Raw genomic sequence first — 56,731 nt, 5'->3', positions numbered from 1 at the left:
GGGCGATCATCCTGCCGCAGGTCATCCACCCGGCCATGGTGTTCGTGCTCAAGAAGTTCTTCGACCAGATCCCGCCTGAACTCGAGGAGGCCGCGGTGATGGACGGTGCCAGCCGGATGCGGATCTTCACCCAGATCATCCTGCCGCTCTCACGGCCCATCCTGGCCGCCGTCGCGATCTTCGTGTTCATCAGCGCCTGGAACAACTTCCTCTGGCCCTTCATCTCCACCAACGACGGCTCCATCCTGACCCTGCCGGTGGGGCTGCAGACCATCAAGAGCGCCTACGGCATCCAGTACGCGCAGAACATGGCGTCCGCGCTGCTCGCGGCGCTGCCGCTCATCCTCGTGTTCCTGTTCTTCCAGCGCCAAATCATCAAGGGCGTTGCGACGACGGGACTCGCCGGCACCTGAACCGGCACCTTCGCTTTTCACCCGATTTCTGTCGAACCAGAACCACAACCAAGGAGATACCCCACATGTCCCGCGCAAGGATCACCCTCGACCGCGACTTCACCATCGGGGAAGTACCCCGCCGCCTTTTCGGCTCCTTCGTTGAGCACATGGGCCGCTGCGTCTACACCGGCATCTACGAGCCCGGCCACCCGGAGGCCGATGAGAACGGCTTCCGCCAGGACGTGCTCAAGCTCGTCAAGGAGCTTGGCGCCACCGTCATCCGCTACCCCGGCGGCAATTTCGTGTCCGGCCACAACTGGGAGGACGGCATCGGCCCGCGGGAAAACCGCCCCCGCCGGCTCGACGGCGCCTGGCACACACTTGAGACCAACGCCTTCGGCCTGCACGAGTTCGTGGACTGGTCCCGGCAGGCCGGCACCGAAATCATGGAGGCCATCAACCTGGGCACCAGGGGAGTGGACGCGGCCCGCGAGATCGTGGAGTACGCCAACCACCCCGGCGGCACCTATCTTTCGGATCTGCGCGCCAAGAACGGGCACAAGGATCCGTTCAACATCAAGCTGTGGTGCCTCGGCAACGAGATGGACGGGCCCTGGCAGATCGGCCACAAGACCGCCGAGGAATACGGCCGGCTGGCCCAGGAGGCGGCCAAGGCGATGCGGTTCGTGGACCCGGACATCGAACTGGTGGCCTGCGGCAGCTCCAACTCCGGCATGCCCACCTTCGGGGCCTGGGAACAGACCGTACTGACCCACGCGTATGAGGAAGTGGACTACGTCTCGCTGCACGCCTACTACCAGGAGCACGACGGCGACGTCGGCAGCTTCCTCGCCAGCGCCGTCGACACCGACTACTTCATCGAGTCAGTGATCGCCACGGCCGACGCCGTCCGCGCCAAAGGCAAGCACAAGAAGCACATCAACCTGTCCTTCGACGAATGGAACGTCTGGTACCAGCGCGGCCTCGACACCGAGGACCAGCCGCACAACGTGACCAAGGCGGGCTGGCGCGAGCACCCGCGGGTCATCGAGGACAAGTACAACGTGACGGACGCGGTCGTGGTCGGCACCCTGCTCAACTCGCTGCTCCGCCACGGCGACCGCGTCAAGATCGCCAACCAGGCGCAGCTGGTCAACGTGATCGCGCCGATCTTCAGCGAGGAAAACGGCCCGGCCTGGCGCCAGACCATCTTCCACCCCTTCGCCCGGATGGCCGGACTGGCGAAGGGCCAGATCCTGCGCCTGTCCGTTGACTCGGACAAGTACGGCAACGCCCGGTTCGGCGACACCGACCTGGTGGATGTGAGCGCGACGTGGAACGAGGAAACGGGCCGGGTGGCACTGTTCTTCGCGAACCGCGGACTGGAGGAGGCGGCCGACGTCGAAGTGGCCCTGCGCGGGTTCGATGCCCGGCGGGTGCTCCGCGCTGAGGTCCTGGAGATCCCCGAGGGCGGGGACCGCTTCACCATCAACGCCCAGGGCAGCCCGGACCGCGTCGGCCTGAAGCCGCTCGAAGGGGCGAAGGCAAGCGGCTCCGAATTCCGGCTGAGCCTGCCCGCACTGTCCTGGGCCGTCGTCGAGCTGGACGTGGCCAAGAACTAATCCTTCTGCGCTCATCTCCGAACAGCCCCGGGGGGGCGTTATGTACATCCGTACACAAGCAGTGTACATTTGTACATAACGCCTTTCGGAGGGATTTGTTGTGGAGCAGTATTTTGCCGGCGACAGCAGGACGATGCAGGAACGGATGCTCGCCGGGGACCTGTACATCGCCGACGATCCGAACCTCGCCGCCGACAACGCGCGCGGCATGGAGCTGGCCGACCGCTACGGCAGGACGTGGGCCGGGGACCGGGGTGAGGCCAAGCGGATCCTGGCCGACCTCCTCGGTGCGGTCGGCGAGGACACGGACATCCGGCCGCCGTTGTTCGTTGACTACGGCAAGTACATCCGGATCGGTGCCCGTACCTTCATCAACTTCAACTTAACGGCGCTGGACGTTGCCCCTATCACCATCGGCGACGACGTGCAGATCGGCCCCAACGTCCAGCTGCTGACGCCCACGCATCCGGTGGAGCCTGGGCCGCGCCGGGACAAGCTTGAGGCGGCGCAGCCCATCACCATCGGTGACAACGTGTGGATCGGCGGAGGGGCGATCATCCTGCCCGGCGTGACAGTGGGGGAGAACTCGGTGATCGGCGCCGGGGCCGTGGTGACGAAGGACGTGCCGGCCAACGTCGTCGCCGTCGGCAATCCAGCACGCGTCATCCGCAGCATATGAGCGCTGGGCAGCCGCCCAGGGCCGGCAGCGTACGCCGCCATGACCCCAACCGTCGGCAGCGGCTGATAGAGGTGGCACTGGACGTCATCGCCGAACACGGCGTTGCCGCCACCACCCACCGGAAGGTCGCCCTGGCCGCGGACGTGCCCCTTGGCTCGCTGACCTACCATTTCAAGGGCCTCGACGATCTGTTCGCGGCGGCCTTCACGAAGCTCGCCGACGAAACCGCGGACGGATTCGAGGCGGCCCTGGCTAACGCCGACGGGCCGGAGGCTGCGCGGGAAGCCGTGGTAGGCCTCATCGGGGGGGAGCTGCTCGGGGAACGCCGGAACATCCTGCTCACCTACGAGCTCTACGCCCTGGCCGCGCGCCGCCCGGACCTGCGCCGGGTGACCGACACCTGGATGGCCAGGAGCCGCGCCGCCCTGGAGCGGCACTTCGATCCGGCCACAACGGTGATGCTCGACGCCCTGATTGAGGGCCTCTCCATCCACCGCGCGCTGGCCCTGGAGCCCATGTCCATTGAGACCGTTCGCGACGCCGTGAACAGAATAGTGACTCCGCAGTGACCAACTCTTCAACTACGGCGCCGTCTGCCGCCGTCGCCGCACCGGCCAGGCCCGGCAAGGCGCGTGCCGCCGTCGGCATCCTCTTCCTCACCAACGGCGCGCTCTTCGCCAACCTGCTGCCGCGGTACCCGGCGATCATGGACGACCTGAGCCTGAGCAATGCGGAGTTCGGCCTTGCCGTGGCGGCGTTCCCCCTCGGTGCACTGATTGCGGGACTCGCGTCGGGCGCCTTGATCCGCCGCTTCCGGTCCTCGCGGGTGGCGGTTGCGGGCACCATCCTGACCAGCGTGGGCATTCTTTTCGCGGGCATCGCGCCCTCGTGGGCGATGCTCGCGGCTGCGCTCTTCTTTGCAGGAGCCATGGACGCAGCCACCGACGTGGCGCAGAATGCCCACGGGCTGCGCGTGCAGCGGCTGTACCAGCGCTCCATCATCAACTCCCTGCACGCGGTGTGGAGCATCGGAGCGGTGCTGGGCGGCCTGATGGGTGCCGCGGCGGCGGGCCTTAATCTTGTGCCCGGAATCCACCTCAGCATCTCCGCCGCCCTGTTCGCGGCGCTGACGCTGTGCTGCTACCGCTTCCTCCTGCCGGGGCCGGAAACGGACGACGGCGATGCTGCCGCCGCTGAGGCGGCGGACGGAACTGCGGAACCGGACTTGGGACCGGCGTCGGCCGCCCGGGGAGCAGCGGCCAAGTACGGCGTCCTGGCCGCCCTGGTGCTCATCGCCACGGCCGCCGCACTCGTGGAGGACGCGGGCAGTTCGTGGTCCGCCATCTACCTCAGCGACAGCCTCGGGGCTGCCACGACTATCGCCGGCCTGGGTTTCGTGGCGCTGACCGGAGCGCAGTTCGTCGGCCGTCTGCTGGGCGACCGGCTCGTGGACCGCTTCGGCCAGCGGACCGTGGCGCGCGCCGGCGGCATCATCGCCGCCGTCGGCATGGGTACCGCCCTGGCCGTCCCCAGCGTCCCCGGTACCATCCTCGGCTTCGCGGCAGCAGGCCTCGGCGTCGCAACCCTCGTTCCCGCGGCCATGCACGCGGCGGACGAACTCCCCGGGCTGCGGCCCGGAACGGGACTCACGATGGTCAGCTGGCTGATGCGCGTGGGCTTCCTGGTGTCGCCGCCTGTCGTGGGCGCCATCGCGGATGTTGCCAGCCTGCGCGTCGGACTCTTCGTGGTGCCGCTGGCCGGACTACTGGTTCTGGTGCTGTCGGCGGTGCTGGCCAAACGAATGGCGGACTTACCCGTCGAACCGGCAGGTAATGACCCAGAATTGGATTTTGCGGGCATTAGCTGCCAGTCCGCGCTGGGGTCGGAGCACCCAAGGACCCCTACGCCGGGTAAACGGCGATGGCCGTGGCCTTGATGACAAAGTAGACGGTCATCCCCGGCGTGAGTCCCAGGTCTGCCGAGGCTGCCGGGGTGATGTCCGCTGACAGGCCGCCTGCGTGGACGCGGATCTGGTCGCCGTGGGGTTCAAGGTCCGTGATGGTGACGGCGAACGAGTTCCGCGGGCTGCCGTGCTCAGCGCCCAGGAAGACCGAAACCGCCGTCGGCGAAAAGACGGCGACGCCGTCCTGGCCGGGGACGGCACCGTCCTCGGGGTGGGCAGTGATGTCCAGCCCGCCGTCGGAAGTCAGTCCGCGGCCGGTGATGGTGCCGGTCACCAGGTTCATGCCCGCCAAGCCCGCGGCGAACTTGCTGCGCGGTTTTTCCAGGACCGCGCGCGTGGGCCCCTCCTCGGTGATGTGTCCACTTTCGACGACGATTGCCCGGTCGGCGAGCATCAGGGCGTCCAGGATATCGTGCGTGATGATGATGGCCCGGCGGTTGGCGAGGACCCGCTTGAGCAGCCTGCGGAGCATAGGGGCGGCATGGATGTCGAGGGCCGCCATGGGTTCGTCAAGGAGCAGCAGTTCGGGGTCTGTGGCCAGGGCGCGGGCGATGGCGACGCGCTGCGCCTGCCCGCCCGAGAGCTGGCCGGGCCGCCGGTCCGCGAACTCGGCGGCCTCCACCTCGGCCAGCCAGTGCCGCGCCGTCTCCAGCGCGCAGGCCCGGCTCTCGCCGGCCGCCCGTGGCCCGAAGGCGACATTCTCCAGCACGCTCATGTGCGGAAACAGCAGCGGTTCCTGTGCGAGCAGGGCTGTTCCCCGGGTGTGCGGCGGCAGGAAGTGGCTGGCTCCGCCGTCGAGGTTGAACAGCGTTTTCTCTCCGAGCACGGCGCGCCCGCTGTCCGGGCGGAGCAGCCCGGCGATAATCCCCAGCAGTGTCGATTTTCCGGCTCCGTTGGGGCCCAGCACGGCGACGGTTTCGGCGGGTCCGAGCGTGAGGGAGACGTCGAAGTTGCGCGCGTGCAGCGCGGCGTTGAGCGTGAAGGTCATTCTGTTCCTGCCTGTGACGGCAGCGCCCGGGGGCGGCGGTAGGAAAGCCCGACGACCGCGACGGCCACCGCGACCAGCACCAGGGAAAGGGCGACGGCGGCATCGGCGTCGGTTTCCCGCTGCAGGTAGATCTCCAGCGGCAGGGTTCGGGTAACGCCCTGCAGGCTGCCGGCGAAGGTCAGGGTCGCGCCGAATTCACCGAGGCAGCGCGCGAACGACAACACCGCACCGGAAGCCAGCCCGGGCAGCACCAGCGGGATGCTGACGCGTCGCAGCACTGTGGTGGGACGGGCGCCCAGGGTCGCCGCAACCGCCTCGTACTTGGTGCCCGCAGTGCGCAGGGCGCCCTCGAGGCTGACCACCAGGAACGGCAGCGCCACGAACGTCTGGGCAAGAACGACGGCGCTGGTGGAGAAGGCGATCTGGATCCCTGCCAGTTCGATGCTGCGCCCGAGCAGGCCCTGGCGGCCGAACGTGTACAGCAAGGCGATGCCACCGACGACCGGCGGCAACACGAGGGGGAGGAGCACGAAGGCGCGCAGCAGCCGCTGGCCCGGGAAACTGGCACGGGCCAGGACGAGGGCCAGCGGCACACCGAGCACGATGCACAGTACTGTGCTGGCGGCCGACGTCCGCAGGCTCAGACCCAGCGCGGTGAGGGAGGATTCCGAGGTGATGAGCGGGATGAACTCGCCCCAGTTGACCCTGACCACCATGGCGGCCAGCGGCAACAGGACAAACAGCGCTCCTGCTGCCGCGAGGGCGAATACCCACGGCGGGACACCGGTGTAGCGGGTGTCCCGCCGGTTAGTTCTGCTGCCTGTCCTGGCCTTGCTACGGGGTGCCGAAACCGGCGTCACTGAGGACCTTCCTGCCTTCGCTTCCGGTGACCATGGCGATGAAGGCCTTGGCCAGTTCCTTGCTCTTGCTGCTGCCCACGGTGGCGATCGGGTAGGTATTCACGGCCTGGTCCGACTCGCTGAACGGGATGCCCTTGACCTTGTCGCCAGCGGTCTTGACGTCGGTGACGTAGACCAGCCCGGCGTCGGCTTCACCGGAGCTGACCTTGCCGAGTACATCGGTCACGGAGGATTCCTCGCTCACGGGTTTCAGGGTGGTTCCGGCGGCCTGCTCCACCGTCTCGGTGGCGGAGCCGCAGGGCACCTGCGGTGCGCAGACAACCACCTTGACGCCCGGCTTCGCCAGGTCAGCGAAGGAGCTGATCGACGCCGGATTCCCCGGCGGGACGGCGATCTCCAAGGTGTTCGTGGCGAACTTGCTTGGCGTTCCGTCGATGAGCTTGGCGTCGGAGAGCTTGGCCATGTTCGTGGTGTCGGCGGAGGCGATCACGTCGGCCGGGGCTCCCTGGGTAACCTGCGTGACCAGGTCCGAGGACCCGGCAAAGTTCAGGGTGACCTTGGTGCCCGGGTTTGCGGCCTCGAACCCGGAGGCGATCTTGGTGAACGTCGACTTGAGGGACGCGGCGGCGAACACGGTGACGGTGCCGGTACCGGCCGCCGTCGAACTGCCGCTCCGGGTCGTGCCGGCCGCGGTACTGGAAGCGGCGCAGCCGGCCAGCCCGGCAGCAAGGACTCCGGCGGCCAGCAGGGCGCCGACGGGCACGCGGATGGTGCTCATATGATGCTCTTTCCTTGGGGCGTTTCGATGATGACCGTGGTGGCCTTGACGACCGCAGTGGCCACGGACCCGAGTTCAAGGCCGAGGTCACGGACGGCTTCGCTGCTCATCAGGGAAACGACGCGGAACGGGCCGCACTGCAGCTCCACCTGGGCCATGACCTTGTCCGCGGTGATGCCGGTGACCAGGCCAACGAACCGGTTGCGCGCCGAGCTGCCGACGCGGGTGGGGTCCTCGGGCAGCTGCGCCTGGTCCCTGGCGAGGTGGGCGAGTTCGAGCCCCTCGACGGCCAGCCGGCCGGAGGAGTCCTTGACGGGGGTGAGCGTCCCGTTCTCGGTCCAGCGGCGGACGGTGTCGTCACTGACGCCCAGGAAGCGCGCGGCTTCGGAGATGCGGATTTTCGGCACGACACCATGATTCCCTATTTGCGGACTTTGAGCGATGGTATTTCCGCAAATTCGGAATTATTCCCGGGTGTGATGGCGGGATTCGAACGCGTCAACGGTTTTGCAGACCGTTCCTGTCCACCCGGGCACAGGAAGTTGGCCGGTTTTGTTACGCCTCGCTTCGGCCGGTGAAGCTGCGTTTCAGTGCGCGTCAGTTCGTTGCAGCCGGGGTTGGGAAGCGCGCAGCAAGGTGCTTGATTGGGTCTACACGCTTCGAAAGGACTCGCCATGACGGAACTCTCAGACCTCAGCCCGCGCCGGATCCGCAACGTGCTGGGCCACTTCGCAACGGGCCTGACCGTGATCACCGCGGCCACCGAGAACGGCCCTGCCGGGTTCACCTGCCAGTCCTTTGCGTCGCTCTCGCTGGAGCCGGCGCTGGTGACTTTCAGCCCGGCACGGACCTCCAGCACCTGGCCGCTGCTGCGTGCTGCGGGCCGCTTCACCGTCAACGTCCTTCCGGCCGGCCACCAGCACCTCGCGGCCCAGTTCGCGCGGCCCGGTGCGGACAAGTTCGCCGGTGTTGACCACTCGCCATCGCCCCTCGGCAGCCCTGTCCTCGACGGCGCCCTGGCCTGGGTGGACTGCGAGCTGCACCAGGAGTACGACGGCGGCGACCACACCATCGTGGTGGCCGCCGTCCACGCCCTGGGCGCCCGTTCCGACGTCGATCCCCTCCTTTTCTTCAAGGGGGAGTACGTCTCCGTGCAGCCACGGGTCAAGATCCTTGAGGGCGCCGCATGACGGAGCGGGCGTCGTCCGCGAGCTGGAACTCTCCTAGCCCTACCTCTGGGGCACGATCCCGGAAGCTGTGCCCTTGGCGAGTTTCACCTCGGTGTTGATGACCTCTACGGAGCACTGGAACTGCGCGTTGCAGCTTTGCAGAACGATGGTGGCCGCGGCCGTGCCTTCGTTGAACGCCATCATGTTTGGAACTACACGAATGGTGACGGTCTGGGCCTGCCTGGTGCAGCTGAGCTGTTCGTTTCCGAAGCCGCCGGCTATCCGTCCGTCGCTGACTCTTTGAGTGAGCTGGATGACGGGTACCGCGATGAGCAGGGTGGGATCGGTGTCGCAGACAAAGGTCACCGGAATATCGACGGCGGCGCCGTCTGCGACGAGGATTCCGGCCCCCGCGCTAACGAGTGTCGCGGGGGCCGCGTGGGCGGGGGCGGCGATGCCCATGAGACCGGCGGCGAGAGCGACGGCGGCGAGGCGGCTTGTGGTGCCTAACATCTGGTTCTCCCTTGGATAAAGGGTGGAGTGAGCGGAAGCGTGGCGTCCTGCGTCGCCCGTGGCCGTGCCGGCGCGGTGAGCGGGCGCCTGGATTTACGGGGCCAGGATTGCGCGCGTCATGGCCCCTGACGGCGGCGCCGTTTGGGGCGCCGCGCTGTAATGCCAAACTGCCGGCACTGCCTAAGACCCGGCGTGGCCGAAAGTCCGGCTGGCCGCACCATACTCATGTAGCGGTTGCGCTGACAAGAGGCAAAAACAAAGGAAGCGGACGACGGCGGGAGGGCCTGCCGTCGTCCGCTTCCTTTTGTGCGTTAGGGCGTTAGTGCCACAGGCCGAGGGCGAACTCCGCGATGACGGTGGACAGCAGGAACGATGCGGTGACGGCCACCAGGCCCACCGGGATGATCTTCCAGCCGATGTTTTTCAGCAGCGGAATGTCCTTGCCCAGGGACAGGCCGGCGAGGGTCAGCATGACCGTGGCGATGGACAGAAAGTCGACCGACTTGATGGGCCCGGCGAGTGCTGCGGCACCGAAGAACCACGGGCTGGAGATGTAGGCGCCGATGGTGGTGATGTAGACGATCGCCGAGATCTTCTTGGTGAGCCTGGCCAGGGCAATGCTGACCAGAACGAGGGCTAGCATGATTGCGTACCCGGCGACGATGGTCAGGCTGAATCCCTTGGCCGCCACCGAAGCGGTGCCGATGCCGAGGACGGTGAGGACCAAGAGGGAGAGCCACAGCGGCAGGTGCATGGCCGCCGACGATTCGGCCACACGCTCGCGGAACCGCCGGTTTTCCTCGGCCTGGGCTGCATCCCGTGCGGTGTCGGCGCCGCCGAGCTCCGTATCAGGAGCGCGGTGGGTGGCGGCAGCGCTGCGCTGGGTGTCCGCACGCTGCGGCGCGGCGCCGGCCGTGACCGCAGCCTCTTCCCGGGTCTGCCCGCGGGTGAGCACCCTGTAGAAACGATCCGCCAGCGGAAGGGCGAGGTAGATGCCGACGTAGACGCCGAGGATGGTGGTGATCAGGTTGGAGATGGCCGCCATGCCAAGGATGGCCTCCTGGTCGCCGGGGTAGGCGGCGATGATGCTTGCTGAGGACGCGGCCATCATGGACCCGGACCCCACGCCTGCACCCATGGCCAGGGCCAGGGGGTCGAAGATCTTCCAGTTGGATACGAGGGATGTCAGCAGCGTGATGTACACGGCGCCGAACAGGGTTCCGAAAACGTACATGGCCAGGACGCCGCGGTACTGGTCGGAGTCGGGGCCGTACTTTTCGGAGACCATGGCAAAGGACGGTTCCCGGTCAAGGGAGAACGTGGCACCGACCGTCGCCTTGCCCATCCGGAGCAGCACGGCCAGCGGGAGGGCGAGTGCAATGGTGCCCAGCAGGTGCCCCACCTCCTGCAGCAGCAGCGCCGGCCCGGCCTTGAGCAGGGTGGGAAGGCTGGGCCCGATGTTGAACGCGAGCCTGGCCACCAGGAGCAGCACGGCAACGCCCACCAGCGCGGCGGCGACCCGCTGCAGGTCCAGGCCCAGCGGCTTGAACTTCTGGACCGAGACGAGCAGCCCGAGGATGAGCCCCCAGACCATGGGGAAGATGACTATGGCGCCGATGCCGACGTCGATCTTGGCCTGTCCGATCAGCTGGACCGCCAGGGCAATGACAAAGGCCAGGGCGGCGATGGGAAGCGTCAGCCGGGTACCAGCCCTGTCTGTCCGCACGGGTGTTCTGCTGGTGCTCATGATGTGCCTTCCTGTGTGACCGTCTGGCGGCGGTAAGCCGCTTTGATCAGGCGTGCCCTTTCGGCGGGGGTAGTGGCCGCGGCGGCGACCGTCCAGGCCAGCGCGGTGGCGGCCTCGTGCATCACGGCGTAGGCCGCGGGGGAGTCTGCAAGTGCTGCAAAGCTGTGCGAGTGGATGGGCACGTCCGCACCGGGAATGCTCAGCCAGGGATGCAGGCTGGGGATGACCTGGGAAATGTTGCCCATGTCCGTGGAGCCGCCGCTGATGCCGGCCGAGGGGGAGGTGTCCTTGCCAAACACCACCATGGCCTCGGTCCAGTGGGCCGCCAGGGCGTCGTCCTGGATCAGCGGTTCGTAGAGGGGTTCCGTGTCCGCGATGGCCAGCGTGGTGCCGGTGGCCAGGGCGGCCCCTTCGAAGCAGCGGCGGACCCGCTCCAGCAGTGCCTCGTATTCCCTCAGGGTGAAGGCCCGGCATTCGAACTCCACCACCGCCCGTTCCGGAATGATGTTGGTGACGTGACCGGCCTCTGCGACATACATTGCGATGCGGTGGTCGCCGGGGATCTGCTGGCGCAGCAGCCCGACGGCCACCTGGCTCAGCACGGCGGCGTCCGCGGCGTTCACGCCCTGGTGCGGGGCTGCCGCCGCGTGGGCTGCCTGTCCGGTGAACGTCGCCCGGTACCGGCCGACGGCCTGGGCGCTGGTGCCCGCGGGGTTGTAGGTCACCCCGTCCTGGACCGGATGGACCATGAGGGCGAGGCTGACGCCGTCGAACGCGCCGCGCTCCAGCAGCAGCGCCTTGCCGCCGCCGTGTTCCTCCGCCGGCGTCCCGATGGCCTTCAGGGTGATTCCTAATTCATCCACGAAGGGCTGCAGAGCCAGGGCGGCACCCACGGAGGTGCCGGCGATCAGGTTGTGCCCGCACGCGTGTCCGATGTCCGGGAGTGCGTCGTATTCCACGCACAGCGCGACCGTCAGGTCGCCGCTTCCGGCGGTGGCGGTGAAGGCCGTGGGAAGGCCGCCCGTGCCGCGTTCCACCTCGAAGCCGCCCTCGGCCAGCAGGTCTGCTATCGCTTCGGCCGAGCGGACCTCCTCGAAGGACACCTCCTTGAATGCGTGGATCTGGTGCGCCAACTCCTGCACCCGTGGTTTCCACCTGCTGACTCCCTCGGCAAGTGTCGTGCGGAGGGTCTCCATATCCGTGACTTCCATGAACATGCCTTCCCTAGTAGGAGAGGGACGGGAAGGGGGCGCCCGCTGCACGGGTCGGCACCCAGATGGCCTTGGTCTGCGTATACTCGTCCAGGACGCCCGGGCCGGAGGAGCGGCCGTGGCCGGAGTCCCCGAAACCGCCGAACGGAACCGCGACGTGAATGGTCTTGTAGGAGTTGATCCAGAACGTGCCGGCCTTCACCTCGCGTGCCACGTGGTGCGCGCGGGAAACATCCGAGGTCCACACCGCACCGGCCAGGCCGAAGTTCGTGTTGTTGGCCCGGGCAATCGCCTCCGCCTCCGTGTCGAAGGCATCGGCCCCGACGACGGGCCCGAATACCTCCGTGGTTTCCAGCGTGTTCTGCAGCGTCACGCCGTCGAGCAGGGTGGGCATGACCCAGTGGCCTCCGGCCAGCGGCGACCCGGCCAGAGCGTCGGGAAGCGTTCCACCGGTGACCCGGCGTCCGCCGTCGTTCATTCCGGCCTCGATGAGCGAGGTGACGGTGGCGAACTGCTGGGCCGTGATGATGGGTCCCACCTCGGTGTCCGCGCTCAGCGGGTCGCCGACGCGCAGCCTCGCCGCGCGGGCGGCGACCAGCTCCACGAACTGGGCGTGAACGCTGCGCTCCACCAGAAGCCGCGACCCGGCCACGCATGACTGCCCGGCGCCGGAGAAGATCGCCGCGATGGCGCCGTCGGCGGCCCGTTCCAGGTCCGCGTCCGCGAAAACGATGTTGGCGCTCTTGCCGCCAAGTTCCAGCAGCGCGGGAATGCCGGCCTCCGCGGCGGCCACGGCCACCCGGCGGCCGGTGGGGACGGAGCCGATGAAGCTGACCTTGCCGACCCGCCGGTCGCTGGTGAGCGCCGCGCCCACGGTCTGGCCAAGCCCCGCCGCCACGTTGAACACACCCGCCGGCAGGCCCGCCTCGTGCGCCAGCTGGGCGAGGCGGATGGTGGAGGCCGGCGTGAATTCGCTGGGCTTGATGATCACGGCGTTGCCCGCGGCCAGCGGCGCGGCGGAGTTCCAGCCGGCGGTGAACAGCGGCGCGTTCCACGGTGTGATGGCGACGACGACGCCCCAGGGGACGCGTTCGGTGTAGGTGTGCCACGGGCCGGGAACGGGGATGGTCTGGCCGGTCAGTTTGTCCGCCCAGCCGGCGTAGTAGCCGAACATCTCGGCGACCTTGGCGGCTTCAACCCGGGCATCACGGATGGGCTTTCCGGTGGTGGCCGATTCGAGGATGGCCAGTTCCTCCGCGTGCGCTCCAACGGCGCGGCTGACGTTGCGGAGGATGGCTGCCCGTTCGAACCCGTTCATTTCGCCCCAGGTTTTCGCCCCGGCGACTGAGCTTTCCAGGATGGCGTTGGCGCCCTCGGCGCCGGGGTCGGCGTAGGTGGCGAACGGTTCCCCGGTGGCGGCTGCGGTGAGGGTGATGTTCTCCCCGCTGCCGGTGACTGTCCTGCCGTCAAGGAATACTCCGACGCCGGCGGGGAATGCTGCGTCCAGGACGGCCCGGGCGGTGGCCGCCGAGGAGGAGGTGGGTGCTGTGGTGGTGCTCAATGTGGTGGTCCTCTGTGTTGGGGGTCGTTGTGCTGAAGGAGCCGTCAGGCGACGGCGGTGGTGCCGTTTGCGGTGCCGTTTGTGGTGCCGGGCGCGCCGGCACGGGTGATGGCAGGGGCAACGGTCCGCGCGATCTCGGTGAAGTCCGCGCGCGGCCCGAGGGCCGCCAGGGCTTCCTGCCATTGGCCGGCGACGGCGGCCAGCAGCGCCGGCTTTTCGCCGATCTGGGCGGCGACGTCGACGGCGAGCGCGGCGTCGCGTGCCATGAGCCCCAGCGAAAAACCGGAGTCGTGGGTTCCGGAGAGCACCCAGTTGGGGTACATGTTCGCGGAGACCTTGCTGCCGCCGGAGGCTTCGCTGATGCTTGCTGCCGCCTTGGCCGGGTCGATGCCGTAGGCCTTGGCGACTCCCAGGGCCTCGCCCACCGAGACCAGGTTGGCAGCGGCCAGGACGTTGTTGAGGAGCTTGACGACGTTGCCGCTGCCGGGTCCGCCGATGTGGTTGTACTTGCCACCGGTGAGTGCCAGCAGAACGGGTTCGGCGGCGCCAAGGGCCGCATCCGTTGCCCCGACGAAGGCGCTCAGCGTTCCGGTTGATGCGCCGTCGCGGCCGCCGGAGACCGGGGCATCGACGAACGCTGCGCCCTGCGCCTCGGCGAGTTCGGCCATCTGCTTGCTGGTTGCCGGCTCGGAGGTGGTGGTGTCGATGATGGCGACGGTTCCCGGTGATGCCAGAAGCTGGGGAACGGTGGACTCCACGACGCTGGCCGCGGGCAGTGAGAGTACCGCGTAGGGGGTACCGGCGAGATCTTCCACGCGGGCGGTGGCGGCGATGCCGGCGTCGGACGCGGCGGTCCGTGCTGCCTCGGAGGGGTCGAAGCCGGTGACCTCCCAGCCCGCCTTGTGGAGCGTGGCGGCCATCGCCCCGCCCATGGCTCCGAGGCCGATGACGGCGATGCGGCGTTCGGTGCTGGTGTTCATGAAGTGTCTCCTGGAAAAAGGTATGCGGGGTCCAGTTGGGGCGTGGGTGGTCAGTCGAGGTAGATGTCGAGGTCTTTCCACAGCTGCTGCGTGCGGCGGATGGCTGCACGGCTGCGCTCGGGGTGCGCGGCCTCCATGCCTGCCAGCAGGCCGTAGACCAGTGAGTTTGCGGCGGTGACGGACTGGAAGAAGGAGATCCCCTCAGAGGCCACCACCAGGAGGTGGTCCGCGACGGCTGCCAGGCGGCCGCGGCGCATGTCGCTGATGGCGATGACCTTGGCGCCGGCTTGTTTCGCGGCTTCGGCGGTGATGATGATCTGCCGCATGGACCGCCACATGTTGATGACCACCAGGACGTCGCCCGGTCCAAGGGCGTTGGCGCTGGAGGCGAGGTGGACCGCGCCGCGGTTCTCAAGGGTGATGGGGTACCCCATGGTCGAGCCCAAGTGCGCCATCACGCTGGCGGGGCCGGCGAACGAACCCAGTCCCAGGACGATGATGGACTTCGCCGCTGCCATGGTGGCGATAGCTGCCTCGGCCTCGTCGGCCGTGTTGGAGTCCAGGGTCAGGCGCAGGTTCTCGATGTCGTGGGTGAGCGCGTCATGCAGGGGACTGCGGTGTTCCCCGTGCTCGGTCAGGGTGTCCTCGGTGGAGATCATCACCAGGTAGCGGGACCGCAGTTCCCGCTGGAGGTCCGGCCAGCCCCGGTAGCCCAGGTGCTGGGCCGCGCGGACCACCGTCGAATTGTTGACGTCGGCCCGCTGGGCGATCTCCGCGATGTCCGCATACGAGGAAAGCTGCGGGTTGCGCGCAATCACATCGACCACCCGGCTCTGTGCCTTAGACAGCGGTACGTCCGGAAGCGCGTCACCCAGCCAGGTGTGGGAATCGGGGACGGCACCGGTTCCTGCGCTGGCTTCCAGCCGGGCGGTATCGGGGCTCAAGTCGGACCTCATTCCTGAACGGGACCGGTGGCGCGCAGATGATCTGTAACGCAGATCACTTTGCAAGGCAGATTGCAACTAATCTACTCTGCAATTTCCTTTGCGAAAAGTGGTTTCGGGTTCCGGCCTTAAAATCCGCGGTCCCGACCGTCCATTGCAGCGATGGCGTGGGCCGCGCCACCATGAAGGTATGACCACCGAAAATCCGGGCGCCGGGGAGCTGAACCTTCCGCAGGCGTTCCTTCTTCTGGCGACAAATGACAAGGACGGAGAGCCGGAGGTGCCGCAGAGCGAGCTCAAAGCAGGCCTGGCCGGCGCAATCCTGGCCGAGCTGGATCTGCTGGGCGCAATCCAGCTGCAGGGAAAGCACGTAAGGGCCACCGGCGCCCCGCCGCAATCTGACTTCCAGCACCAGTGGGAGCTGATCCACGAGAAGTCACGGCCGCACAGTCCGCGGCGGTGGGTCGCCATGCTGGAAAGCCGCGCCGAACTGCACCGTGTCTATGAGGGGATGGCGGCTCTCGGCGTCGTGAGCCATGTAGGCGAAAAGCATCTTGGCGTCTTCAGGACCACCCGCTATCCGGAGAAGGACCATGCTCCGGAGGCGGCACTTCTGGCGAGGATCGAAAGCGTACTGAACGGATCGGCGTCGGACGCCAGAACTGTTGCGCTGATTGGACTGCTGCACGCGGCAGGGCTGATGGACAAGCTTTTCCCGGGCGCCGGTCCTGCTCGGCTCATGGAATTGACCGGTGCCCACTGGCCTTCCAGTGCGGTGCGGGATGAGCTGCGCATGATCCGGCTTGCGGAGGCGGAGGCCGCCACGTAGCCGATGCCCTTGCGGGAAACACAGCCTACTGATTTACTTCCAGCACGGTTCCTAAGCAAACGGTCCGAGTGCCTTAGCGCGCTGCCATTGGGGGAGCACCTGTCGGAGGGGTTTATGGCTGGGGAACATCGCGACGACCTAGTGATGCAATCGCTGCTGCTGGACGAGATCGGCCAGTCGGTGATCGGGATGGACGGCGACTGGCGCATAACGTACTGGAACCGCGCGTCGGAGCGGTTGTACGGTTTGGCCCCGGACAAAGCGCTGGGACTGAAGATCACGGACCTGGGCATCGTGGACGGTGCCAAGGAGCGGGGCCAAACTGCCACGGACTTGGAAATCGCGCACCGGGTGGCCCGCGGCGGGGACTGGGCCGGCGAACTGTGGGTCCGCCACAGCACGGGCCGGGAGTTTCCGGTCCATGCGACAGTCAGCCGAATCAGAGGCAGGCATACCGTACCCGTTGCGGTCGTGGCGATTTCAAAGGACATCACGGACCGCAAGCACACCGAGGCCATCCTGCGCAGGCTCTCGGCCATGGTCGAATCCTCCGGCGATGCCATCATCGGCGCCGACCTTACCGGCAAGATCACCAGCTGGAATGCGGGGGCGGCGAGGATGCTCGGCTGGAGCTCCTGGGAGGCCGTGGGGCAAACTCATGGGCTGGTGACCGCCGACGACGGCGCCTACTTCGGCACGGAAGTCACCTCCCGTTCGGGGAACGGGGCGTTTGTTACCGGTGTGGAGGCCCGCTGGCGCTGCAAGGACGGGTCGGTGATCGACGTCGAACTGACAGTGTCCCCCGTCTACGATCAGGACGGCATCCGGGTGGGGGCGTCCGCCATTGCCAGGGACATCACGGAGATCCAGCGACTGAAAGCCGCGGCCGAAGCCGAACGCGAGCGGCTGCTGGCTGCCCAGGAGATGGCCCACGTTGGAAGCGTCGAGCACACGGTGGCCACCGGCGAGACGTGGCACTCGGAGGAATTCGACCGGATCCTGGGAATGCCCGCAGACGGCCCGAAGGACAGGGAAACCATCCTGGCCCGGACGCACCCCGATGACCGCGACCGCGTCCGCGAAGTGTGGGCACGCCTGGACCACGGACTTGGCTTCGCCGACTTCGAGTACCGGATCATCCGGCCCACCGGCGAACAGCGGTGGCTTCACTCACGCATCAGGAGCATGAAGAGCGCCGACGGCAAGCCGATCCGGTTCCTCGACACCGTCCTGGACATCACAGACCGGAAGAACGCGGAACAGATCCTGGAGTGGCAGGCGCGCCATGACGCCCTGACCGGCCTGCCGAACAGGTACATGGTCACCGAGGTCCTGCAGGGGTTCCTCGACCGAACCGCCCGCCCGGTGGTGATGTTCGTCGACGTCGACAGGTTCAAGCTGATCAATGACGGCATCGGCCACGGCGCCGGCGACACGATATTGGTGCAGCTGGGGCAGAGGTTGAAGACCGCCGTCCGGAGTAGCGATACGGTGGGCCGGTTTGGCGGCGACGAATTCGTGGTGATCTGCGAGAATCTGCAGATGAGCGGGGCCCAGGCCGTGGCCGAAAGGATCCGGGATGCAACCCGGCAGCCGTTCGATGTGGATGGCCGGCAGATTTACCTCAACGTCAGCGTGGGCATCGCGTTGGCGGACGTGGAGGACACCGCAGAATCGATGCTGCAGGGAGCCGATGCCGCCATGTACCGGGCCAAGTCGGCGGGCGGTGATTCGTCGGCGATTTACGATGTGCGCATGACCGGACGCGCCACCGGGCGCCTGGACCTCGAATCCGACCTGCGGCTGGCGCTGGAACGCAATGAGCTTTCACTGAACTACCAGCCGATCATCGGCGTTTCCACCGAGGAGGCTGTTGGGTTTGAGGCGTTGCTGCGCTGGCACCACCACGAGCACGGCCCGATCATGCCGGATGCCTTCATCCCCATTGCCGAGGAGACGGGCCTGATCCTGCCAATCGGTGCCTGGGTGCTCCGCGAGGCGCTGCGCCAGGTGCAGCAGTGGCGCAGGCAGGTCCCGGGGGCGGAGAACTTCACGGCGGCAGTGAATATCTCCGGCCGCCAGCTCGTGGCCTGCGACTTTCCCGACATCGTGGAGGCGGCCATCCGCGACACCGGCATCGACCCCGCCGCTGTCCACCTGGAAATCACCGAAACCGTCCTCATGGACCAGCCGGATCTGCCCAAGGAAACCCTGCAGCGGCTGGCACGCCTTGGAGTGGGCCTGTCCATTGATGACTTCGGCACGGGCTACTCGTCGCTGAGCTACCTTAAGTGGCTCTCGGCCCGCACCCTTAAGATCGACCGTACCTTCGTCGAGGAGCTGGGCACCGACCCGCACGGGGCCACGATCATCGAACTGGTGCTCGGCATGGCGGAGAGCCTGCGGCTTGATGTGGTGGCGGAAGGCGTGGAGACCGCCGTCCAGCTGGCCGAACTCCGCCGGCTGGGTGTGCGCCTCGCGCAGGGCTACCTGTGGAGCAAGCCGCTGCCGGCAGAGCGGATCCCGGCCTGGCTGCAGTCCCATCCGGCAAAGCGTCCCGCCGCGATTTCCGCCCCGATCTCGGCGGGGCAGCCGATGCCCCGGGTCGGCTAACCCCCCTTTCGGTTCCGGGTTCTTGTCCAGCCTCTGAACGCCCTTTAATTCGCGACAAGTCACAAAAATTCGTCTCGACGGCGGGTGTAGATTTGCAGCATGGAGGCCCGCACCCGCAAGCGCCGTTGGTTAATTGCCGCCGCTGTGGGTGCCGTGGTGCTGGCATTGGGACTGGCTTTGTTCAAGCCGTGGCTTCTGTTTGTCGACGTGCGGGTGGATGAGCAGCTGCCCACAGTTGCAGCGTCGCCGGCTGTCTCTTCCGCCACCGCGAAGCCGTCCTCCGGAACTGCAACCACGGTGCCTGGGGGTCGGGTTCAACTGGCCGTAGGCTCGCTCATCAGCCACGAACACGCCACCACAGGAACAGTCCGAATAATTCAGCAGCCCGGCGGGAAGCGCGTGTTGACGCTGGAGAATCTCGACACGTCCAACGGTCCTGATGTTCACGTCTGGCTCAGCGCCGCGGACGCAGTGGAGGGAACGGCGGGCTGGTTCACGGCCGGCTCCGCCGAATACTACGACTTAGGCGTGATCAAGGGAAACCAGGGCAACCAAGTCTACGCGCTCCCCGACGAGCTTGACCTGGCCAGGTTCAAGTCGGTGGATCTGTGGTGCGTCCAGTTCAGTGTTTCCTTCGGAGCGGCCCAGCTCGCCAAATGACGGTCTGCGCGCGTTCGGAGTTTTTGTCCAGGTAATGGCCGCTGAACGCCCCGGAAGTCGCGATAAATGGACAAAACTCCGTGCTAGTGGGCGCGGTTAGAGGGTGCCGGCGAGGTGCTCTCCTACTGCGAACGCACGGGTGATGGCCGAGCCCAATGTAGCTCCGCCGCCGGGGTAGTTGTTGCGGAAGACGCCCGCGGAGACGTTGCCCGCCGCATAGAGTCCGGGGATCGGCTGCCGGTGCCGGTCGAGGACGCGGCCGTAGAAGTCGGTGTCCAGGCCGCCGGAGGTTCCTAGCACGCCGGCGGAAATCCCGACGGCGTAAAACGGCGCCGTCGTCAAAGGTGCCAGGCACGGGTTGGGCGTGATGGCGGCGTCGCCCAGGAAGCGGTCCTGCGGCGTGGCACCGCGGTGGAATTCCGTGTCTACTCCTTTCGACGCATCCAAGTTGAACCTGGCCACCGTGGCAGCCAGCCCTGCAATGTCGACGCCGACCTTGCCGGCCAACTCCTCCAGCGAATCTGCGGCCGTCATCCAGTCAGCCGGAGAGCCCGCGGCCGAGCCCGCCACCGGGTATTTCGCCAGGTACGCCGCATCGAACACGAGCCATGCAGGGTTGTTCTGCTGGCGACCTGTGTGTGGATCAACGGAGGCGAACACGCGGCTGGCATCGTGGTAGTTCAGCGCCTCATTCACGAACCGCTTCCCAGCCGCGTTCACGGTGATGGAGCCCGGGAGGGTCATTTCCACGTTCCCCATCCGGCCGGAACGCACGCCGTCGTACTCGTGCGCCACCTCGGAAATCACCGGCACTCCCCAGACGGCGGTCATGTCCGCCACGGCGGCGCCCGCCTTCAGCCCCAGCTCCAGGCCGTCGCCCTCGTTGGACGGCGCGCTGATGGGCGTCACGGGAAACGGCAGGAACGCCCGGCGGAGCCGCGGGTTCCATTCGAAGCCGCCGGAGGCGAGAACGACGGCGGCCGCGGACAGGGTCTTGCCGGCTCCGGCACCGCCGATGGTCACGTTCCATTTGTCCCCATCGCGGGCCAGGTCCTCAACGGGGGCGGAAACCGCAATCTCCACGCCGCGGTCCAGCGCGCTCGCCAGCAGCGACCCCACCAGGGCCCCGCCCATGGTCCGCACACCCGTGGCGGCGCGACGGGCCAGCAACTCCGGATCTGCCGCCCGTCCGTTCAGTTGGTCCCGTTCGGTCATGGTCAGCAGCGGAAAATACGACGACGGACGGATCGCCTCCGCGAGGCCCGGGTACCCTGACGGGTCGAAGGTGCCGTTGTCCAGGCCGCGTCCGCCGTCGGCCGCACCGCGCCATTCCATGTGGTAATCCGGGCGGGTGATCGGTGTCAGGGAAAGCCGGGTTTCGCCGTCGAGATACGCGACGGCGCGCGGTGCCGTCCGGACGTACCACTCCACTTCCGCTGGAGTCAGCACGTGCCCGGCGGCCTCGGTGAGGTAGGCGACCCCGTCCTCATGGCTGTCCCGGTATCCGGCCTGGCGGGCGAGGTGGTTGTTCGGTGCCCACATCACGCCGCCCCCCGCTGCCGTGGTGCCGCCGAGCAGGGGTGCCTTCTCGGCCACCAGCACCCTCAGCCCGGCGTCGGCTGCCCGGACCGCGGCGACCAGGCCGGCCGCGCCGCTGCCCGCGACCACCACGTCATAGGACGCTGCGAGACGGGGGACGGGGGTGAGCAAAGGGGCCGCCGCGCCACCCACGCTCACGCCTGGGCCTCCGTGAGCGCGTCAGTTTCCGTCGAGCGGTCGGACTGCGCGGCTGGCATGTCCACCACGATCTTGCCTACCGGCTCGGTCCGGCTCCGCGTGAGTTCGAAGGCCTGTTGCAGGTCCTCGAAACGGAAACGGTGCGTCATCAGCGCACGGGCCTGGTCCCGGTGCCGGGCAAGCAGTTCCAGTCCCGCCGGGATAAGGTTCAGGCTGTTCCGGCTGCCCAGCAGATCGATCTCCTTGAAGGGAATGGTGTTCATCGGAACGGACGCGGTCCGCGCCGAAATCCCCACCTGCACGATCCGTCCGGCGCTCGCAACCAGGCGGATGGCATTCTCCAGCGAGGACGGAACACCTGTGGCCTCGATGACCAGCTCCGGTCCTGACGAATCCGTCAGCGCATCCAGCCGGATTTTCTGGTCCGCGGCGGGGAAATCGGCACTGGGATTCACCGGCAGTGTGTCCACCGCGCCAAACGCGGTGGCCAGCTCCAGCCGGTCCGGCTCCGTGTCGGCACAGACGACCCGCACGCCGAGGTCCGTCAGGTACAGCGTGGCGAGCAGCCCGATCGGACCGCTGCCCAGCACCAGGGCGGTCTCGCCGGGCGACGGCCGGCCCCGGTTCACCGCCTGCATGGCGATGGACGCCGGCTCGGCCATGGCGGCCAGATCCAGTTCCAGGCCGCCCGGCACGGGGCATAGTTTCTCCACCGGCACGCTGATCAGCTCCACGAGCGCGCCGTCCGAATAGCAGCCGATGCAGCCGATGTTCTCGCAGACGTTGAAGCGGCCCAGGCGGCACGTCCGGCACTCTCCGCAGTACACCATCGGGCTGACGGCAACGCGGTCACCGGCGCGGATTCCGGCGTCGTTCTGGCCGATTGCCTCGACGACGCCCGCGAATTCGTGGCCTTGGATGACGGGCAGCCCGGCCGGATAGTCGTCCTCCCAGATGTGCAGGTCTGTGCCGCACAGGGTGACGTTATGGACGCGGACCAGGGCATGGCCGGGCTCGAGGGCCGGCTCCGGAATGTCCTCGTACCGGATGGTCTCCCTGGCGACTGTGCGCGCGATCAGCATCAGGAGCCCCTAGTTCCGCGCCGTGCCGGCGCCGGCGTTGGTATCAAAGACCACATTCCACTGCCGGATGCTGCGCTGCTCCACCAAGCCGTTGCGGTAGAACGGGTCCTGGTCCATCAGTGCTTCGACGTCGGCCTTCGAGGCCGCCTCGATGATCAGCAGCGCGCCGGGATCCTCGTCTGGCCCGAACGGGCCGCTCTTCACCAGCCGGCCGTCGTCGAACTGCTCCTGCAGGAATTCGACGTGGCGGGGGCGGTGTTCGTCGCGTCCCGCGGAGGAGGCGGCGGAGTAGGCGTAGGTGACAGCGAATGTTCCCATGGGGTGTGTCCTCATCGTTGAGCTGGCGGATGTTCCCCTCCATCGTCGCCACCGGGATTGTGCGGCGTCCAACACTTATTTGGTCAATGAGTATGTACAGAAAACACATAAAGAACGACGGCGGGAGGCCGGGTTGGTACCTCCGCCTGCCGGGCGCCTCAGCCGGTCGGCGTGGGGAGGACTTCCTCGGCGACGGCCAGGGCAAGTGCCAGGGCGGGGGAGATGCCGGCCGGGTTCCAGGCGACGCCCGACTCCAGCAGCGGCGCGGTGCCGGTCAGCGGGATGAACACGGTCCCGCCGGGCATGATGCTGGCGACGGAGGCGGGCATCAGGCTCACCCCGACGCCGCCGGCCACCAGCGACAGCGCGGTGTACGGGTCGGTGACCTCCTGCGCCACCCTGGGCCGGAACCCTGCGGCCGCGCAGGCCGCAAAGATGCCCTCGCGGAGGGTGGATCCCTGCGCCGCGCGCATCGTGACAAAACCGTCGTCGGACAGTTCGGCGAGCCCGATGGCCGGCCGCTCGGCCAGCGGATGGTCCACCGGCACGGCGGCGCCCAGCTGTTCGAGGGCGATAGGGCGGGTGGCCAGGGCGCCGGCATCCAGCGGCAGTCCGACGAACGCCAGGTCCAGCGACCCGTTCCGGAGCTGCTGCACGGCATCCTGGGTCAGCAGGCCGCCGGTGAGGGTGAGGTCCAGGGAAGGGTAGCGGTTGCGGAGGGCCCGGGTCAGCGGGGGTAGGGTCCGGTGGTTCAGCGCCCCCGAAAAGCCGATGCTGAGCCGGCCGTAGAACGTGCCGGGTTCGGTGACGGCGGAACGGCGGGCCAGATCAAGTTCGTCGATGATCCGGCGGGCATGGGGAAGAAAGGCGACTCCCGCCGTCGTCAGGGCCACCGAGCGGGTGTTGCGCTCGAACAGATCTGAGCCGAGCTCGTTCTCAAGCTTCCGGATGGTCTGGCTCAGCGGCGACTGGGCCATGCGGAGGCGGTGCGCTGCCCGGCCGAAGTGCAGTTCCTCGGCCACGGCAAGGAAAGCCTCGATCTGCCGTAGCTCCATGCAGTTCCTCCTGTGCCCCGAAATGGCGGATGCCGAACTCGCAGACAGTGCCCTCAAATTAGCAATCTGAGGGCACTATCTGCTCGTTCGCGGTTATCGGACCGGGTTGCCCAGTTCCCGCAGCGGGGTCTTGTGGGTTTCGCGGGCCCAGTACGCGCCGGCCACAGCCAGCAGGGACGACGCCGCGACGATCCAGGCGGCGGGGCCCCAGTTGGCCTTGTCGGCGCCGACCAGCGCGGTGCCCAGCAGTGGGGTGAAGCCGGCGCAGAGGATGCCGACCTGCAGTCCGATGGCCATGCCCGAGTAGCGGACCTTGACGTTGAACAGCTCGGAGAACCAGGCCGGGTAGATCGCGTTGGACATGGAGTACGTCCCGGCGGTGATGACCGTGCTGGCGAGGAAGATCATGGGGATGTTTCCGGTGGAGATGACGGAGAAGTAAACGAAGATCATCAGTCCGGACCCCAGCACGCCGGCGATGAACACCGGACGCCGGCCGAAGCGGTCTGAGAGCCGGGCCAGCAGTGGCTGGCTGAACATGGCGATGACGTTGCCCAGGATGCTCACCCACAGCATGGTCGACGTCGGGACGCCGACGGACACGGCATATGCGAGGCCGAAGGACTGCATGAACGTGTTGGTGACGGTTTCGAAGGACATCAGCGCCACCTGGAAGAACTGCGCCGGGTGGGTCTTGAACATCTTGGCGAACGGCAGCTTCACCAGTTCGCCGTGATCATGCTTTTCCTCGAAGACCTCGGGCTCCTCGAGGGAGCGCCGTACCAGGTAGGCGACCACCAGCACCACGAGGGAGAGCCAGAACGGGATGCGCCAGCCCCAGGCGAGGCGGTCGGCTTCGCTCATGGCCGCCACGGGAAGGAAGGCGAGCGAGGCCAGGACGATGCCGGCAGAGATGCCGCTCATGGCGAAGCTGGCGAAGAAGCCGCGGCGTCCTTCAGGTGCTTCCTCGGTGGACAGGGCAGAAGCGCCAGCCGTTTCCGCGCCGGCGGACAGTCCCTGCATGAGGCGCAGGACCACCAGCAGGGCGGGCGCCCAGTAGCCGGCCGAGTTGAAGTCCGGCAGTGCGCCGATCAGGAAGGTGGCCGATCCCATCAGCACGAGGGTCAGCACGAGCGTGTTCTTGCGGCCGATCTTGTCCCCCAGGTGGCCGAAGACGACGGCGCCGAAGGGCCGTGCCACGTAGGCCACACCAAAGGTGGCAAAGGAAGCGATGAGGGCGACGGTGGGGTCGCCGGACGGGAAGAAGATCTTGGAGAAGACCAGTGACGCCGCTGTGGCGTAGATGAAGAAGTCGTAGTACTCCAGCGCGCCGCCCAGGAAGGCGGCTAGGGCGGCCTTCTTGGCGCGCTTGAGCTGGTACTGCTTCGCCGCAGCGGTGGCAGTGGGGGCGAGATCGGTCATTGCAGGGGGTCCTTCCGCACTGAAAGACGGGGTCCGAATTTTTGGATTTGTGCGTATCGCGAACAAGCGTACGATATGCGACTAGAAAAAGGATAGCGCAGAGTGAACTGACTCACAATCCGTTGTTTGTCCCCTGCGCCCTGCCGGATACCGGCCCGTATTCTTGGTAGGTCAGGAACAGCGCGCAGCTTGAGGTGCAGGGAGCTCATGGACGAACAGCCGGCCTACTTCGTGAAATCGGTCGAGAAGGCGTTCGACGTGCTGCGGGCCTTCACCCCGAACAAGCCCCGGCTGACCGTGTCCCAGGTGGCCGCGGCCGCCGACACCACCAGGGCTTCCGCCCGCCGGTTCCTCCTGACCCTGGCAGACCTCGGCTACCTGCGGGCGGACGGGGCGCATTTCGAACTGACGGCCCGTTCGCTGGAGATCGGCCGGTCCTTCCTGGCCAACCTCGAGCTGCCCGCCATCGCGGACCGGCACCTGAAATCCCTCGCTGCGGAGCTGAACGAAACCACGTCCCTCTGCATTCTCGACGGCGCCGACGTCGTGTATGTCGCCTGCGTGCCCTCGCCCCGGCTCCTCAGCGTGACCATCACCGTGGGAACCAGGTTCCCGGCGTGGGCGACCTCCATGGGGCGTGTGCTGCTCGGGGCGCTGGCTGAGACGGAGCTCCAGTCCTTCTTCGACACCGTAAGGCTGCAAAAACTGACCGAGCACTCCGTTGGCAGCCCCGAGCAGCTGCGGGCGGAGATTGACCGCGCCAGGTCCAGGGGGTGGGCCATGGTGTCGCAGGAACTGGAGGAGGGGCTGCGCGGGGTGGCGGTGCCGGTGTGCCGCGGCCATGACGTGGTGGCGGCCGTCAACGTTTCCCTGCAGACGCACCGGTCGTCTGCCGAGGACATCGAAAAGTCCGTGGTGCCGCGCCTGCAGGAGGCTGCCCGGCAGATCGGCCTGGACTATGGCGGGGACGCGTCCGGGCTGCGGCGGGCCTGATGGCCAACTCGCCCTCCGGCGAATCCGTCATCCAGCGCGTGGTGAAAATCCTCGACGCCTTTTCGAAGGGCCGGCCGCGGATGTCGTTGAGCGAACTGGTCCGGGCCACGGGCATGTCCAGCAGCACCGCGCACCGGCTGGCCAATGACCTTGTGGACAGCGGGCTGCTGAACCGCAGCGAGGCCGGTGACTACGGCGTTGGCATGAAGATGTGGGAGCTGGCGTCCCGCAGCAACCCGCTGGAGGAATTCCGACGCCGGGGCCTTCCGTTCCTCGAAGGAGTCCACGCCGCCGTCCGGGAACAGGTCTCACTCTCCATTCCCGACGTCGGTTCCGGCACCGTGCTGTATCTGGAGCAGCTGGACCGGCATGGCACCGCCACCAATCTTGCCGCCGTGGCCGGCCGGCTCCTGATCCACAACACCTCGTCCGGGATGGCCATGATGGCGCACATGCCGCGCGACGTGCAGGAGCGGTTCCTGGCCGGGCCGCTGGAGAAGACCACAGCCACCACGGAGACCGACGCGGCGCGGCTGCGCGCCCAGCTCGCCCTGGCCCGGGAACGCGGCTACGTCCGCATGGCCGGCGTCCTGGTGCAGGAAAACACCGCCTATGCCGTCCCCGTCTTTGGTGAGGGCAACAGCGTGATCGGCGCGATCGCCGTCGTGATTCCGACGGCGGACGAGGACCCCAAGGTGGTTCTTCCCGTCCTGGTGGCCGCAGGGCGCGGCCTGTCCCGGACCATGGGCGCAGAGCGCCGCCCCTACGGCACGAGGCCCTGGCTCCAAGGGTCCTGAGCCGGGGCTTTGTTCCCCAGTCGGCTTCCCGTTGAACGGGAAGTTTCCCCGTGCCGCCTCTCCCTGCTCCTAGTGTTTTTCCCCAGAGCGACAGCCACCCGGACAGGGTGCACGCCCAACTCTTCGGCCCCGCCAGCAGGTGGCGGCCGCCCTGGAAACTCAACGAGGAGAACCTATGGGACACGTCCAGCCCCCCACCCCCGTCGCGGAGGCCGCCGTCCTCGAACGCGCGGAAAGCCTTCCGGCGAAGACCCCAAAGAAGGCCGCACTGGCTTCCTTCCTTGGCTCCACGCTGGAGTACTACGACTTCTTCATCTACGGCACCGCAGCAGCGCTGGTGTTCCCCAAGATCTTCTTCCCCGGCGGAGACCCGGTGGTTGCCCTGCTCGGTGCGATGGCCACGTTCGGCGTCGGCTATCTGGCGCGGCCGCTGGGCGGCGTCATCATGAGCCACTTCGGGGACAAGATCGGCCGCAAGCAGGCGCTGATGATCACGCTGGTGATCATGGGGGTTGCCTCCATCGGCATCGGCTTCCTGCCCACCTATGACCAGATCGGCTACTGGGCCACGGCGCTGCTGCTGGCAGGCCGGCTGGCGCAGGGATTCTCCGCCGGCGCCGAGGCCGCGGGCGCGTCCACACTGACCATGGAACACTCCCCGGAGGGACGCCGCGGCTTCTTCACCAGCTTCGTGATGACCGGCTACGCGTCCGGCATGGTGCTCTCCACGGTGGTGTTCATCCCGCTCGCCGCCCTCCCCGAGGAACAGCTGCTGGGCTGGGGCTGGCGCATCCCGTTCTGGCTGTCCGCCGTGGTGCTGCTGGTCGCCTACTGGATCCGCACCCGGCTGGACGAGCCACCCGTCTTCGAAGAGACCGTGGAAACGAAGAAGCCCAAGGGCATTCCGGCGGCCGAGGTGCTGAAAACGCAGTGGCGCGACGTCCTGCGCGTGGCCCTCGTGATGCTGTTCTCCGTCATGCAGACCACCTTCACCGTCTATGCCCTGGCCTACGCCACCGGCAAGGGCATCGGCCTGGACCGGACCCTCATGCTTACGGTCAACGCGCTCACCATCGGCCTGTCCATGTTCACCATCCCGCTGGCCGGAATCATCTCCGACCGGTTCGGCCGCAAGAAGGTGCTCCTGGTGGGCTCCCTCGGCTGCGCCGTCACCTCGTTCGGCTACTTCTGGGCCATCAGCGAGCACAACATCGCCATGATCTTCGTCTTCGGGTTCCTGAACATGTCCGTCTTCTACTCCTGCTGGAACGGTGTCTGGACGGTCTTCTTCCCCGAGATGTTCCCGGCGCCGGTCCGCTACTCCGGAATGGCCATCGGCAGCCAGGTGGGCCTGATCCTCACCGGCTTCGCACCGGCCATCGCCACCGTCCTGGCCCAGCCGGGACCCGGCGGCTGGATCCCGGTGGCAGTCTTCACGGTGGCCTGCCTGGCGGTCTCCGCGATCGCCATCGCCACGGCCCGCGAAACCCACAAAACCCCGCTCGAGGAGCTTGGCCTGCCTCGGGAACACCGAACGTCCGCCTGAGACCCGTCCGTCTGAGACCCTGCTGCCTGCCACCCGTCCCCGCCACTCACCCGCCCGCCACTCACCAGCGGCCCCGACCACACAGAAAAGAAAGTTGGAACCATGACCCCGCCAGCAACCGCCCCCCGCACGTACCGAGCCGGAATCGTGGGCTGCGGCGCCATCTCCCGCAACCACCTCGAGGCCTTCGGCGCCCTGGACAATGTGCAGGTAGTCGGGGTGTGCGACATCGACCCGGACCGGGCACGCGCCACCGCCCGGAACTGGGACGTGCCGAACGCGGTGAACACCGTGGACGAGCTCCTGGCGCTGGGCGTGGACATCGTTTCGGTCTGCACGCCACACCCGACCCATGAGGAGGTGGTGCTCAAGGCAGCGGCGGCCGGCGTGCATGTGCTGTGCGAAAAGCCGATTGCCACCCGGCTGGACTCGGCCGAGCGGATGGTCGCGGCGTGCCAGGAGGCCGGCGTGCAGTTCGGGGCGCTGTTCCAGCGCCGCTTCTGGCCTGCAGCCCAGAAGATCCGGAATGCGATCGACGACGGAACGCTGGGCCGGCCGCTCATGGCCCAGTGCTCCGTGATGCTGCACCGCGCGCCGGAATACTACAACCGGGACGCGTGGCGCGGCACCTGGGAGAACGACGGCGGCGGCGTGCTCATGACGCAGGCCATCCACCAGATCGACCTGCTGCAGTGGTATCTCGGCGACGTGGCGGAGGTCTACGGGAAGGTCAACACGTACCGGCACGGTAACTACATCGAGGTGGAGGACTCGGCCACGGCGGTCATCACCTTCACCTCCGGAGCCATGGCAACCCTGGAGGCGTCGACGGCGGTGTCCCCCAACCTGGGCATCCAGCTGCGGATCACGGGCGAAACGGGTGCCTCGGCATCGCTCACGGAGTTCCCCGAGGGCAGCGACGGCCGGCTGGACCTGTGGGCCGTGGGGGAGAAGATCACCGTGGAACCCGTCCATCCCGAGGGCGTCGAACCGAATATTGACCTCTCCACCATCAACGGCCAGCTGATTCCGCACCACACCAGCCAGGTCCGCGATTTCGTGCAGGCCCTGGACGCCGGCACGGAGCCCGCCATCACCGGCAAGGACGCCCTGAAATCGCTGCGCATCCTGCTGGCGGTCTACGAATCCGCGCGGACCGGGCGCCCCGTCCGCTTCGCTGATGTTGAGGCTCCGAGCCGCGTCCAGGTTCCGGCCGAGGTTTCAGCCGGAACCCGTGTTCCTGCGGAAGCGGCAGGCTAGCCATGACGGAGCACGAAACCCGCCACGCCGCCCGCCCGCTCACCCTCGGCCGGAACGGCCGCACGCCGCGGACCCTCCGCAACCGGCTCGCCTCCGCTCCGATGGAACGCAACTACGGCACCACGGACGGGCACATCACCGAGCAGTACATCGACTACCTCGTCACCCGTGCCCGGGCAGGCCTCGGACTGGTCACCACCGAAGCCACATACGTCCGGGCAGACGGCAAGGGCCGCACCCACCAGCTCGGCCTGCACACGGACGCGATGATTCCCGGCCTGCGCCGGCTCACCGATGCGCTGCACGCCGAAGGTACGCTGGCCGCCGTCGAACTTAACCACGGCGGCCGGACCGCGCAGACGGCGGTGTCCGGGCACCAGAACGTGGCGCCGTCGCCGGTGCCGTGCGCGGTGGCCGGCGGGGAGATTCCGCGGGAACTGACGGCCGGAGAATGCCACGACCTCGTGCAGTCGTACGCCGCGGCCGCCCACCGGGCCGTGGCAGCGGGTTTCGACGTGATCAACATCCACGGCGCCCACGGCTACCTGATCCACCAATTCATGTCCCCCATCTCCAACCACCGCACGGATGAGTTCGCCGCGCCGGAGCACTTCCTGAACCTGGTCATCGACGCCGTCCGCGGGGCCGCGCCGGACGCGATTGTCGGGGTACGGGTGTCCGTCGTCGAGGGCCCGGCGGACGGCATCAGCGCAGAACGCCAGGTGGCCATCATGGCCAAGGCACACCTGGACCAGCTTGACTTCCTCGACCTGTCCGCCGGCAGCTACGACGCCGGAGAATGGATCGTGCAGCCCGGCGAGTGGAAGCCCGGCCTGCTCCGCGACTACGCCGCGGCGTACCGGCAGTTCGGCCTTCCGCTGGGCATGGCCGGACGGCTGAACTCGCCGGCCGTCATCGAGGAGGTCCTCGCCGGCGGTGCCTGTGATTTCGTCAGCCTGGCCCGCGCCATCCACGCTGACCCCGCCTTTGTGGGCGGCGTGCTCCGCGGCGAGGCTTACCGTCCCTGCATCGCCTGCAACGTCTGCATCGACACCCTCGGCCAGGGGCAGGTCACGTGCACCGTCAACCCCGCGGTCGGGCGCTCGCGGGTCCCCGTTCCGACGCCGGCCGTCCGGCCCGGCACCCGGGTGGCCGTCGTGGGCGCCGGACCCGCGGGCCTTACCGCCGCCCGGGAACTGGCCCAGGCAGGTGCACAGGTGACCGTGTTCGACGACGGCGCCCGGCTGGGCGGGCAGCTCGCCCTCGCAGAACGGATGAAGTCGACGCCGGATTTCCACCGGTTCACCGACTGGTCCGCAAAGGAGAATGACAGGTTAGGCATTGACGTCCGCCTGGCCGCGCGGGTGGATCCCCGGGATGTGGGTGCACTGGTCCAGGAAACCGGGGCCGACGCCGTCGTCCTCGCCACCGGCGGGACCCGGCCAGGGGCAGACTTCCTTGGCGCAGACCTGCCCGGCGTGACGGACGTCCGGGACTGGCTCGCCGCCCACCCCGGGGTGCTCGGCTCCGATAGTCCGGCCGGGGGCGACGTCCCGGAAGCCGTGACCATCTGGGGTGCGGACTCCGTGGCGATGAGCCTGGCCGACACCCTCGCGGACCGCGGCGCCGCCGTGCTGCTGGTGGGGCCGCAGGAGGTCCTCGCGCCGGAATCCGGGCGGCGGGCAAAGATCCTTGCCGTTCCGCGGCTCGAACAGAATCCGCGGGTCCGGATCCGGCTGGGTGCCACGATCGAGGAATACGACGGCGGCCGCATCCGGATTGCCGGCACGTTCCCGGACGGGGCCGGAGACGGGTCCGGCCCGGAATGGCTGGACGCTCCGGGCCCGCTGCTGGTCTCCCGCTCGGTGCTGCCGCTGGACGGCTCCGTTCCCGCGGCGGACCACGAGGCCGACCTGACCCGGACGGCCGGTGTGCCGGTGGCATTGGCCGGAACCGTGGTGGACCGGACCCCCGCCATCGCCTCCAACGCAGTGAAGAGCGGCTACGACGCAGCGCAGCGCATCGCCGCTGCGCTTGGCGCCGAGCCGGCGGCTCTCGCCATCGAGCCCGCAGCGCCAGCCGCGGAGCCCGCCCGTCCCGTAGAACTCAGCATGAACGGAGCAGCATCATGAGCGCACCGCGCCGCCCGCTGGGCCTGGCCCAGCTGTCCCTCCTTAACACCGCCCCGCCGCAGCTGGTGGCCATCGCCGCCGAAGCCCGTTTCGACTTCATCGGCGCCCGCGTCCGGCCGGTCACACCCACTGAGCGGCCCTATGACCTGCAGCCCGGGTCGCCGATGTTGAGGGAGACCCTGGCCCGGATGGCCGACACCGGCGTCGCGGTCCGCGACATCGAGTTCCTGCTGCTGGACGGCACTGACCAGCGCGATGCCTGGCTTGCCATGCTGGAGGCCGGGCAGGCCCTCGGCGCGGCATCCCTGACGGTGGCCGCGTCCGACCCCGACACCGGACGCCTTGCCGACACACTGGCCCGCATGACCGAGGACGGCCGCAGCTACGGCGTCGTCCCCACCTTAGAGCCCATCTCCTACCAGGCGGTGAACTCCATTCCCGCCGCGGTGGCTCTGGCCCGGTCCTCGGGCTGCAACGTCGTGCTGGACGCGCTCCATCTGAACCGCTTCGGGGCGGTCCCGGGGTCCGCGCAGTGGCAGGACCTCGAGGCGAACCTCGACCTGGTGCCGCTGCTGCAGCTGTGCGACGGGCCGGCACAGCGTCCGGCCGACCGCGCGGCGCTGGTGGCGGAGTCGCGCTCGGAACGCGGTGTTCCGGGCGAGGGCGGGTTTGACCTTGCCGCCATGGTCAACGTCTTTCCCGCTGATCGTGCCGTGAGCGTCGAGGTGCCGTCGGACAGCACGGTGGCCCGCCTGGGAGAGCTGGGCTGGGCACGGAAGCTCAAGGAGGCGGCCGACACGGTGCTGCAGGCGGCGGGCCACCTCCAGAAAGCAGGAACCCAGTGAGCCAAAAAACAGAGGAAAGCACGACGGCGGAACTGGCACCCGGCGTCGTAATTCCCCTCATCGGGCTGGGCACCTGGCCGATGACCGGCGAGGAGGCGGCCGATGCCGTGGCCCGGGCGATCGGCAACGGGTACCGGCATATCGATACGGCGGAAAATTACTGCAACGAGGAGGCCGTGGGGGAGGGGATCCGCCGCAGCGGCATTGCCCGCGGGGAGCTGTTCCTCACCACCAAATTCAATAAGCAGTGGCACGGCAGGACGGGCGTGCGCGAGGCCTTCGGCGCGGCAATCCGCCGGCTCGGCACCGAGTACCTGGACCTCTTCCTGATTCACTGGCCGAACCCTGCCCACGGCCGGTTTGTCGAGGCAGCCGAGGGGCTCACCCGGCTGGCCGAGGAGGGGCTGATCAGGTGCTGGGGTGTTTCCAACTTCAAGCCCGCCCATCTGCGGGAACTGCAGGCGGCCGGCCTGGAAGTCCCGGTCAACCAGGTGCAGATCGATCCCGAACACCGGCAGCAGGACCAGCTGGCCTTCCACCGTGAGCACGGCATCGCGACTGCCGCCTACAGCCCGCTGGGCCGCAACGGGGGTTTCCTCTCGGCCCCTGCCGTCACAGGTCCCGCCGCGGAATACGGCAAGACGCCGGCGCAGGTGGTGCTCCGCTGGCAGGTCCAGTCCGGCCGGGTGGCCATCCCCAAGTCCGCCGACGACCGGCGGCAGCGCGAAAACCTTGATGTCTTCGGCTTTGCCCTCACCGAGGCGGAAATGGCCGGCATTGATGCCCTGGACACGGGCGCGCCGCCGCGGCTGGACTCAGACGAATTCGGACACTGAAAGAACAACTGGAGCAAGAGATGACTTTCCCTACTGATGCAACAACCCCCTCCGCTGCCGGAGTCAACCTGCGCACGCTGAACTGCGACGTCCTGGTGGTGGGCTCCGGCGCGGGCGGCCTGGCCGCAGCCGTGACGGCCGCCTACCACGGGCTGAAGGTTGTGGTGGTGGAAAAGGCGGACGTCTGCGGCGGTGCCACGGCCTGGTCCGGCGGCTGGGCCTGGGCGCCCGGCAACCCGCTGGCCCGGGCCGCAGGCGTCACCGAGGACAAAGAGACGTTCCGAACCTACCTGCGCGGAGTCCTGGGGGCCGACTACCAGGCGGACAGGGTGGACGCGTTCCTGGAGGCCGTGCCCCACATGGTGGGCTTCTTCCATGAGAAGACGTCGCTGCAGTTCGTCCCGGGTGCCAGGATCAACGACGTCTATGGCGGGCTTCCCGGTGCCGGGACCGGGCACCGCTCGGTTGGGCCCAAGCCCATGAATGCCCGGCGGATCCGTCCGGAGCTGCGCGCCAAATTACGGCACCAGCTGTATGAAACCTCGTTCCTGGGCATGGGCATCATGGCCGGACCGGACCTGACCAAATTCCTCTCGGCGTCCCGGGGCAATCCGCGCGGACTCCTCCATGCAGGCTGGCGATTCGGCCTGCATCTCCTGGATCTGCTGACGCACCGGCGCAACATGCAGCTGGTCAACGGGACGGCAATGACCGGCCGGCTGCTGCAGTCCGCAGACCGCTTCGGCGTCGACATCCGCGTCTCCACGCCGGCCCGCCGGCTGCTGACCGACGCGGCGGGCAAGGTGACCGGCGCCGTCGTCGGCACTCCCCAAGGGGAACTGCACATCAACGCCGCACGCGGAGTGGTCCTGGCGGCCGGCGGCTTCCCGCAGGACGTGCAGCGCCGGAAGGAACTGTTCCCGCACACCCCAACCGGCCGCGAACACTGGACGCTGGCGCCTGCGGAGGCCAGCGGCGACGGCATCAGCCTGGGCCAGTCGGTGGGCGCCCGTTTCAGGACCGACGTGAAATCCGCTGCCGCGTGGTGCCCGGTGTCGCTGGTGCCGTACCGCAGCGGCCGGACCGGCACGTTCCCGCACATCATGGACCGTGCCAAGCCCGGCAGCATCGGCGTCCTGCGCAGCGGGAAGCGGTTCGTCAACGAGGCCAACGGCTATTACGACTACGTGGCGGCAATGCTGGCGGCCACGCCGGCGGGGGAACAGGCGGAGGCCTGGCAGATCGCCGATTCCCGCTTTGTGCGGCGCTTCCCGCTGGGCATGGCCAAACCGCTGCCCGTGCCGCTCCTCCCCTACCTGCGATCGGGCTATCTGAAGAAGGGCCGCACGCTCGAGGAGCTCGCGGCCCGGTGCGGCATCGATCCCGCCGGACTCAAGGAGACGGTGGAGCGGTTCAACCGCCATGCCGCGGCTGGCGTCGATCCGGACTTCGGCCGCGGCTCCACGCCCTTCAACCGCTACGGCGGTGACGCGGCCGCGAAGCCGAACCCGTCGCTCGGCCCCCTCGAGAAGGGCCCGTTCTACGCCGTGCGCGTGGTGCCCGGAAGCTTCGGCACGTTCGCCGGGCTGGATGTGGACGGCCGCTCCCGCGCCCTGGACGACGGCGGCCGGCCCATCCCCGGGCTGTACGTCGCCGGCAATGACCAGGCCAGCGTGATGGGCGGTCACTATCCGGCCGGCGGCATCAACCTCGGCCCGGCGCTGGCGTTCGGTTACGTTGCAGGCCGCGACCTGGCCGGCGCCGTGGCGTACGAGGACGACGGGACGGTGCCCACGGACGGGAGTGCGCCCGCGGAGTCCGGCGCCGGGGTGGGGGCCGCATGAGCAGCGGGCCGTCATATCCTGCCCATTGACACCCACGCCAAGCGGCCATATCCTACAACCAAATGGTTGTAGATCAGCTTAGCGATGCCGAACTCGACCGCCTCTTCCAGGCGTTCGCGGACACCACCCGGCGGGACATCATGCGCCGGGTGGCGGTGGGCGAGTATTCGGTGAGCGGCCTGGCGGCCCTCTACGCCATGAGCTTTGCCGCCGTCCAGAAGCACGTGGCGGTGTTGGAGCGCGCCTCTCTGGTCACCAAGGAGAAGCGCGGAAGGGAGCAGATCGTGCGGGGCAACCATGACGGCCTGGAGAAAGCCCGCCGGCTGCTTGATGAGTATGAGGCGATCTGGCGGCAGCGCGTCGCCCGGATCGCAGACATCCTGGCTGAAGAGTAGGACTGGCTGAAATATAGGAAGGGTCCGGCAATGACGGTTATCAGTTCCACCAAGAATCCAGAGGCGCTCAGCCTCACCCTCGTGGCAGAGTTCGACGCCGACGTGAAGCGCGTCTGGCAGATTTGGGAAGACCCGCGGCAGCTCGAGCGCTGGTGGGGCCCGCCCACCTATCCGGCCACGTTCAGCCAGTACGAGTTCACGCCCGGCGGCGAGGCGTCCTACTTCATGACCGGCCCCGAGGGTGAGAAGCCCCGCGGCTGGTGGCGCATCACCGACATCCAGGCGCCGAACCGGCTCGAGTTCGACGACGGGTTCGCGACGACAACGGCGCGCCGGTGGAAGCCATGGGCGCCGCGCATGCCACCGTCACGCTGGAGGACATCGGCGGCCGCACCCGGATGACCATCCAGTCCGTCTTCGAGTCCGAAGAGCAAATGAACCAGATGATGGAGATGGGCATGGAGGAGGGCATGAAGGAGGCCGCGGGCCAGATCGACTCCCTCCTGGCCGAGCCCGCCCGCGCCTGACGGGCTGCCCGTTTTACCCAGTCAAAACGCAAGAGGACGACGGCGGGAATGTCCCGCCGTCGTCCTCTTACGTTTTTGTCCGGGGTGCTGCCTAGAGGGCAGCGGTGTTCAGGCTGAGCGTGAAGGTGTTCGGACCGCTGAGGGTGACTGCAACGTCACTCTTCTTTGCGTTGGCCCGGCTCGAAAAATCGTGCACCAGCGTCTCCAGTGTGTGGTTCACTGCAGAACGGTCCCAGATCTTGATCGTCATTGATTCGGCGGTCTCAAAGGTCATTTTCAGTGCTTTCGTGTCTGGGCATGGCGCCAATGCGATGCCGCGGAACAGGGCAGCCCAGGAACGCTCGGAGGCCTCAGGCAGCTCGACGAGCTCACCGGTTTGGCCTCATTGCGTCCACCAGGATTTTGTTGTGTTTGAACTTCTGAACCATTTGCAGAAAAGCGTGTTCCTTCGTGGTTCCATTCCATGATGCACAGGCGCGGGAGGGCTTTTCAAACCATTTGGCCCGAAACGGCGGGTGAGGTTTGCCACATACAGGGTTACAGTGCTACCCCTCGGTGAGGACGGCGATGGCGCGGCGGCCCAGGCTCCCGGCCACGTGGCGCTGCATGATTTCGCGGGCCCGGACGGCGTCGCCGGACACCACGGCGTCGGCGATTTGGATGTGCTCCTCGCGGACGCGCTTGCGGTCCTTCTCGGAGGCCTTCTGGTTCTGCAGGCCGATTTGGCGGTACCGGTCGGCCTTGTCCCACAGCCCCTCGAGGATCCCGATGAGCAGGGGGTTGTGCGAGGCCCTGTAGACGGCGCGGTGGAACTCGCGGTGCGCCGTCATGGCGTCCAGGTCCGCCGCGTCGTGCAGCGGCGTCAGCTGCTTCAGCGCCGCCTGGATGTCGTCGATGTCGGCAGGTGTCCGGCTCTCAGCCGCCAGCCCGGCAGCCAGCGGGTCAAGGTTCTCGCGGAGGACGTACAGGTCGCGGGCCTCATCCGCGGTGAGGGAGGCGACCCGGGCATCCCGGTGCGACTCCAACTGGACCATTCCCTCAGCGGCCAGCCGCCGCAATGCCTCACGCAGGGGAGTGGTGCTGACGCCGATCTCGTGGGCGAGCTGCGCCTGGCTGAGCACGGAACCGTGGCCGATCTCCCCGGTCAGGATCCGGCGTCGCAGTTCCTCGTAGGCGTAGGCGCTCTTGGTCAGCGCTACGGGCTGGTGTGCGACCGCTAGCCCCCTCCGGTTTGGCGTTGCTGTTATAGGTTATAACCTATAACAGCTAGCTGCTCCTTGAGAAAGCAGGACCATGAGTATCCTCACCGCCGAAGGCTCAAGCCCCTGCATCACCAGCCTCTCCGTCAATGGCGAGGTACTGCGGGCCGTGGACATCGAGGGTGCCTTCGGCGCCGGGTTTTCCCGGTTACCGGTGGTCCTGCGGCTGCTGGCGGAGAACGTGCAGCGGAACATGGCCGACCAGGAACGCGAGGAGGCCATGGACGCCCTGCGAAAGTGGCTGGCCACGGGCACCAGCACCGCCGAAATCGAGTTCCTGCCCAGCCGGGTGCTGATGCATGACACCACCAGCACACCAGCACTGGTTGATATCGCGGCCATGCGGGACACGCTCGCCGAGTCCGGTGCCGACCCCAGGGCTCTGAACCCGCTGCTGCGCGTGGACGTGTCCATCGACCACTCCCTGGCGGTGGAGGAGTACGGGCATGCCGACGCAGCCACCCGGAACATCAGGCACGAGATCCGCAGAAACCGGGAGCGGTACCAGTTCCTGAAGTGGGCCTCGAAGGCCATGAACGGCGTGCACATTAATCCGCCCGGCACCGGCATCATGCACACGATCAACCTTGAGCAGCTGGCCACCGTGGTGACCACCATCGAGAAGGACGGCGTCCGGTGGGCGCTGCCGGACATGATGGTGGGCACGGACAGCCACACGACGATGATCAACGGACTCGGCGTCCTCGGCTGGGGCGTCGGCGGGCTGGAAGCGCAGACGGTGATGTTCGGGATGCCTGCCACGCTGCGCATCCCCGACGTCCTCGGTGTCCGCCTGACCGGCAAACTGGGGCCCGGAACCCTCGCCACCGACCTCGCGCTGACCGTCACCCAGCGGCTGCGCGAGGTTGGTGTCACGGGGGAGTTCGTTGAGTTCTTCGGCCCCGGCGTCTCCACGCTGACGGTGGGCGAGCGTGCCGTCGTCGCCAACATGGCGCCCGAATACGGCGCCACCACCGGCTACTTTCCCATCGACGGGCACGTCCTCGACTACCTCGCCGGCACTGGCCGGAGCGCTGAACAGACGCGGCTGGTCGAGGCGTACGCCAAGCAGGCCGGGCTCTGGTTCGACCCGGAAGCAGCGCCGGTTTACACGAGAGTCGTCGACGTCGACCTGTCCGCCGTTGCGATGCACGCGGCCGGACCGCGCCGTCCCCAGGACCTTCTGCCCTACGGCGGCATCCGCAAGGCGCTGGAAAAGGAGGCCGGCCCGGCCCATGACCGCGCTGGAACTGCGCCGACCGGCGACGGCGGCCTGCCGGACTTTCCGGTGGCCCTGGCCGCCATCACCAGCTGCACCAACACCTCGGATCCCCGGCTGCTCATCGCCGCCGGACTGCTCGCCCGCAACGCCCGCCAGCGCGGGCTAACCGTGCCGGACTGGGTCAAGACCTCGTTGGCGCCGGGGTCACCGGCGGCCGCCAGCTACCTCAAGCGTGCCGGGCTCATTGACGATCTCGCCTATGTCGGTTTCGACATCGTCGGGTTCGGCTGCACCACCTGCATTGGCAACCCGGGTCCGCTGACGCCGGTGATCGCCAGGGCCCAGGCCGACGGCGTGAGCGAACCGGTGGCGATTTTGTCCGGCAACCGCAATTTCCCCGGCCGGGTGCACCCCGACGTCGAACTTAGCTTCATCTTGTCGCCGCCGCTGGTGGTGGCCTTCGCGATCGCCGGCGACGCGAAGCGCGACCTCAGCAAGGAGCCCGTCCAGCTTGCCGAGGACGGCACACCCGTCTTCCTCGAGGACCTGTGGCCTTCCCGGGAAGAGATCGACGCCTTCGTGGCCAAGGCCAACTGCCCCGCCGACTTCCGCCGGGACTTCGCCATCGCCAGCCGCGACCCGCAATGGAAGCGGGTGGAAGCGCCGGACGGGGCAAAGTACCCGTGGGACGAGGGATCCACGATCCTCCGCCGCCCTCCGTTCGCCGCCCTGACCGAGGGCAGCCTGCTCGGGAAGTTCACCGCGCATCCGCTCCTGGTGCTCGGCGATGACATCACCACTGACCACATCTCCCCCGCGAGCGCTATCCCGCCGGCCAGCAGCGTTGCCGACTTCCTGGTGGACAGGGGAGAGGACCGCGCCGACCTCAACGTCTTCGCCTCCCGCCGCGGAAACTGGGAGGTCATGGTCCGGGGTGCCTTCCACAACAAGTCCGTCAGGAACCTCCTGCACCCAGAGGCGCCGGTGGCACACACCGTCCACGCGCCGTCGAAAGAGACCCTGCCCATCTGGGACGCCGCGCAGCGGTACCGGGAGGCAGGCGACTCGGTGATCATGGTGGCCGGCGAGCGGTACGGCATGGGATCGTCCCGGGACTGGGCGGCAAAGGCCCAGCGGCTGCTCGGTGTCCGGGCGGTGATCGCCGCCAGCTTCGAGCGGATCCACCGCTCCAACCTGATCGGCATGGGCATCCTCCCGCTCGTCATGCCGGCGGACATAAGGGAGAAACTCCTCAGCCTCGCACCGGGCGATCGGATTGCGCTGGACGCACCCGAGGAGCTCATCCATCCCCGCGCCGGGATCGCGGCAAAGATCGTCCGCATCGACGGCGCGGAGGAACCGTTCATGGCCACCGCCGCCGTGGAGACGGGTCTGGAATGCCAACTCCTCGCCGTCGGCGGCGTCATCCCCATGATCCTGCGCAGGACGCTAACAGCCTGAGCCGAAAAGCAAGAGGACGACGGCGGGAGGTACCGCCGTCGTCCGTTGCTTAGCCGGCAAGCTGCGGAGCCGCTACCCGATGAGCGCCAGGACCGAGCCGGACGTGACCACTTCGCCGGGGCCAGCGGCGACGCCGGACAGGACGCCGCCCCGATGGGCGGGAACGCTGGTCTCCATCTTCATCGCCTCCAGCACCACCACCGGATCACCCGCTGCCACATCGGTACCCGGCTCCACGAGCCACTTCACCACGGTGCCGCTCATGGCGGCCCGGAGTTCGGCCGGGTCAGGGGTGCTGGACCCGCCGTCGGGAGAGCCAGCGACCGAAGAGGCACCCAGGCCGCCGGGAAGTGCCTGGCCCGATCGGGCCCAGCCGTCCAGCAGGTCGGCCGGAAGCCCGACGGCAAGCCGGCGGCCGTCCACGTCGACGGTGACGGTGCGCCGCCGGCCTTCGGGGCCGGTGGTGCTGAAGTCGGGATCTGCCGGGATCTGGCCGGCGAAGTCCGTCTCGATCCAGCGGGTGTGGACGTCCAGACCGGTCTCGGACGTGAAGTCCGCTGCCTCCACCACGGCGCGGTGGAAGGGCAGGACGGTGGCCACGCCGGTGATGCTGATCTCGGCCAGCGCGCGGCGGGCGCGCCGGAGCGCCTGCTGGCGGTCGGCTCCGGTGACGATCAGCTTCGCCAGGAGCGAGTCGAACTGCGGAGCGACGAAGGAGCCGGAGTGGACGCCGGTGTCCAGCCGGATGCCGGGGCCGGTGGGTGCGGTGAATTCGGTGACGGTGCCGGGGGAGGGCAGGAAGCCGCGCCCCACGTCCTCGGCGTTGATCCTGAATTCAAAAGCGTGGCCGCGCGGAGCCGGGTCTTCCGTATGGGACAGCCGTTCCCCGGCGGCGATCCGGAACTGCTCCTGTACCAGATCGATCCCGGTGGTTTCCTCGGTGATGGGGTGTTCCACCTGCAGCCGCGTGTTCACCTCCAGGAAGGCCACGGTGCCGTCGGCGGCGACCAGGAACTCCACCGTCCCCGCACCCGAGTAGCGCGCCTCCCGGCAAACTGCCTTGGCGGCGTCGTAAATCTGCCCCCGCTGCCCGTCGCTGAGGAACGGCGCGGGGGCCTCCTCCACCAGCTTCTGGTGGCGCCGCTGGAGGGAACAGTCGCGGGTTCCGACGACGATGACGTTGCCGTGCGTGTCGGCCAGCACCTGCGCCTCCACGTGCCGCGGCCGGTCCAGGTAGCGTTCCACGAAGCATTCGCCGCGGCCGAACGCGGCCACCGCCTCGCGCACGGCGGAGTCGAAGGCCTCCTCGACCTCCTCCATGTTCCGCACCACCTTGAGGCCACGCCCGCCGCCGCCGAAGGCCGCCTTGATGGCGATAGGGAGCCCGTGCTGCTCCGCGAAGGCGCGGGCTTCGGCGGCGGATTCCACCGGCCCGTCGCTGCCTGCCACGAGCGGGGCGCCGGCACGGACCGCGATCTCGCGTGCCGTGATCTTGTTGCCCAGCTGGCGGATCGCCTCCGGCGTCGGCCCGATCCAGGCGAGTCCGGCGTCGAGCACGGCCTGCGCAAAGTCCGCGTTCTCGGACAGGAAGCCGTACCCGGGATGGACCGCGTCCGCCCCGGCAGCGGCTGCCGCGCCGAGGAGTTTCTCGATGTTCAGGTAGGTGTCGGCCGGGGAGTTACCGCCGAGGCTGAACGCCTCGTCCGCGGCGGCGACGTGCATGGCGTCCGCGTCGATGTCCGCATACACAGCCACGGAGGCCAGCTGTGCATCGTCGCAGGCCCGGGCGATCCGGACGGCGATTTCGCCGCGGTTGGCAATGAGGACCTTGTGCATCAGTTGCTCGCTTTTCTTTGTGGAGTCTCTTCGTGAGGAGTCTCTTCGGAGGGGCCGGCGGGGGCGGCAGTTTCGGGGGCGATACGGAAGCGGATGCTGCCGCCGATCGGGATCTGGGCGGCCAGGTCGAGTTGGTCGTCGACCACCACGCCGATCACCGGGTACCCGCCTGTAATAGGATGGTCGGCGAGGAAGAGCACGGGCAGGCCCTCCGGGGGCATCTGGATGGCGCCCGCTACCGTTCCCTCGCTGGGAAGCTCGCCCGTGCGGCTCCGCTCCAGGGGTGTTCCCTGCAGCCTCATGCCCACGCGGTTGGACTCCGGCTTGACCGTCCAGTCCTGTGCGCAGAGGGAGTCGATCGCGGCCTGGTCGAACCAGTCAGCGCGCGGTCCGAGGATGATGTCCAGCACGGTGACGTCCTCGCCGGGATAGTCAGGCTGGATTTCCGGGCTGCCCACGACACCGGATTCGGCGGCGCCGCCGGACGGCAGCAGCTGGTTCGCTGCCAGCGGCTTCGGCCCGATACCGGACATCGTGTCCGTGGAGCGGCTGCCCAGCACCGGTGGTGCGTCCACCCCGCCCCGGACAGCGACATAGCTGCGGAAGCCGGCGGCGGGAACACCGATGGTGAGGATTTCGCCGTCGAGCAGGGCGAACGGCGCGGCCACCGGGACGGTGCGCTGCCGCGCCTCTGTATCGCCGGTTTCCGCCGGGTCGGTTTCCGTTTCGGTGGGGGCGGCCGACGGCGTCACGACGGTGAGTGCCGACGGCGCCCCCGCTACGGCCAGGACCTGGTCCCCGACGGCCTGGAGCCTGAGCCCGCCGGAGACGGTTTCGATGGCGGCGGCGGACGGCGCGTTCCCAACGAGGCGGTTGGCCCGGCGGAGCGAAGCCCGGTCCAGCGCACCGGCGGCGGAAACGCCGAGGGCCGAATGCCCCTGCCGGCCAAGGTCCTCGATGAGGCTGTGAATGCCGGGCGACAGGACACGGAGTCCGGAGGCCGTGGCCGGATCAGTCTGTTGGCTGTCCTGGGATCCTTGACTAGCCAGCTGAACCACGTCGCGGACGGCACGGAACTGGACGCGGTGCCCGGGGCTTGCCAGCGCCGGTTCCGGACGGTCGAGGTCCCACATCTTGGCTCCGGTGCGGCCGATTAGCTGCCAGCCACCCGGAGACTTGCGCGGGTAGACGGCCGAGTAGTTGCCGGCCAGCGCCACCGATCCCGCCGGGACCGCCGTGCGCGGGGAACTCCGGCGCGGAACCTCCAAGGCCTGGTTCTCGCCCACCATGTAGCCAAAGCCCGGTGCGAAACCAGCGAAGGCAACGGTCCAGACCTGGCCCGTATGGGCGGTGATCACACCGTCGGCACCGAGGCCGGTTAGCTTCCCAACCTCGGCGAGATCCTCGCCGTCGTACACGGTGTCAATGACCACCAGGCCGCCGGCCTGCTCCGCCGGTGCCGTGAGATCCAGCTCCAGGAGGGCCTGCCCGATGCGCCGTGCGGCTGCGGGGGAATCTGCCCTGACCATGACGGTCTCGGCGGCGGCCAGGACATCCTGCTGGCCCGGAAACGGAGCCTCAAGGAGTGCGGCCTGCAGGGCGAGGACATCCTGCGTGCCGGAAACCACGGCGAGGACAGTGCGCGTTCCCACCGGCCGCACCGCGCGTACCCTGCCGGGGCGGGGGCCGCTCGAAGGCGCGGTGTTTGGGGGCAGAGAATTTGGGATTGCCTCCGGCGCGGGCTGGCCGGACGAAGAGGAAGGCGCGTCAATGTTGGTGTGTGCCATGGGGTCCTGAATCCGTCGCTTCATGCTAGACGAAGGCCTTGATGGTGATGCCGGCGGCGTCGAGCGCCCTCTTCACGGCGACGGCCATAGCCACCGCGCCGGGTGAATCCCCGTGGACGCACACCGATTCAGCATTGATCAGCAGATCCGAGCCGTCGATCGCGGTGATGGCCTCCCCGGTGGTCATCTGCAGGACACGGGCGGCAACCGACTCAGGGTCCTCCAAGACGGAACCCGGCTGGGTGCGGGAGGTCAGCGTGCCGTCGGGGTTGTACGCACGGTCCGCGAACGCCTCGGAGACGGCGCGGAGCCCGGCTTCCTCCGCGAGCCGCAGCACTTCGGATCCTGGCAGGCCAAGGATGGGCAGATCGGGATTTACCGACTTCACCGCGTCCACCACGGCGCGTGCCTGCGCGGTGTTGTGGACGATCGCGTTGTAGAGGCCGCCGTGCGGCTTGACGTAGCGGACCCGGGTGCCGGCCGTTGCGGCCAGTGCCTGCAGCGCGCCGATCTGGTAGACGACGTCGTCGGCCAGTTCGCGCGGGTCGACGTCCATGTACCGGCGTCCGAATCCGGCAAGGTCGCGGTAGCCCACATGAGCCCCGACCACCACGCCGGACTTGGCGGCGGCCTCGCAGGTTGCCCGGATGACGCTGGGGTCCCCGGCGTGGAATCCGCAGGCCACGTTGGCGCTGGACAGGGAAGCCATTATGGCCGCATCGTCTCCCAGGCTCCATCGCCCGAAGGATTCACCGACGTCACTGTTCAAATCAATTGCGTGCATTGTGACCCTCATCTCAAGTCGTCCTTACACAAGGATGCACCCTCCGGCGAAAATGTTCAACAATTCAACAATCCAATTGTGGTTGGTTCGTGTAAATTCGGTGTATGGCCACAGTCAATCCGAGTTCAGGTGTATCGAGGCTGCGCGTCGCCGTGCCCGCGGTGGCCACCCGCGTTGCCAGTGAGCTGCGGCTCCAAATTGCGGAAGGTGCGCTTCTTCCCGGGGCGAAGCTGAAGGAAGAAGCACTCTCCGAGGAGCTCGGGGTTTCACGCAATACGGTGCGCGAGGCGTTTGCCGAGCTCGCCAGCGAGCGCCTGGTGGTCCGGCAGCCCAACCGGGGCGTCTTTGTTGCCAGCCTCGAGGTCAGCGACATTCATGACGTCTACATCGTCCGGCGCGCCATCGAGGTCAGTGCGGTTCGCGGTGGCGGAAGCATCGAAAGTATCGCCGCAGTGCGCGCTGCCGTGGAGGAAGGGAAGCGCGCTGCCAAGGCCGGCGACAGTGAGGGACTGGGGAGCGCGAATGCGCATTTCCATGGTGCCCTGGTGGCGATGGCCGGCAGCGAACGCCTGAATGTCATCATGTCGCAGGTGCTGGCCGAGATGCGGCTGTTCTTCCACAAGGCCTCCATTGACGGCGGCTTCTACCAGGACTACCTGGCTGACAACGACCAGATCTGCAAGGCCCTCGAAGCGGGGGACAATGACCTCGCGGCCGAGCGCCTCCTGTCCTACCTCGCCAGGTCCGAGGAGCACCAGACCGCAGTTCACGCGTCATAGCTGGCGCTTTTCTGTAGTTGCAGCCACTGCCCTTGCCGGTGTGATGCACGCCTTGACGGTGTGACCCAGGTCGCGTACATTGTTCAACAAGTTCGGATTGTTCTACATTTCCACAATCCAACAGAATGCTCCGCTTTCGGCGGCTCTCCCGGGGAAGCCGCCAACCAGCCCCAGTGCCCGCGCCTTGTCAACGTCGCAGGCCCGGGCAGGCTGGCACAACAGCGCATCCGCAGCACGACGGAGGCATCCACACTCTTCATGGAGGAACAAAATGGCCAATCAATCCGCAATGGCCTCCGCAGGTTCCAGGCCCGCTGTCGGGCGCAAGGACATGTACAAAGCATTCGCGGCCAGCCTCACCGGTACCGCGCTGGAGTTCTACGACTTCGCGGTCTACTCCGCCGCGGCCGCCATCGTTTTCCCGCTGATCTTCTTCCCGGCCTCGGACCCGGTGACGGGCACCCTGCTGGCGTTCTCCACCTACGCGGTGGGCTACATTTCCCGGCCGGTCGGCGGCATCATTTTCGGCCGGCTCGGCGACGAGATCGGCCGCAAGAAGATCCTGGTCATCACGCTGATGCTGATCGGCGTCGCCACCTTCCTCATCGGCCTGCTGCCTACCTATGGCAACATCGGCATCCTGGCCCCGGCCATCCTCGTCTTCCTGCGGTTCGCGCAGGGCGTCGGCGTGGGCGGCGAGTGGGGCGGCGCGGTCCTGCTGTCCAGCGAATTCGGCGACCCCCGCCGTCGCGGTTTCTGGGCCTCCGCAGCGCAGATCGGCCCGCCCGCAGGCAACCTGCTGGCCAACGGCGCACTCGCCGTCCTCACGCTCACCCTGTCCGAGCAGGCCTTCCTGGACTACGGCTGGCGCATTGCGTTCCTGATCTCGGCCGTGCTGGTGGCGTTCGGGTTGTGGATCCGCCTCAAGCTCGAGGACACCCCCATTTTCAAGGCCATGGAAGCCCGCGGCGACCAGCCCAAAGCCCCGATCAGGGAAGTCCTCACCACGCAGCGCCGTCCGCTCCTTGCTGCCATGCTCAGCCGCATCGGCCCGGACGTCACCTACGCATTGTGTACCGTCTTCACCCTGACGTACGGCATCCAGGAACTTGGCTTCGACCGTGGCCAGGTCCTCGTGGCGGTACTGGTCGGTTCAGGCCTCCAGCTGTTCACGATGCCGCTTGCGGGCGCCATCTCCGACCGGATCAACCGGCGCCTCGTTTACGGCATCGCTGCAGTGGCTGCCGCTGTCTGGGCCTACCTGTTCTTCATCGTGCTTGAAGGCCGTTCCCCGGTGATGCTCGTCGTGGGAACCGTACTCGGCCTGCTCTGCCATTCCTTCATGTACGGCCCGCAGGCCGCGTTCGTCGTCGAGCAGTTCACGCCGCGGCTCCGCTCCACCGGAAGCTCGCTGGCGTACACCTTCGCGGGCATCATCGGCGGCGCCATCGCACCGTTCATGTTCACCCTGCTGCAGAGCACCTTCCACAGCTGGGTCCCGGTGGCCATCTATCTCAGCGTCGCTTGCCTGCTGACAATCGTGGGCCTGGCCATCGGCCGGGACTCCAATGTGGCAGAGGACGAGGAGTACCTGAAGGGGTCCACCGAAATAGTAGAGAGCGGCACCCTATGAGCCAGGAGAATGCCATCAGTCAGTCGAACGGACTCGTGGCGCCGGCCGAAGCCCGCCGGCAGTTCCGCAACGGCCTGGTCACCCCGACCTCCGGCTGGAGCGATGGCTACACGCAGGCGAACCTGATAGCGGTGACGGCTGACTACGCCGAGGAATTCCTGGAGTTCTGCCGGCTCAATCCCAAGGCCTGCCCCGTCATCGACGTCATTCCGGCCGGCAAGTACGAAAGTTCCCTCGCCGCGGGTTCGGACATCCGGACCGACATCCCCGCCTACCGGGTGTGGGAGGACGGAGTCCTTTCCGCCGAGGTCCCCGACGCCACCCCGCTTTGGCGCGACGACATGGTGGGCGTGCTGATCGGCTGCAGCTTCACGTTCGAAGCCGCCCTGGCCGGCGCCGGCATCCCGCTTCGCCACACCGAGATGGGGCGCAATGTGCCCATGTACCGCACCAGCGTCGAGTGCACCCCGGCAGGACGGATCCACGGCCCCATGGTCGTCTCGATGCGCCCGATGCCGGCCGAACTGGTGGAAACCGCCATCAGCGTGACCGCGGAGGTGCCGAAGGTCCACGGCGCGCCGGTCCATGTCGGATCGCCCGAGGACCTGGGCATTGCCGATATTTCCCGGCCAGATTTCGGGGATCCGGTGGACATTCGGCCCGGGGAAGTGCCGGTTTTCTGGGCCTGCGGAGTCACACCGCAGAGCGCGGTGATGGCATCCAGGCCGGCGTTCGCGATCAGCCACGCACCCGGGCACATGTTCATCACGGATGTTCCGGAAAGCTCCTACCGCGTGCCGGCGGCTAACTAGTCGTGCCGGAAGGGAACTGACCAAAGAGAAAAGCGGGGCGTGGCCACCAAGGTGGCCGCGCCCCGCCGTCGTATTTCCCGGGAACCCGTCTGGCGAGCCTAGAAACTCCGGGCGTTTGCCAGCACGGGCAACTTTCCGCGGACGTCCGGGATGATGGCCGGATCGAAGTCCACCACGGCCAGTTCAGGTTCGCCGCCCAGCGCCGCCAGTGGAGAACCCAGCGGGGAAATCACAGCGCTGTGGCCGATCCCGGTGGGCGCAGCGCCGGCGGACGGGAGCCCGAGGGTGGCCGGATCGCCCTGCCCGCACGCCACCACAAACGTGGTGCTGTCCACCGCCCGGGCGCGGACCAGCAGGTCCCACTGCTCGGCCTTTCCTTCCCCGGCACCCCAGGACGCGCAGACGATGTTGATGGCAGCGCCGGCCCTCGCGTTGGCCGTGAACAGCGCCGGGAAGCGCACGTCGTAGCAGGTGGCCAGGCCAATAGCGGTGCCGTTGACTTCGAAGGTCACCGGCGTCGTACCCGCATCCACCGAATCGGACTCGGCAAAGCCGAACGCGTCGAAGAGGTGGATCTTGTCGTAGGACGTGTCGATGCCGGGGCCGGTCACCAGCAGGGTGTTCCGCACCCGTCCGCCCGCCCCGGGCGTGAACATGCCAACGACGACGGCGATGTCCAGTTCCGCGGCAATTGCCCGGACCGCGGTGGCCCACGGCCCGTCCAGTGGTTCGGCGATATCTGCCAGCGGATTTCCGAAGGCGCACATGGAGGCCTCGGGGAACACCACCAGTTCGGCCCCGGCCTCTTTTGCCCGGGTGGCGTAATCCCGGACCAGCTCCAGATTGGCCGTGAGGTCGGCGCTGCTGACGATCTGGGCGACTGCTAAACGCATGGATCTGCTCTTCTCTGTTGTATACCTGATGTATGCGAAAAAGTTCGGGGACGGCCGCGTCGGGCCGGGCGAAGGCGTACGAGTACCTGCGCGAGAACATCCTGACCGATCCGGAGATGCAGGGGCGCTTCCTCAACGAGCAGGAGCTGGCCGCCCAAATCGGTGTCTCGCGCACCCCGGTCCGGGAGGCCCTCCTCCTGCTGGTCTCCGACGGCCTGGTGGAGCTGATCCCGCAGCGCGGGGCCTACGTTCCCCCGGTGACCGGCCGCGAAATCTCGGAACTGATGGAGCTGCGCGGTGTGCTGGAAAGCCACGCCGCCCGCCTTGTCATCGAGCACCGGAGCGTGCCGGCCGACAAGATGCGGGACACCCTCGACCAACAGGCCAAAGTACCCGAAGACCAGGGGGCCGAGGCTGCACAGGAGTTCATCCGCCTCGACACGCTCTTCCATCAGCAGCTGATTGACGCGGCGGGCAACGAGCTGATTTCCCGGACCTACAGCAAGCTGCACGTCCGGCAGATCGTCGTCGGGGTTTCCGCCCTGTTTCGGACCGGCGGCCGGCGCGAACAGGTGTGCTCCGAACACCAGGACATCCTCGACGCCCTGGTGTCCGGAGACTCCGCGAAGGCGCAGGAGGCCATCGACCATCACCTGGCCGTCACCCGCGACATCCTCCTCCGCACCTGACCCGCACACCGCATGGAGTTTATGTCCAGATAATGGGGCTTCGGAGGCTCTTAGCGGCCAATATCTGGACAAAAACTCGAAACTAGACCGCGCCGGACTGCGTGCGCGCCGAGGCGGAGCCTTCCAGGAGCAGCCGGTAATCGAGGTCCTCGATGGTGTCGTTGTCCCGGCCGAGTGCCAGTCCCACCAGGGTCACGGCTGACGCCACCGCCACGTAGATGGCCACCGGAATCCAGGTTCCGAACTCGGCGAGCAGCAGGGTGAACAGCAGGGGAGCGATGGCACCGCCGATCACACCCGCGAAGGTGTATGCCAGCGAGCTGCCGGTGGACCGGAGCCGCGGGGAGAACTGCTCCACAATGAAGGCGGCCTGCGGGCCGTACATAAAGGAGTGGGCCATGAGGCCGAGGACGATGCCGATAATCAGCATCGGCTGGTTGTTCCCGCCCAGGACGCCGAAGAAGATGAACGTCCACACTGCCCCCACCACAGCGCCCACGCCGTAGACCAGACGGCGGTTGAAGCGGTCGGAGACGTAGCCGGCCAGCGGGATCATGAACAGCTGGAAGGCGGAGCCGATCAGGACGGCGGTCAGTACCTGGTTGCGCTCGTAGCCGAGGACCTGGATGCCGTAGGTGAGCGTGAAGACCGTGAACAGGGCGTACAGCACATCCGGGCCCACGCGGCAGAGAATGGCGGCGATCAGCGGGCGGAGTTCCTTGCTGAAGACCTCGCGGACCGGGGCGTGGGGCTGCTCACCATGGGCCGCGATGGCCTTGAAGATCGGGGTGTCCTCAAGCCGCAGCCGGATCCAGAGGCCAAAGCCAACCAACACTGCGGAGACAAGGAACGCGATGCGCCAGCCGAAGCTCAGGAACTGCTCCTCGGTGAGGGCGACGGTCAGGACGGCGAGCGCGCCGTTTGCCAGCAGGTTGCCGGCGGGCGGTCCCACCTGCGCGGCGGAAGCCCAGAACCCGCGGCGGTGCGGGTCGCCGTACTCACTGGAGAGCAGGACGGCGCCGCCCCATTCGCCGCCCACGCCCACGCCCTGCGCGAACCGCAGCAGGACCAGAAGGATTCCTGCCGTCGCGCCGATGTTTGCGTAGCCGGGCAGCACGCCGATCAGCACCGTGGCCACGCCGATGATCATCAGCGTGGTCACCAGGACTTTCTTGCGGCCGATGCGGTCCCCGAGCCGGCCGAAGATAATACCGCCGACCGGGCGGGACACGTAGCCGACGGCGTACGTGGAGAATGCGAGGACGGTCCCGGTCAGCGGATCGGTCGCAGGGAAGAAGACGACAGGAAATACGACCGCGGCAGCCGCCGAGTAGACGGCGAAGTCGTACCACTCAAGTGCTGTGCCGGTGAGGCTGGCGGCAAAGGCCTTGTACAGGCCCTTGGGGTGAATCGTCGGGTGCGGGGTGGCGTGCGGATGATGCGCTGTGCCCGGATCGGGAACTGGAGCGTTGGCCATGGTGTTGTCCTCCACGAGGTTCTTATAGTGACGCCTGTCACGCTGGCGTTAAATGTATACATTACGCATACTGGATGTACATTGGCGACCGTTTCCGGTTTCCGATCTGTAAATTTCCGCAGCAGCACATGCAAAGGATGGATCCACGATGACGACTCTGAGCTTTGAACTACCCGATGGCCGCACGCAGGACGTGGAGGTCAAGCACCTCCTGAATGCCGGCTACGCGGGGCGTGAGCAGGATGAGGTCCAGGCCCACATTGCTGAACTCGCTGAACTCGGTGTTCCGGGGCCCACCACCACTCCCGCCCTGTATCCAGTGTCCCCCTATCTGGCCCAGCAGGTATCGGAAGTTCGGGTCCAGCATGGGCGGACTTCCGGGGAGGCCGAATGGGCCATGGTCCTCACCGAGGACGGTGTGCTGCTCACCGTCGCCTGCGACCACACGGACCGGGCGCTGGAGGTGCACGGCGTGGCCTGGAGCAAGAACGCCAGTCCGGATGTGCTGGGGCGCAGGGCCTGGAAGCTGGACGAGGTGCGGGGACACCTGGACCAGATCACGCTCAAGGCCTGGGTGGGGGAGGGGGACACCCCTGACACCCTCATCCAGGACAGCTCCCTCGAGGCCCTGCTGACCCCGGACTACTGGCTGGACGTCCTGACGGAACGCGGCCTGAATGCACCCGGGACCGTCCTCATCTCCGGCACCGTAGCCATGACCGCCGGCGTGGACCAGTTTGCCCGCAGCTGGAAGGTGGAAATGTCCGATCCCGTGACCGGAAACTCCGTCGATGTCCAGTACGTCGTGGAACAGATGGCTGAGCCGATCGGCTAAACGCTGCTGCCGCAAGAGGCGGACGACGACGGCGGGAGCCTCCCGCCGTCGTCGTTCTGTCTGCGATTTGGGTGCTTACGCGCGCTCCGGCCTGGGAGCGTCTGCCCCCGGGGCCGTTCCCGCCGGGACCTCACCGCGTGCCCGCCGCTTCCGCACTGTCAGGTAGAGCCGGTGGGCGGTGACCACCAGGGCCAGCCACGCCGCGCCGAGTGCCCACGCGGCGAGGACGTCGGTGAGCCAGTGGTGGCCGAGGTACACCCTGCTCAACCCCATGGCGGCGGCGAACACAGCGGCGGCTGCGCCGGTGAGGACGCGGCTGCGGGCCGTCTTCAGCCGCAGGATGATCAGGTAGGCGACGATTCCCGCGATCACCACCGCATTCAGGGAATGGCCGCTGGGAAACGAGGCCGAATGTTCGTAGGGCGGAACGGCGTCGCTGAGGTCGGGGCGGGTGCGGCCGATCAGCCGCTTGCCCGCGATGGTCATCAGCAGGGAGCCCAGGCCCGCGGTGAGAATGAGGATGACAGGGGTCCACGACCGCCGCCGGTAGGCCAGGACGCCCATGACCGTCAGTGCCAGAATGGGCATGCCGATGGTTCCGCCCACATCGGTAAAGGCCGTGATGGCGACATCCAGGCCGGGGGAGCGCAGGCTCTTGCCGGCCGCCAGCACCGGATGGTCCAGGCCCGCCACCCCGTCGGCCTGGACCACCGACTCATACACCTCAGCAAAGGCTGCGGTGAGGACGGCAGCGATGACCGCTCCCACCAGCAGCGTCAGGACCAGGGCGCCGTGCGGGCCCAGGAACTGGCTGATGCGCTGGACGGCCGCGACCAAAAGGCGGCCGAAGCGGCCCTGCCAGCGGGTGAGATCCTTGCCTCCGACGGTTGTGTCCTGGCGGAGTTCGCCGCGCACGCCCGTCTGCGGCGTTCCCTGTTGATCGGTCAAGGGGCTGCCTGTCAGGAGTTTGTCCGTCAGTGGCTTGTCAGCCAGCGGTTCATCAGGCAAGGGGTGGGTCCTGTCTCTCGTGGCTGACTGCGCGCTCAGCGCAAGGGCATTTAGTAAGCAACCTTACTGGTTGCCTCCCGGGCCGTCCACGCGTACAGCCGTCCGTGCCAGTTGCCGTCCCCACGGAAGCAAAAGCGGACGACGGCGGGAACCTCCCGCCGTCGTCCGCTTTCCCGGGCCGCTATGGCGGCAGTGCTCAGGCGCTCAGTTCGTCCGTACCGTGGTGGGCGTTGCCGGACATGGCGCGGGCGCGGCCCGCCTTGGCCCGGTACGAGGACAGGAAGGTGGCGATGCGCCGTACGGCCTCGCGGATGTCATCCACGGCGGGCAGGATGACGAACCTGAAATGGTCCGTGGCGTGCCAGTGGAACGCCGTCCCATGCGAGACCAGGATCTTCTGGTCCTGGAGCAGGTCAAGGACGAACTGCTCGTCGTCCGCGAACGGGTACATCTCTGCGTCCAGCTTCGGGAACAGGTACATCGCGCCGGCAGCAGGCACGCAGCTGACCCCGGGGATCTCGTTGAGCAGCCGGCAGGCGAGGTCGCGCTGTTCGCGCAGGCGTCCGCCGGGCCGGATCAGGTCCGTGATGCTTTGGTAGCCGCCCAGCGACGTCTGGATCGCATGCTGCGCGGGAACGTTCGGGCAGAGCCGGAGCGAGGCCAGCAGCTCCAGCGACTCCCGGTAGGCGGCGGTGGCCCAGCGCGGCCCGCTCACGGCCACCCAGCCGGCCCTGTACCCGGGCATCCGGTACGCCTTGGACAGGCCGGAGAACGTCAGCACCGGAATGTCCCGGGCCACGGAAGCCGTGTGGATGTGGACTTTGTCCTCGAACAGGATCTTTTCGTAGATCTCATCGGAAAACAGCACCAGGTCATGGCGCCGGGCCAGATCGGCGAACCCCTCCAGGACGTGCCGGGGATAGACGGCCCCGGTGGGGTTATTGGGGTTGATGAGGACGATAGCACGTGTGCGGTCGGTGATCTTCGCCTCGACGTCGGCCAGGTCCGGCCACCAGTTGTTCTCCTCATCGCACATGTAGTGCACGGCGCTGCCGCCGCAGAGCACGGTGGCTGCCGTCCACAGCGGGTAGTCCGGTGACGGGATGAGGACCTCGTCGCCGTCTTCCAGGAATGCCTGGAGTGTCATGGAAATGAGCTCGCTGACCCCGTTGCCGATGAAGATGTCCTCGACGCCGATCTCCATCAGGCCCTTGGTCTGGTAGTACTGCGAGATGGCGGTCCGGGCGGAGAAGATGCCTTTCGAGTCGCTGTAGCCCTGGGCCTCGCGCAGGTGGTGGATCATGTCCACCACGATGGATTCCGGCGCATGCAGGCCGAACGGCGCCGGATCCCCGAGGTTCATGCGCAGAATGCTGTGGCCTTCGGCCTCCATCTTCTTCGCCGCGTGCTGCACCGGACCCCTGAGGTCGTACCGGACATCTTGCAATCGGCTGGAATTCTGCATGGCGCGCATGAGGCATGTTTTCACAGCTGCAATGCTCCGGACAACGTGACGCTCTGATGGCTGGCGTTGCCGCGATCAGGGGCAACACGTAAGTTTCAGGATAGGAGTGCCCAGTACACGGCCAGAAGGAGAGTTGAGGATGTCCCTGTTCAAAGGACTCGTGAACGGAGCGCTCGCCGGCGCGGCAGGAACCACGGCGCTGAATGCTGTCAGCTACCTGGACATGGTGTGGCGGGGCCGGGCGGCGAGCACGACGCCCTCCGACTCGGTGGAGCGGCTGGCGGAACGGGCGGGCGTGACGATCCCGGGATCCGAGGCCCAGCGCGGAAACCGGGTGGAGGCGCTTGGTCCCCTGCTCGGGATCGCCACCGGCATGGGCCTCGGCGCTGTGCTGGGAGCGGCCGGATCACTGGGGGTTCGCACCGGGCCAGTCCGGTCGGTGGCGGTGGCCTCCGTGGCCGCCCTGCTCGTCTCCAACGTTCCCATGACCGCCCTGGGGGTGACTGATCCGCGGACCTGGAGTGCTGCGGACTGGGTCAGCGACATCGTGCCGCACGTCGCGTACGGCGCGGTCACGGGCCACCTGCTGGAGCACCTGCCCAAGTAGGTGGCCAGCCAAACGATTCAGGAGCCGGAGCACTCCCGGCCGGACAGCCGGAAGGCCCGCTGGGGCACCCGCTGGGCCACCGTCGTCGCCGTCCTCCAGCGGCTGCTGTACGTGGCCATCACCGGAGCCATGGGCTGGGCCGTCTATTTCTTCCTGCTCGCCCGGCTGGCCAGGGGACCGGAGCAGGTGTGGGTGTTCCTCCCCGTCTGGCTCATCGCCGCCTACGCCTTCCTGCCCCGCGTCCACAAGATCTTCAGCAGCCTGTACCTGCCGAATTACTTCATCGGGCGTGCCCGCACCGGCGACGGCGTGCTGGGCGATCCGGTCAACCTTGCGGTCATCGGCCCGGCGGACGAGCTCCGCACCGCGATGCTCACGGCTGGGTGGATTGAGTCCGACCCCGTCACCCCGGCCACCGCCTGGCGCACCCTCACCGCGACGCTTCTGGGCCGGAGCTATCCGCAGTCGCCCGTCAGTGCCCTGTACGTCTTCGGCAACAAGCAGGACATGGCGTTCCAGCGGGAGATCGATGGCAACCCGCGCAAGCGGCACCATGTGCGGTTCTGGAAATGCCCGGACGGCTGGATGCTTCCCGGCGGGTTCGCCGTCGACTGGGTGGGCGCCGGGACATACGACAAGAGCGTGGGTCTCTCGCTCTTCACGTTCCAGATCACACACAAGATCGCCGACGGGACCGACGAGGAGCGCGATTTCATCATCGGCACGCTGCAAACGGCACATGCCGTGGAATCCGTGCACGTGATCCGGCATTTCTCCTCCGGTTATCACCACCGCAACGGTGGCGGAGACAGCATCCGCACGGACGGGCACCTTCCGATCATCGACCTCCGGCCGCCCGGCCAGGCAGACCCGACACGGCCATTTGAGCGCCAGGACACGCAAGAGAACGACGACGGGACGCACCCGCCGTCGTCCTTTCACCTTTGGCACAACGGCCCAGGGAATTGACCGCGTGCCGGCGCCTGTTCCGGAGCTGTCCGCCTTTGCCCTGACTACACGGTGGAGCGCTTCGGGGATTCCGCGGCCCTGGCCGATGAGCTGCTGCGGGCAGTGACGGAGGGGCCCAAGCGGGCCACTTCCGAACTCGCCTACGAATTCCTTTCGGCCGGGGACACCCTGCCCCGCACCGGGTCGCATTGGATCGCCTGTGACGGTGCCGGCGTCCCGCGCGTCGTGCTTCGGACCGTCGAACTGCGCCTCGGCCCGTTCACCAGCGCTGACGAAGCCTTCGCGCGGGATGAGGGCGAGGATGACGGGTCGCTGAAAAGCTGGCAGGCGGAGCACCGTAGGTACTGGACCCGGACCCGCGCCAGCCGGGGGCTGGAATGGACGGAATCCGACGAGATTGTTTTCGAACGGTTCCGGGTAGTCTGGCCGGCCGAGCTGGCGACCAGACCTAGGGTCCGCTGGCCGGGCCAAGCCCGGGACGACGGGCTCCGCCCGCCCGCGAGTGCCCAAGTAGCGGCCGCGGCGCAAATTCGAGTACCTGCTACAGGTGCCGTTCCGCGTGCCAGCCCATAGGGTTGAAGCATTGGGTGGTGGAAAGTGTGCGGGTACAAGCAAATTGCCGGCACACTCTGGGCTGGGACGGCCGCCACGGTTGTTGTCGGACCAGCCGGTCCTCCCCGGCTGATTCGGCACGTCGGTGATCGCCGAACATACAGCCGAAGGGCCCGGAAAGCCCCGGCTGACGGCCGGCAATCACGGTTGCGTACCCGATCCGGCCTAAAGTTGCCGCCTCACCTGCGAGGGCCCCCCATGAAAATTCCGAGGTCTGAACTTCCCGTCATCACGGCGGCTGTGAACACGGCACCTGTGAAGGCGGTCCCCGACCCACCATCCGGGCCGGCCCTGGCGGCCGG

The 56,731-nt window shown here is 67.7% G+C and carries 50 protein-coding genes and 2 pseudogenes (1 of these 52 only partly in view); 28 read left to right on the top strand and 24 right to left on the bottom strand.

The window, feature by feature from the left end; translation table 11 throughout:
* The 5 genes from G9E11_RS19290 to G9E11_RS19270 form a co-directional block, all read left to right on the top strand.
* Positions 1 to 413, top strand: the 3' portion of a protein-coding gene (locus G9E11_RS19290) for a carbohydrate ABC transporter permease (protein ID WP_190608827.1). It extends 484 nt beyond the left edge of the window; only the last 413 of its 897 coding nucleotides appear in the window; its start codon lies beyond the left edge, outside the window; its stop codon occupies positions 411 to 413.
* A gap of 65 nt (positions 414 to 478) precedes the next feature.
* Positions 479 to 2,017 (top strand): arabinosylfuranosidase ArfA, encoded by a 1,539-nt coding sequence (gene arfA / locus G9E11_RS19285; RefSeq protein ID WP_190608825.1) that lies wholly within the window; start codon positions 479 to 481, stop codon positions 2,015 to 2,017.
* A 133-nt stretch (positions 2,018 to 2,150) separates the two neighbouring features.
* Positions 2,151 to 2,696, top strand: a complete 546-nt coding sequence (locus tag G9E11_RS19280; RefSeq protein WP_190609193.1) for a sugar O-acetyltransferase — start codon at positions 2,151 to 2,153, stop codon at positions 2,694 to 2,696.
* Positions 2,693 to 3,265 (top strand): TetR/AcrR family transcriptional regulator, encoded by a 573-nt coding sequence (locus G9E11_RS19275; RefSeq protein WP_190608822.1) that lies wholly within the window; start codon positions 2,693 to 2,695, stop codon positions 3,263 to 3,265. Before G9E11_RS19280 ends, G9E11_RS19275 begins: the two co-directional genes overlap by 4 nt.
* On the top strand, positions 3,262 to 4,632 hold the full coding sequence (locus G9E11_RS19270; protein ID WP_190608820.1) for an MFS transporter: 1,371 nt from the start codon (positions 3,262 to 3,264) through the stop codon (positions 4,630 to 4,632). The genes G9E11_RS19275 and G9E11_RS19270 overlap by 4 nt, the downstream gene beginning before the upstream one ends.
* On the opposite strand, the gene G9E11_RS19265 is transcribed toward G9E11_RS19270, so the two are convergent.
* Genes G9E11_RS19265 through G9E11_RS19250 form a run of 4 tightly spaced genes read right to left on the bottom strand, consistent with a single transcriptional unit; the run spans position 4,598 to position 7,692 of the window.
* Positions 4,598 to 5,647: a sulfate/molybdate ABC transporter ATP-binding protein gene (locus tag G9E11_RS19265; protein WP_190608818.1), complete on the bottom strand. Its 1,050-nt coding sequence runs from the start codon at positions 5,645 to 5,647 to the stop codon at positions 4,598 to 4,600. The genes G9E11_RS19270 and G9E11_RS19265 overlap by 35 nt on opposite strands.
* Positions 5,644 to 6,507, bottom strand: coding sequence for an ABC transporter permease (locus tag G9E11_RS19260; protein ID WP_190608815.1), 864 nt, complete (start codon positions 6,505 to 6,507; stop codon positions 5,644 to 5,646). Before G9E11_RS19260 ends, G9E11_RS19265 begins: the two co-directional genes overlap by 4 nt.
* Positions 6,482 to 7,285: a molybdate ABC transporter substrate-binding protein gene (modA, locus tag G9E11_RS19255; protein ID WP_190608813.1), complete on the bottom strand. Its 804-nt coding sequence runs from the start codon at positions 7,283 to 7,285 to the stop codon at positions 6,482 to 6,484. Before modA ends, G9E11_RS19260 begins: the two co-directional genes overlap by 26 nt.
* Complete coding sequence (locus G9E11_RS19250; protein WP_190608810.1) at positions 7,282 to 7,692, bottom strand: TOBE domain-containing protein; 411 nt, start codon at positions 7,690 to 7,692, stop codon at positions 7,282 to 7,284. Before G9E11_RS19250 ends, modA begins: the two co-directional genes overlap by 4 nt.
* Positions 7,693 to 7,959: 267 nt before the next feature.
* On the opposite strand from G9E11_RS19250, the gene G9E11_RS19245 reads away from it, so the two are divergent.
* Positions 7,960 to 8,475, top strand: a complete 516-nt coding sequence (locus G9E11_RS19245) for a flavin reductase family protein (RefSeq protein ID WP_190608807.1) — start codon at positions 7,960 to 7,962, stop codon at positions 8,473 to 8,475.
* A gap of 39 nt (positions 8,476 to 8,514) precedes the next feature.
* Here G9E11_RS19245 and G9E11_RS19240 read toward each other — a convergent pair whose 3' ends face one another.
* The 6 genes from G9E11_RS19240 to G9E11_RS19215 form a co-directional block, all read right to left on the bottom strand.
* The gene (locus G9E11_RS19240) at positions 8,515 to 8,967 is read right to left on the bottom strand and encodes a hypothetical protein (RefSeq protein ID WP_190608805.1); all 453 of its coding nucleotides are present in this window, start codon (positions 8,965 to 8,967) and stop codon (positions 8,515 to 8,517) included.
* A 319-nt stretch (positions 8,968 to 9,286) separates the two neighbouring features.
* Positions 9,287 to 10,714: a DUF3100 domain-containing protein gene (locus tag G9E11_RS19235; RefSeq protein WP_190608802.1), complete on the bottom strand. Its 1,428-nt coding sequence runs from the start codon at positions 10,712 to 10,714 to the stop codon at positions 9,287 to 9,289.
* Entirely contained in the window at positions 10,711 to 11,925 is a 1,215-nt protein-coding gene (locus tag G9E11_RS19230; RefSeq protein WP_190608801.1) for an amidohydrolase, read from the bottom strand. Before G9E11_RS19230 ends, G9E11_RS19235 begins: the two co-directional genes overlap by 4 nt.
* Before the next feature lie 13 nt (positions 11,926 to 11,938).
* Positions 11,939 to 13,486, bottom strand: coding sequence for an aldehyde dehydrogenase family protein (locus tag G9E11_RS19225; protein WP_190608799.1), 1,548 nt, complete (start codon positions 13,484 to 13,486; stop codon positions 11,939 to 11,941).
* Positions 13,487 to 13,530: 44 nt separating this feature from the next.
* The gene (locus G9E11_RS19220) at positions 13,531 to 14,466 is read right to left on the bottom strand and encodes an NAD(P)-dependent oxidoreductase (RefSeq protein WP_190608797.1); all 936 of its coding nucleotides are present in this window, start codon (positions 14,464 to 14,466) and stop codon (positions 13,531 to 13,533) included.
* Between the two features lie 50 nt (positions 14,467 to 14,516).
* Complete coding sequence (locus G9E11_RS19215; protein ID WP_246469079.1) at positions 14,517 to 15,389, bottom strand: MurR/RpiR family transcriptional regulator; 873 nt, start codon at positions 15,387 to 15,389, stop codon at positions 14,517 to 14,519.
* Positions 15,390 to 15,600: 211 nt separating this feature from the next.
* On the opposite strand from G9E11_RS19215, the gene G9E11_RS19210 reads away from it, so the two are divergent.
* From G9E11_RS19210 to G9E11_RS19200, 3 genes are all read left to right on the top strand, one after another.
* On the top strand, positions 15,601 to 16,239 hold the full coding sequence (locus G9E11_RS19210; protein WP_190608792.1) for a GOLPH3/VPS74 family protein: 639 nt from the start codon (positions 15,601 to 15,603) through the stop codon (positions 16,237 to 16,239).
* 114 nt (positions 16,240 to 16,353) lie between these two features.
* On the top strand, positions 16,354 to 18,852 hold the full coding sequence (locus G9E11_RS19205; RefSeq protein ID WP_190608790.1) for a sensor domain-containing protein: 2,499 nt from the start codon (positions 16,354 to 16,356) through the stop codon (positions 18,850 to 18,852).
* 99 nt (positions 18,853 to 18,951) lie between these two features.
* A complete protein-coding gene (locus G9E11_RS19200; RefSeq protein ID WP_190608788.1) occupies positions 18,952 to 19,512 on the top strand; it encodes a DM13 domain-containing protein in 561 nt (186 codons plus the stop codon).
* A gap of 96 nt (positions 19,513 to 19,608) precedes the next feature.
* On the opposite strand, the gene G9E11_RS19195 is transcribed toward G9E11_RS19200, so the two are convergent.
* The 5 genes from G9E11_RS19195 to G9E11_RS19175 form a co-directional block, all read right to left on the bottom strand.
* Complete coding sequence (locus tag G9E11_RS19195) at positions 19,609 to 21,249, bottom strand: FAD-dependent oxidoreductase (protein ID WP_311764421.1); 1,641 nt, start codon at positions 21,247 to 21,249, stop codon at positions 19,609 to 19,611.
* The gene (locus G9E11_RS19190; RefSeq protein WP_190608785.1) at positions 21,246 to 22,331 is read right to left on the bottom strand and encodes an alcohol dehydrogenase catalytic domain-containing protein; all 1,086 of its coding nucleotides are present in this window, start codon (positions 22,329 to 22,331) and stop codon (positions 21,246 to 21,248) included. Before G9E11_RS19190 ends, G9E11_RS19195 begins: the two co-directional genes overlap by 4 nt.
* A 9-nt stretch (positions 22,332 to 22,340) precedes the next feature.
* A complete protein-coding gene (locus G9E11_RS19185) occupies positions 22,341 to 22,649 on the bottom strand; it encodes a YciI family protein (RefSeq protein ID WP_190608783.1) in 309 nt (102 codons plus the stop codon).
* A 158-nt stretch (positions 22,650 to 22,807) separates the two neighbouring features.
* Positions 22,808 to 23,704 carry a LysR family transcriptional regulator gene (locus G9E11_RS19180; protein WP_190608781.1) on the bottom strand — a complete coding sequence of 299 codons (897 nt, stop codon included), beginning with the start codon at positions 23,702 to 23,704 and terminating at the stop codon, positions 22,808 to 22,810.
* Between the two features lie 93 nt (positions 23,705 to 23,797).
* Positions 23,798 to 25,126 (bottom strand): MFS transporter, encoded by a 1,329-nt coding sequence (locus G9E11_RS19175; RefSeq protein ID WP_190608779.1) that lies wholly within the window; start codon positions 25,124 to 25,126, stop codon positions 23,798 to 23,800.
* 207 nt (positions 25,127 to 25,333) lie between these two features.
* Here G9E11_RS19175 and G9E11_RS19170 point away from each other — a divergent pair, with 207 nt between their 5' ends.
* The 10 genes and pseudogenes from G9E11_RS19170 to G9E11_RS19125 all read left to right on the top strand — a co-directional run bounded on the left by G9E11_RS19170 (position 25,334) and on the right by G9E11_RS19125 (position 36,301).
* Positions 25,334 to 26,119 (top strand): IclR family transcriptional regulator domain-containing protein, encoded by a 786-nt coding sequence (locus G9E11_RS19170; protein ID WP_190608776.1) that lies wholly within the window; start codon positions 25,334 to 25,336, stop codon positions 26,117 to 26,119.
* Positions 26,119 to 26,916 (top strand): IclR family transcriptional regulator, encoded by a 798-nt coding sequence (locus tag G9E11_RS19165; RefSeq protein ID WP_190608774.1) that lies wholly within the window; start codon positions 26,119 to 26,121, stop codon positions 26,914 to 26,916. Before G9E11_RS19170 ends, G9E11_RS19165 begins: the two co-directional genes overlap by 1 nt.
* 175 nt (positions 26,917 to 27,091) lie before the next feature.
* On the top strand, positions 27,092 to 28,462 hold the full coding sequence (locus G9E11_RS19160; RefSeq protein ID WP_190608772.1) for an MFS transporter: 1,371 nt from the start codon (positions 27,092 to 27,094) through the stop codon (positions 28,460 to 28,462).
* Positions 28,463 to 28,564: 102 nt separating this feature from the next.
* Entirely contained in the window at positions 28,565 to 29,722 is a 1,158-nt protein-coding gene (locus tag G9E11_RS19155; RefSeq protein WP_190608769.1) for a Gfo/Idh/MocA family protein, read from the top strand.
* 2 nt (positions 29,723 to 29,724) lie between these two features.
* Positions 29,725 to 31,854, top strand: a complete 2,130-nt coding sequence (locus tag G9E11_RS19150; protein ID WP_190608767.1) for an FAD-dependent oxidoreductase — start codon at positions 29,725 to 29,727, stop codon at positions 31,852 to 31,854.
* Entirely contained in the window at positions 31,851 to 32,699 is an 849-nt protein-coding gene (locus tag G9E11_RS19145) for a sugar phosphate isomerase/epimerase family protein (RefSeq protein WP_190608765.1), read from the top strand. Before G9E11_RS19150 ends, G9E11_RS19145 begins: the two co-directional genes overlap by 4 nt.
* The gene (locus G9E11_RS19140; RefSeq protein ID WP_190608762.1) at positions 32,696 to 33,535 is read left to right on the top strand and encodes an aldo/keto reductase; all 840 of its coding nucleotides are present in this window, start codon (positions 32,696 to 32,698) and stop codon (positions 33,533 to 33,535) included. The genes G9E11_RS19145 and G9E11_RS19140 overlap by 4 nt, the downstream gene beginning before the upstream one ends.
* 20 nt (positions 33,536 to 33,555) lie before the next feature.
* Positions 33,556 to 35,379 (top strand): FAD-dependent oxidoreductase, encoded by a 1,824-nt coding sequence (locus G9E11_RS19135; protein WP_190608760.1) that lies wholly within the window; start codon positions 33,556 to 33,558, stop codon positions 35,377 to 35,379.
* 62 nt (positions 35,380 to 35,441) lie between these two features.
* Entirely contained in the window at positions 35,442 to 35,774 is a 333-nt protein-coding gene (locus G9E11_RS19130) for an ArsR/SmtB family transcription factor (RefSeq protein WP_190608759.1), read from the top strand.
* 30 nt (positions 35,775 to 35,804) lie between these two features.
* A pseudogene (locus tag G9E11_RS19125) lies at positions 35,805 to 36,301 on the top strand (SRPBCC family protein).
* 91 nt (positions 36,302 to 36,392) lie between these two features.
* Here G9E11_RS19125 and G9E11_RS19120 read toward each other — a convergent pair.
* Together G9E11_RS19120 and G9E11_RS19115 are read right to left on the bottom strand one after the other, a co-directional pair.
* On the bottom strand, positions 36,393 to 36,575 hold the full coding sequence (locus tag G9E11_RS19120) for a hypothetical protein (protein WP_111905501.1): 183 nt from the start codon (positions 36,573 to 36,575) through the stop codon (positions 36,393 to 36,395).
* Positions 36,576 to 36,846: 271 nt separating this feature from the next.
* Positions 36,847 to 37,464, bottom strand: coding sequence for a GntR family transcriptional regulator (locus G9E11_RS19115; RefSeq protein ID WP_284691200.1), 618 nt, complete (start codon positions 37,462 to 37,464; stop codon positions 36,847 to 36,849).
* A gap of 130 nt (positions 37,465 to 37,594) precedes the next feature.
* On the opposite strand from G9E11_RS19115, the gene acnA reads away from it, so the two are divergent.
* Entirely contained in the window at positions 37,595 to 40,243 is a 2,649-nt protein-coding gene (gene acnA, locus G9E11_RS19110; RefSeq protein ID WP_190608756.1) for an aconitate hydratase AcnA, read from the top strand.
* A gap of 72 nt (positions 40,244 to 40,315) precedes the next feature.
* Here the strand turns inward: acnA and G9E11_RS19105 are convergent, their stop codons facing one another.
* From G9E11_RS19105 to G9E11_RS19095, 3 genes are all read right to left on the bottom strand, one after another.
* A complete protein-coding gene (locus G9E11_RS19105) occupies positions 40,316 to 42,079 on the bottom strand; it encodes an acetyl/propionyl/methylcrotonyl-CoA carboxylase subunit alpha (RefSeq protein ID WP_190608755.1) in 1,764 nt (587 codons plus the stop codon).
* Complete coding sequence (locus G9E11_RS19100; protein ID WP_311764420.1) at positions 42,079 to 43,731, bottom strand: 5-oxoprolinase subunit B/C family protein; 1,653 nt, start codon at positions 43,729 to 43,731, stop codon at positions 42,079 to 42,081. Before G9E11_RS19100 ends, G9E11_RS19105 begins: the two co-directional genes overlap by 1 nt.
* Before the next feature lie 160 nt (positions 43,732 to 43,891).
* On the bottom strand, positions 43,892 to 44,650 hold the full coding sequence (locus G9E11_RS19095) for a LamB/YcsF family protein (protein ID WP_190608752.1): 759 nt from the start codon (positions 44,648 to 44,650) through the stop codon (positions 43,892 to 43,894).
* A 104-nt stretch (positions 44,651 to 44,754) separates the two neighbouring features.
* Here G9E11_RS19095 and G9E11_RS19090 point away from each other — a divergent pair, with 104 nt between their 5' ends.
* From G9E11_RS19090 to G9E11_RS19080, 3 genes are all read left to right on the top strand, one after another.
* Positions 44,755 to 45,429, top strand: a complete 675-nt coding sequence (locus G9E11_RS19090; protein ID WP_190608751.1) for a GntR family transcriptional regulator — start codon at positions 44,755 to 44,757, stop codon at positions 45,427 to 45,429.
* A gap of 271 nt (positions 45,430 to 45,700) precedes the next feature.
* Positions 45,701 to 47,062: an MFS transporter gene (locus G9E11_RS19085; RefSeq protein ID WP_190608750.1), complete on the top strand. Its 1,362-nt coding sequence runs from the start codon at positions 45,701 to 45,703 to the stop codon at positions 47,060 to 47,062.
* Positions 47,059 to 47,874 carry a putative hydro-lyase gene (locus tag G9E11_RS19080; protein WP_190608749.1) on the top strand — a complete coding sequence of 272 codons (816 nt, stop codon included), beginning with the start codon at positions 47,059 to 47,061 and terminating at the stop codon, positions 47,872 to 47,874. Before G9E11_RS19085 ends, G9E11_RS19080 begins: the two co-directional genes overlap by 4 nt.
* A gap of 98 nt (positions 47,875 to 47,972) precedes the next feature.
* Here G9E11_RS19080 and G9E11_RS19075 read toward each other — a convergent pair whose 3' ends face one another.
* Positions 47,973 to 48,767 (bottom strand): carbon-nitrogen hydrolase family protein, encoded by a 795-nt coding sequence (locus tag G9E11_RS19075; protein WP_190608747.1) that lies wholly within the window; start codon positions 48,765 to 48,767, stop codon positions 47,973 to 47,975.
* A 32-nt stretch (positions 48,768 to 48,799) separates the two neighbouring features.
* Here G9E11_RS19075 and G9E11_RS19070 point away from each other — a divergent pair, with 32 nt between their 5' ends.
* Positions 48,800 to 49,456, top strand: coding sequence for a GntR family transcriptional regulator (locus G9E11_RS19070; RefSeq protein WP_190608745.1), 657 nt, complete (start codon positions 48,800 to 48,802; stop codon positions 49,454 to 49,456).
* An 82-nt stretch (positions 49,457 to 49,538) separates the two neighbouring features.
* Here G9E11_RS19070 and G9E11_RS19065 read toward each other — a convergent pair whose 3' ends face one another.
* Positions 49,539 to 50,933, bottom strand: a complete 1,395-nt coding sequence (locus tag G9E11_RS19065) for an MFS transporter (protein WP_203219266.1) — start codon at positions 50,931 to 50,933, stop codon at positions 49,539 to 49,541.
* Positions 50,934 to 51,081: 148 nt separating this feature from the next.
* Between G9E11_RS19065 and G9E11_RS19060 the strand changes: the two genes are divergently transcribed.
* Complete coding sequence (locus tag G9E11_RS19060; RefSeq protein ID WP_190608742.1) at positions 51,082 to 51,768, top strand: DUF2848 domain-containing protein; 687 nt, start codon at positions 51,082 to 51,084, stop codon at positions 51,766 to 51,768.
* 75 nt (positions 51,769 to 51,843) lie between these two features.
* Here the strand turns inward: G9E11_RS19060 and G9E11_RS19055 are convergent, their stop codons facing one another.
* Entirely contained in the window at positions 51,844 to 52,716 is an 873-nt protein-coding gene (locus G9E11_RS19055) for a phosphatase PAP2 family protein (RefSeq protein WP_190609189.1), read from the bottom strand.
* A gap of 256 nt (positions 52,717 to 52,972) precedes the next feature.
* Positions 52,973 to 54,250 carry a pyridoxal phosphate-dependent aminotransferase gene (locus tag G9E11_RS19050; protein WP_190608740.1) on the bottom strand — a complete coding sequence of 426 codons (1,278 nt, stop codon included), beginning with the start codon at positions 54,248 to 54,250 and terminating at the stop codon, positions 52,973 to 52,975.
* A gap of 130 nt (positions 54,251 to 54,380) precedes the next feature.
* Here G9E11_RS19050 and G9E11_RS19045 point away from each other — a divergent pair, with 130 nt between their 5' ends.
* The 3 genes and pseudogenes from G9E11_RS19045 to G9E11_RS19035 form a co-directional block, all read left to right on the top strand.
* Entirely contained in the window at positions 54,381 to 54,848 is a 468-nt protein-coding gene (locus tag G9E11_RS19045) for a hypothetical protein (RefSeq protein WP_190608738.1), read from the top strand.
* On the top strand, positions 54,849 to 55,817 hold the full coding sequence (locus G9E11_RS19040; protein WP_311764419.1) for an LssY C-terminal domain-containing protein: 969 nt from the start codon (positions 54,849 to 54,851) through the stop codon (positions 55,815 to 55,817). It abuts the gene before it with no gap.
* A 51-nt stretch (positions 55,818 to 55,868) separates the two neighbouring features.
* Positions 55,869 to 56,258 (top strand): annotated as a pseudogene (locus G9E11_RS19035) (ASCH domain-containing protein); the annotation flags it as partial.
* Between the last annotated feature and the right edge of the window lie 473 nt (positions 56,259 to 56,731).

Source organism: Arthrobacter ipis, from assembly GCF_014694315.1.
Classification (GTDB): domain Bacteria; phylum Actinomycetota; class Actinomycetes; order Actinomycetales; family Micrococcaceae; genus Arthrobacter; species Arthrobacter ipis.
This window is presented reverse-complemented; position numbering and strand designations above follow the sequence as displayed.

Coding starts and splice junctions, on each gene's coding strand:
- G9E11_RS19135 (WP_190608760.1), top strand. CDS start 33,556: ATGACTTTCCCTACTGATGCAACAACCCCCTCCGCTGCCGGAGTCAAC.
- G9E11_RS19205 (WP_190608790.1), top strand. CDS start 16,354: ATGGCTGGGGAACATCGCGACGACCTAGTGATGCAATCGCTGCTGCTG.
- G9E11_RS19155 (WP_190608769.1), top strand. CDS start 28,565: ATGACCCCGCCAGCAACCGCCCCCCGCACGTACCGAGCCGGAATCGTG.
- G9E11_RS19060 (WP_190608742.1), top strand. CDS start 51,082: ATGACGACTCTGAGCTTTGAACTACCCGATGGCCGCACGCAGGACGTG.
- G9E11_RS19210 (WP_190608792.1), top strand. CDS start 15,601: ATGACCACCGAAAATCCGGGCGCCGGGGAGCTGAACCTTCCGCAGGCG.
- G9E11_RS19130 (WP_190608759.1), top strand. CDS start 35,442: ATGGTTGTAGATCAGCTTAGCGATGCCGAACTCGACCGCCTCTTCCAG.
- G9E11_RS19150 (WP_190608767.1), top strand. CDS start 29,725: ATGACGGAGCACGAAACCCGCCACGCCGCCCGCCCGCTCACCCTCGGC.
- modA (WP_190608813.1), bottom strand. CDS start 7,285: ATGAGCACCATCCGCGTGCCCGTCGGCGCCCTGCTGGCCGCCGGAGTC.
- G9E11_RS19180 (WP_190608781.1), bottom strand. CDS start 23,704: ATGGAGCTACGGCAGATCGAGGCTTTCCTTGCCGTGGCCGAGGAACTG.
- acnA (WP_190608756.1), top strand. CDS start 37,595: ATGAGTATCCTCACCGCCGAAGGCTCAAGCCCCTGCATCACCAGCCTC.
- G9E11_RS19120 (WP_111905501.1), bottom strand. CDS start 36,575: ATGACCTTTGAGACCGCCGAATCAATGACGATCAAGATCTGGGACCGT.
- G9E11_RS19085 (WP_190608750.1), top strand. CDS start 45,701: ATGGCCAATCAATCCGCAATGGCCTCCGCAGGTTCCAGGCCCGCTGTC.
- G9E11_RS19220 (WP_190608797.1), bottom strand. CDS start 14,466: ATGAACACCAGCACCGAACGCCGCATCGCCGTCATCGGCCTCGGAGCC.
- G9E11_RS19190 (WP_190608785.1), bottom strand. CDS start 22,331: ATGCTGATCGCGCGCACAGTCGCCAGGGAGACCATCCGGTACGAGGAC.
- G9E11_RS19175 (WP_190608779.1), bottom strand. CDS start 25,126: ATGACCGATCTCGCCCCCACTGCCACCGCTGCGGCGAAGCAGTACCAG.
- G9E11_RS19200 (WP_190608788.1), top strand. CDS start 18,952: ATGGAGGCCCGCACCCGCAAGCGCCGTTGGTTAATTGCCGCCGCTGTG.
- G9E11_RS19185 (WP_190608783.1), bottom strand. CDS start 22,649: ATGGGAACATTCGCTGTCACCTACGCCTACTCCGCCGCCTCCTCCGCG.
- G9E11_RS19160 (WP_190608772.1), top strand. CDS start 27,092: ATGGGACACGTCCAGCCCCCCACCCCCGTCGCGGAGGCCGCCGTCCTC.
- G9E11_RS19265 (WP_190608818.1), bottom strand. CDS start 5,647: ATGACCTTCACGCTCAACGCCGCGCTGCACGCGCGCAACTTCGACGTC.
- arfA (WP_190608825.1), top strand. CDS start 479: ATGTCCCGCGCAAGGATCACCCTCGACCGCGACTTCACCATCGGGGAA.
- G9E11_RS19280 (WP_190609193.1), top strand. CDS start 2,151: ATGCAGGAACGGATGCTCGCCGGGGACCTGTACATCGCCGACGATCCG.
- G9E11_RS19080 (WP_190608749.1), top strand. CDS start 47,059: ATGAGCCAGGAGAATGCCATCAGTCAGTCGAACGGACTCGTGGCGCCG.
- G9E11_RS19095 (WP_190608752.1), bottom strand. CDS start 44,650: ATGCACGCAATTGATTTGAACAGTGACGTCGGTGAATCCTTCGGGCGA.
- G9E11_RS19075 (WP_190608747.1), bottom strand. CDS start 48,767: ATGCGTTTAGCAGTCGCCCAGATCGTCAGCAGCGCCGACCTCACGGCC.
- G9E11_RS19275 (WP_190608822.1), top strand. CDS start 2,693: ATGAGCGCTGGGCAGCCGCCCAGGGCCGGCAGCGTACGCCGCCATGAC.
- G9E11_RS19050 (WP_190608740.1), bottom strand. CDS start 54,250: ATGCGCGCCATGCAGAATTCCAGCCGATTGCAAGATGTCCGGTACGAC.
- G9E11_RS19045 (WP_190608738.1), top strand. CDS start 54,381: ATGTCCCTGTTCAAAGGACTCGTGAACGGAGCGCTCGCCGGCGCGGCA.
- G9E11_RS19170 (WP_190608776.1), top strand. CDS start 25,334: ATGGACGAACAGCCGGCCTACTTCGTGAAATCGGTCGAGAAGGCGTTC.
- G9E11_RS19245 (WP_190608807.1), top strand. CDS start 7,960: ATGACGGAACTCTCAGACCTCAGCCCGCGCCGGATCCGCAACGTGCTG.
- G9E11_RS19070 (WP_190608745.1), top strand. CDS start 48,800: ATGCGAAAAAGTTCGGGGACGGCCGCGTCGGGCCGGGCGAAGGCGTAC.
- G9E11_RS19240 (WP_190608805.1), bottom strand. CDS start 8,967: ATGTTAGGCACCACAAGCCGCCTCGCCGCCGTCGCTCTCGCCGCCGGT.
- G9E11_RS19105 (WP_190608755.1), bottom strand. CDS start 42,079: ATGCACAAGGTCCTCATTGCCAACCGCGGCGAAATCGCCGTCCGGATC.
- G9E11_RS19230 (WP_190608801.1), bottom strand. CDS start 11,925: ATGGAAGTCACGGATATGGAGACCCTCCGCACGACACTTGCCGAGGGA.
- G9E11_RS19235 (WP_190608802.1), bottom strand. CDS start 10,714: ATGAGCACCAGCAGAACACCCGTGCGGACAGACAGGGCTGGTACCCGG.
- G9E11_RS19145 (WP_190608765.1), top strand. CDS start 31,851: ATGAGCGCACCGCGCCGCCCGCTGGGCCTGGCCCAGCTGTCCCTCCTT.
- G9E11_RS19090 (WP_190608751.1), top strand. CDS start 44,755: ATGGCCACAGTCAATCCGAGTTCAGGTGTATCGAGGCTGCGCGTCGCC.
- G9E11_RS19165 (WP_190608774.1), top strand. CDS start 26,119: ATGGCCAACTCGCCCTCCGGCGAATCCGTCATCCAGCGCGTGGTGAAA.
- G9E11_RS19065 (WP_203219266.1), bottom strand. CDS start 50,933: ATGGCCAACGCTCCAGTTCCCGATCCGGGCACAGCGCATCATCCGCAC.